Origin of the sequence: Pseudoflavonifractor sp. MCC625, from assembly GCF_018784545.1 — a bacterium.
GTDB classification, from domain to species: Bacteria; Bacillota; Clostridia; order Oscillospirales; family Oscillospiraceae; genus Pseudoflavonifractor_A; species Pseudoflavonifractor_A gallinarum.
In genome coordinates this window covers 115,671-172,589 of sequence record NZ_WQOJ01000048.1, presented here as the reverse complement: position 1 = coordinate 172,589, position 56,919 = coordinate 115,671, and the positions used below count along the sequence as shown (strand labels likewise).

51 protein-coding genes, 1 riboswitch and 1 other annotated feature (2 of these 53 running past the window's edge) are annotated in these 56,919 nt (G+C 63.9%); of the genes, 37 read left to right on the top strand and 14 right to left on the bottom strand.

Translation table 11 applies throughout. The annotated features are described in order from the left end of the window. Positions 1 to 475: the 5' portion of a GNAT family N-acetyltransferase gene (locus GPK94_RS15175; RefSeq protein WP_215656192.1), read on the bottom strand. Its footprint begins 149 nt before the window's first position; 475 of the gene's 624 nt are visible here — the first part of the coding sequence; the start codon lies at positions 473 to 475; the stop codon falls past the left edge of the window. A gap of 107 nt (positions 476 to 582) precedes the next feature. Here GPK94_RS15175 and GPK94_RS15170 point away from each other — a divergent pair, with 107 nt between their 5' ends. The 4 genes from GPK94_RS15170 (at position 583) to GPK94_RS15155 (ending at position 3,928) form a co-directional block, all read left to right on the top strand. Next, positions 583 to 999, top strand: coding sequence for a hypothetical protein (locus GPK94_RS15170; RefSeq protein WP_215656191.1), 417 nt, complete (start codon positions 583 to 585; stop codon positions 997 to 999). Next, positions 996 to 1,817: a MerR family transcriptional regulator gene (locus tag GPK94_RS15165; RefSeq protein ID WP_215656190.1), complete on the top strand. Its 822-nt coding sequence runs from the start codon at positions 996 to 998 to the stop codon at positions 1,815 to 1,817. Before GPK94_RS15170 ends, GPK94_RS15165 begins: the two co-directional genes overlap by 4 nt. Before the next feature lie 61 nt (positions 1,818 to 1,878). After that, complete coding sequence (locus GPK94_RS15160; protein ID WP_215656189.1) at positions 1,879 to 2,439, top strand: sporulation protein; 561 nt, start codon at positions 1,879 to 1,881, stop codon at positions 2,437 to 2,439. 31 nt (positions 2,440 to 2,470) lie between these two features. Then, positions 2,471 to 3,928: a M20/M25/M40 family metallo-hydrolase gene (locus GPK94_RS15155; RefSeq protein WP_215656188.1), complete on the top strand. Its 1,458-nt coding sequence runs from the start codon at positions 2,471 to 2,473 to the stop codon at positions 3,926 to 3,928. A gap of 79 nt (positions 3,929 to 4,007) precedes the next feature. On the opposite strand, the gene GPK94_RS15150 is transcribed toward GPK94_RS15155, so the two are convergent. From GPK94_RS15150 to GPK94_RS15125, 6 genes are all read right to left on the bottom strand, one after another. Continuing rightward, a complete protein-coding gene (locus tag GPK94_RS15150; protein WP_101692494.1) occupies positions 4,008 to 4,832 on the bottom strand; it encodes an Mrp/NBP35 family ATP-binding protein in 825 nt (274 codons plus the stop codon). Between the two features lie 44 nt (positions 4,833 to 4,876). Next, entirely contained in the window at positions 4,877 to 5,824 is a 948-nt protein-coding gene (locus GPK94_RS15145; RefSeq protein WP_215656187.1) for a nucleoside kinase, read from the bottom strand. Positions 5,825 to 5,845: 21 nt separating this feature from the next. Then, positions 5,846 to 7,342, bottom strand: coding sequence for a coproporphyrinogen dehydrogenase HemZ (gene hemZ, locus GPK94_RS15140; RefSeq protein WP_215656186.1), 1,497 nt, complete (start codon positions 7,340 to 7,342; stop codon positions 5,846 to 5,848). Positions 7,343 to 7,381: 39 nt separating this feature from the next. Then, positions 7,382 to 7,993, bottom strand: coding sequence for an MBL fold metallo-hydrolase (locus GPK94_RS15135; RefSeq protein WP_215656185.1), 612 nt, complete (start codon positions 7,991 to 7,993; stop codon positions 7,382 to 7,384). 233 nt (positions 7,994 to 8,226) lie between these two features. Further along, a complete protein-coding gene (gene dtd / locus GPK94_RS15130) occupies positions 8,227 to 8,670 on the bottom strand; it encodes a D-aminoacyl-tRNA deacylase (protein ID WP_215656184.1) in 444 nt (147 codons plus the stop codon). A gap of 30 nt (positions 8,671 to 8,700) precedes the next feature. After that, complete coding sequence (locus tag GPK94_RS15125; RefSeq protein ID WP_193535769.1) at positions 8,701 to 9,768, bottom strand: alanine racemase; 1,068 nt, start codon at positions 9,766 to 9,768, stop codon at positions 8,701 to 8,703. A gap of 190 nt (positions 9,769 to 9,958) precedes the next feature. Between GPK94_RS15125 and miaB the strand changes: the two genes are divergently transcribed. From miaB to ileS, 11 genes are all read left to right on the top strand, one after another. Then, positions 9,959 to 11,365, top strand: coding sequence for a tRNA (N6-isopentenyl adenosine(37)-C2)-methylthiotransferase MiaB (miaB, locus tag GPK94_RS15120; protein WP_215656183.1), 1,407 nt, complete (start codon positions 9,959 to 9,961; stop codon positions 11,363 to 11,365). Then, positions 11,362 to 11,907, top strand: a complete 546-nt coding sequence (locus GPK94_RS15115) for a transposase (protein WP_215656182.1) — start codon at positions 11,362 to 11,364, stop codon at positions 11,905 to 11,907. The genes miaB and GPK94_RS15115 overlap by 4 nt, the downstream gene beginning before the upstream one ends. A 107-nt stretch (positions 11,908 to 12,014) precedes the next feature. Then, positions 12,015 to 14,612 (top strand): DNA mismatch repair protein MutS, encoded by a 2,598-nt coding sequence (gene mutS / locus GPK94_RS15110; protein WP_215656181.1) that lies wholly within the window; start codon positions 12,015 to 12,017, stop codon positions 14,610 to 14,612. 38 nt (positions 14,613 to 14,650) lie between these two features. Next, positions 14,651 to 15,349 (top strand): type II CAAX endopeptidase family protein, encoded by a 699-nt coding sequence (locus tag GPK94_RS15105; protein WP_215656180.1) that lies wholly within the window; start codon positions 14,651 to 14,653, stop codon positions 15,347 to 15,349. Positions 15,350 to 15,395: 46 nt separating this feature from the next. Further along, the gene (gene mutL / locus GPK94_RS15100; protein ID WP_215656179.1) at positions 15,396 to 17,447 is read left to right on the top strand and encodes a DNA mismatch repair endonuclease MutL; all 2,052 of its coding nucleotides are present in this window, start codon (positions 15,396 to 15,398) and stop codon (positions 17,445 to 17,447) included. A gap of 129 nt (positions 17,448 to 17,576) precedes the next feature. Then, positions 17,577 to 17,828: an RNA chaperone Hfq gene (hfq, locus tag GPK94_RS15095; RefSeq protein ID WP_101692445.1), complete on the top strand. Its 252-nt coding sequence runs from the start codon at positions 17,577 to 17,579 to the stop codon at positions 17,826 to 17,828. 44 nt (positions 17,829 to 17,872) lie between these two features. Then, positions 17,873 to 19,165, top strand: a complete 1,293-nt coding sequence (locus GPK94_RS15090) for an HlyD family efflux transporter periplasmic adaptor subunit (RefSeq protein ID WP_101692444.1) — start codon at positions 17,873 to 17,875, stop codon at positions 19,163 to 19,165. A 35-nt stretch (positions 19,166 to 19,200) separates the two neighbouring features. Further along, entirely contained in the window at positions 19,201 to 19,911 is a 711-nt protein-coding gene (locus tag GPK94_RS15085) for a YggS family pyridoxal phosphate-dependent enzyme (protein ID WP_215656178.1), read from the top strand. Positions 19,912 to 19,994: 83 nt separating this feature from the next. Beyond that, complete coding sequence (locus GPK94_RS15080) at positions 19,995 to 20,468, top strand: cell division protein SepF (RefSeq protein WP_101692442.1); 474 nt, start codon at positions 19,995 to 19,997, stop codon at positions 20,466 to 20,468. Between the two features lie 72 nt (positions 20,469 to 20,540). After that, positions 20,541 to 21,305, top strand: a complete 765-nt coding sequence (locus GPK94_RS15075; protein ID WP_193535783.1) for a DivIVA domain-containing protein — start codon at positions 20,541 to 20,543, stop codon at positions 21,303 to 21,305. Between the two features lie 52 nt (positions 21,306 to 21,357). Further along, positions 21,358 to 21,603: a binding site (T-box leader), on the top strand. A 91-nt stretch (positions 21,604 to 21,694) separates the two neighbouring features. Next, positions 21,695 to 24,490: an isoleucine--tRNA ligase gene (ileS, locus tag GPK94_RS15070; RefSeq protein WP_215656177.1), complete on the top strand. Its 2,796-nt coding sequence runs from the start codon at positions 21,695 to 21,697 to the stop codon at positions 24,488 to 24,490. Between the two features lie 65 nt (positions 24,491 to 24,555). Here the strand turns inward: ileS and GPK94_RS15065 are convergent, their stop codons facing one another. After that, the gene (locus GPK94_RS15065; RefSeq protein WP_101692438.1) at positions 24,556 to 24,735 is read right to left on the bottom strand and encodes a hypothetical protein; all 180 of its coding nucleotides are present in this window, start codon (positions 24,733 to 24,735) and stop codon (positions 24,556 to 24,558) included. Positions 24,736 to 24,868: 133 nt separating this feature from the next. Between GPK94_RS15065 and GPK94_RS15060 the strand changes: the two genes are divergently transcribed. The 5 genes from GPK94_RS15060 (at position 24,869) to GPK94_RS15040 (ending at position 28,693) form a co-directional block, all read left to right on the top strand. Then, complete coding sequence (locus tag GPK94_RS15060; protein WP_145996845.1) at positions 24,869 to 25,048, top strand: hypothetical protein; 180 nt, start codon at positions 24,869 to 24,871, stop codon at positions 25,046 to 25,048. Between the two features lie 593 nt (positions 25,049 to 25,641). After that, the gene (lspA, locus tag GPK94_RS15055) at positions 25,642 to 26,133 is read left to right on the top strand and encodes a signal peptidase II (protein ID WP_215656176.1); all 492 of its coding nucleotides are present in this window, start codon (positions 25,642 to 25,644) and stop codon (positions 26,131 to 26,133) included. Beyond that, positions 26,108 to 27,028 carry an RluA family pseudouridine synthase gene (locus GPK94_RS15050; protein ID WP_193535793.1) on the top strand — a complete coding sequence of 307 codons (921 nt, stop codon included), beginning with the start codon at positions 26,108 to 26,110 and terminating at the stop codon, positions 27,026 to 27,028. The genes lspA and GPK94_RS15050 overlap by 26 nt, the downstream gene beginning before the upstream one ends. Positions 27,029 to 27,075: 47 nt before the next feature. Beyond that, a riboswitch (TPP riboswitch) is annotated at positions 27,076 to 27,190 on the top strand. Between the two features lie 78 nt (positions 27,191 to 27,268). Further along, entirely contained in the window at positions 27,269 to 27,850 is a 582-nt protein-coding gene (locus tag GPK94_RS15045) for an energy-coupled thiamine transporter ThiT (protein ID WP_235964107.1), read from the top strand. Between the two features lie 21 nt (positions 27,851 to 27,871). Then, on the top strand, positions 27,872 to 28,693 hold the full coding sequence (locus GPK94_RS15040) for an HAD family hydrolase (protein ID WP_193535795.1): 822 nt from the start codon (positions 27,872 to 27,874) through the stop codon (positions 28,691 to 28,693). Positions 28,694 to 28,752: 59 nt separating this feature from the next. Here the strand turns inward: GPK94_RS15040 and GPK94_RS15035 are convergent, their stop codons facing one another. Further along, complete coding sequence (locus tag GPK94_RS15035; RefSeq protein WP_101692434.1) at positions 28,753 to 29,121, bottom strand: AzlD domain-containing protein; 369 nt, start codon at positions 29,119 to 29,121, stop codon at positions 28,753 to 28,755. After that, positions 29,115 to 29,831, bottom strand: a complete 717-nt coding sequence (locus GPK94_RS15030) for an AzlC family ABC transporter permease (RefSeq protein ID WP_215656175.1) — start codon at positions 29,829 to 29,831, stop codon at positions 29,115 to 29,117. Before GPK94_RS15030 ends, GPK94_RS15035 begins: the two co-directional genes overlap by 7 nt. Before the next feature lie 176 nt (positions 29,832 to 30,007). On the opposite strand from GPK94_RS15030, the gene GPK94_RS15025 reads away from it, so the two are divergent. The 7 genes from GPK94_RS15025 to GPK94_RS14995 all read left to right on the top strand — a co-directional run bounded on the left by GPK94_RS15025 (position 30,008) and on the right by GPK94_RS14995 (position 39,676). After that, positions 30,008 to 30,898, top strand: coding sequence for a diacylglycerol kinase family protein (locus GPK94_RS15025; protein ID WP_101692669.1), 891 nt, complete (start codon positions 30,008 to 30,010; stop codon positions 30,896 to 30,898). A gap of 48 nt (positions 30,899 to 30,946) precedes the next feature. Further along, a complete protein-coding gene (mnmG, locus tag GPK94_RS15020; protein WP_195278805.1) occupies positions 30,947 to 32,809 on the top strand; it encodes a tRNA uridine-5-carboxymethylaminomethyl(34) synthesis enzyme MnmG in 1,863 nt (620 codons plus the stop codon). A gap of 24 nt (positions 32,810 to 32,833) precedes the next feature. Then, complete coding sequence (locus GPK94_RS15015; protein ID WP_215656174.1) at positions 32,834 to 33,520, top strand: MBL fold metallo-hydrolase; 687 nt, start codon at positions 32,834 to 32,836, stop codon at positions 33,518 to 33,520. 27 nt (positions 33,521 to 33,547) lie between these two features. Beyond that, positions 33,548 to 34,561 carry a tRNA 2-thiouridine(34) synthase MnmA gene (gene mnmA / locus GPK94_RS15010; RefSeq protein WP_101692430.1) on the top strand — a complete coding sequence of 338 codons (1,014 nt, stop codon included), beginning with the start codon at positions 33,548 to 33,550 and terminating at the stop codon, positions 34,559 to 34,561. Between the two features lie 71 nt (positions 34,562 to 34,632). Next, positions 34,633 to 35,805, top strand: coding sequence for a tRNA uracil 4-sulfurtransferase ThiI (thiI, locus tag GPK94_RS15005; protein WP_195278808.1), 1,173 nt, complete (start codon positions 34,633 to 34,635; stop codon positions 35,803 to 35,805). Positions 35,806 to 36,027: 222 nt separating this feature from the next. Continuing rightward, positions 36,028 to 38,349: a hypothetical protein gene (locus tag GPK94_RS16225; protein ID WP_252192670.1), complete on the top strand. Its 2,322-nt coding sequence runs from the start codon at positions 36,028 to 36,030 to the stop codon at positions 38,347 to 38,349. Between the two features lie 88 nt (positions 38,350 to 38,437). Then, the gene (locus GPK94_RS14995; RefSeq protein WP_215656173.1) at positions 38,438 to 39,676 is read left to right on the top strand and encodes a competence/damage-inducible protein A; all 1,239 of its coding nucleotides are present in this window, start codon (positions 38,438 to 38,440) and stop codon (positions 39,674 to 39,676) included. A 58-nt stretch (positions 39,677 to 39,734) separates the two neighbouring features. Here GPK94_RS14995 and GPK94_RS14990 read toward each other — a convergent pair whose 3' ends face one another. Next, positions 39,735 to 41,255, bottom strand: a complete 1,521-nt coding sequence (locus GPK94_RS14990; protein ID WP_215656172.1) for a YifB family Mg chelatase-like AAA ATPase — start codon at positions 41,253 to 41,255, stop codon at positions 39,735 to 39,737. 338 nt (positions 41,256 to 41,593) lie between these two features. On the opposite strand from GPK94_RS14990, the gene nifJ reads away from it, so the two are divergent. Together nifJ and GPK94_RS14980 are read left to right on the top strand one after the other, a co-directional pair. Continuing rightward, complete coding sequence (gene nifJ, locus GPK94_RS14985) at positions 41,594 to 45,130, top strand: pyruvate:ferredoxin (flavodoxin) oxidoreductase (protein ID WP_193535808.1); 3,537 nt, start codon at positions 41,594 to 41,596, stop codon at positions 45,128 to 45,130. Positions 45,131 to 45,295: 165 nt separating this feature from the next. Next, positions 45,296 to 46,669: an MATE family efflux transporter gene (locus GPK94_RS14980; RefSeq protein ID WP_186963247.1), complete on the top strand. Its 1,374-nt coding sequence runs from the start codon at positions 45,296 to 45,298 to the stop codon at positions 46,667 to 46,669. Between the two features lie 61 nt (positions 46,670 to 46,730). Here GPK94_RS14980 and GPK94_RS14975 read toward each other — a convergent pair whose 3' ends face one another. Then, positions 46,731 to 47,504, bottom strand: a complete 774-nt coding sequence (locus tag GPK94_RS14975) for a protein-ADP-ribose hydrolase (protein ID WP_215656171.1) — start codon at positions 47,502 to 47,504, stop codon at positions 46,731 to 46,733. Positions 47,505 to 47,667: 163 nt separating this feature from the next. Between GPK94_RS14975 and GPK94_RS14970 the strand changes: the two genes are divergently transcribed. Beyond that, the gene (locus tag GPK94_RS14970) at positions 47,668 to 48,915 is read left to right on the top strand and encodes a pitrilysin family protein (RefSeq protein WP_215656170.1); all 1,248 of its coding nucleotides are present in this window, start codon (positions 47,668 to 47,670) and stop codon (positions 48,913 to 48,915) included. Positions 48,916 to 48,958: 43 nt separating this feature from the next. Then, the gene (locus tag GPK94_RS14965; protein ID WP_215656169.1) at positions 48,959 to 50,173 is read left to right on the top strand and encodes an amidohydrolase family protein; all 1,215 of its coding nucleotides are present in this window, start codon (positions 48,959 to 48,961) and stop codon (positions 50,171 to 50,173) included. Positions 50,174 to 50,223: 50 nt separating this feature from the next. Here GPK94_RS14965 and GPK94_RS14960 read toward each other — a convergent pair whose 3' ends face one another. Together GPK94_RS14960 and GPK94_RS14955 are read right to left on the bottom strand one after the other, a co-directional pair. Then, positions 50,224 to 51,231 carry an ATP-binding protein gene (locus GPK94_RS14960; RefSeq protein WP_101692421.1) on the bottom strand — a complete coding sequence of 336 codons (1,008 nt, stop codon included), beginning with the start codon at positions 51,229 to 51,231 and terminating at the stop codon, positions 50,224 to 50,226. Between the two features lie 3 nt (positions 51,232 to 51,234). Then, the gene (locus tag GPK94_RS14955; protein WP_193535821.1) at positions 51,235 to 52,215 is read right to left on the bottom strand and encodes a DnaD domain protein; all 981 of its coding nucleotides are present in this window, start codon (positions 52,213 to 52,215) and stop codon (positions 51,235 to 51,237) included. 241 nt (positions 52,216 to 52,456) lie between these two features. Here GPK94_RS14955 and GPK94_RS14950 point away from each other — a divergent pair, with 241 nt between their 5' ends. The 6 genes from GPK94_RS14950 to GPK94_RS14925 form a co-directional block, all read left to right on the top strand. Then, entirely contained in the window at positions 52,457 to 52,771 is a 315-nt protein-coding gene (locus tag GPK94_RS14950) for a cell division protein ZapA (RefSeq protein WP_101692419.1), read from the top strand. A gap of 81 nt (positions 52,772 to 52,852) precedes the next feature. Then, entirely contained in the window at positions 52,853 to 54,934 is a 2,082-nt protein-coding gene (locus GPK94_RS14945; RefSeq protein WP_215656168.1) for a U32 family peptidase, read from the top strand. 33 nt (positions 54,935 to 54,967) lie between these two features. After that, complete coding sequence (dut, locus tag GPK94_RS14940; protein ID WP_101692417.1) at positions 54,968 to 55,417, top strand: dUTP diphosphatase; 450 nt, start codon at positions 54,968 to 54,970, stop codon at positions 55,415 to 55,417. 15 nt (positions 55,418 to 55,432) lie between these two features. Next, complete coding sequence (locus tag GPK94_RS14935) at positions 55,433 to 56,029, top strand: Maf family protein (protein ID WP_101692416.1); 597 nt, start codon at positions 55,433 to 55,435, stop codon at positions 56,027 to 56,029. 18 nt (positions 56,030 to 56,047) lie between these two features. Further along, positions 56,048 to 56,890: a rod shape-determining protein MreC gene (gene mreC, locus GPK94_RS14930; RefSeq protein ID WP_101692415.1), complete on the top strand. Its 843-nt coding sequence runs from the start codon at positions 56,048 to 56,050 to the stop codon at positions 56,888 to 56,890. Positions 56,891 to 56,902: 12 nt separating this feature from the next. After that, positions 56,903 to 56,919: the 5' portion of a rod shape-determining protein MreD gene (locus tag GPK94_RS14925; RefSeq protein ID WP_193535825.1), read on the top strand. The gene runs 496 nt beyond the window's last position; the window shows 17 of its 513 coding nt (coding positions 1-17); its start codon is at positions 56,903 to 56,905; its stop codon lies beyond the right edge, outside the window.

Sequence of the window (56,919 nt, the reverse complement as noted above, 5' to 3'; positions counted from 1 at the left end):
CTCCCTGCTTCCGCAGGTAGGAGAGGGCGGCGTTCAGAAGGGCCTTCCCCGTGCCCGTTCCCCGCTGGTCCTGTGCTACGGCAAAGAAGACCAGCTCGCTGTCAAACCGATCCCCCGCGTCCTCCAGGAGGGCGCGGTCGGTCTCCTCTACCCGGGCAAAAATACGTGCCATGGCCCGGCCTTGCGGGGAGGCGAGAAGGGCCAGGCTGTCCCGCAGAACGGCCAGACGGTGGGAGAGGCGCAGCCCCCGTGCCCGGCCGTGCCTGGCCAGGATGATCCCAACCGGGATACCGTCCTGGACGGCCACCTGCGAAAAGGTGTGGCACAGCAGGCAGTTTTGCAGGTAGAGCCGCGCCATCCGCTGGGCGGCAGCGGGATGAGGCGCGAGGCGGTCATAGTTCCAGGTGGTGCGGATGATGTCCTCCAGAGCGGGATAGTCCTCCTGGCGGAGGGGGCGAAAAAGAATGGTAGGCATGGGCTTCCTCCTTGCGGTTTGGTGCGGTACAGGGTATCATAAAGCCTATGGAACAGATCCGATGATAGACCTTACAGAAGGTGTAAAGTCAAGGGGGAGGAAATGGAATGGAATGGGTGCTGAGCATTGGGGTGGTCGCCGCAGTGCTGCTGGTGCTCTGGCGGATCGGTGTCCTGAGCGGCGGTGCCTCTCTGTGCGTAGGCGGCTGCTGGGGCTGGCGGGACCGATGGACAGGGCGGTATTCTTATTTTTCTGGGCTGTTGTGGCGCCGCTTCCGGCCGGCCGCGGGGGGCTATGATGTGCTGGCGGTCCAGGTAAAGACGCAGGCCGGAAATTTGGACCTGGAATTGCGGGAACGGGACGGAACCGTGCTCTACTGCTGGACGGAACTGGGGGATGCCTCTTTTTGTGTGGATGTGTGTGGAAAAAAGGACCTGATCGTCCGGCTCGAGGGGAACAGTTATAAGGGGAACTTTTCCCTGCGGCTGCTCCGCTCCCAGGAGGACCGGGAGGACACACCATGATGTCAGAGCTTGAGGCGGCCCGCTTTACCACGGGAGAATTTGCCCGTATACACCGAATCAACCCCAGGACCCTGCATTACTATGATACAGCTGGGATCTTTTCTCCTGCGGAAAAGGGGGAAAATGGCTATCGCTACTACACTGCGGCCCAGAGTGCCACCCTGGAGCTGCTGCTCACCCTGCGGGAGCTGGATATGCCCCTGGAGGAAGTGGGCCGGTATTTGAAAGAGCGGAGTGTCCCAGCATTGCAGGCGCTTCTCCGGCGGCAGGAGCGGGAAATCGAGGGATCCATCCGCCGCCTGCGGGAGATCAAGGAGCTTTTGCGGGAAAAAGAAATCCTGCTGGCGCGCTGCCAGGGAGTGGACCCCGACCGGGTGGAGCTGGTGGAGCACCCCCGGAGCTGGCTGCTGCTGAGCGGGTCTATCCGGGGAATGAGTGACAGTGAGGCCGTGGTGGAGCTTCAGCGCCATCTGGAGCGTACCGGAAAGCACCGGCTTTATAACCGGGGAAGCTATGGCACCCGCATCAGGCTGGACCGGGTCATGACCGGCGATTTTGACGGCTACGATGCCTTTTTTACAGAGATCTCGGCCTGTCGGAAGGGGTGCACCATCCGGCCTACCGGGCAGTATTTGCGGGGGTGGTGCCTGGGAGACTGGTCGGGTCTGCCCGACACCTATGCCCGCATGTTTGACTTTGCCGCCAAGCGGGGGCTGCGTCCGGTGGGATGGGCCTATGAGACGGGGATCAATGAAATGGTCATCCGCTCCATGAACGAGTATCTGACCCAGGTGGAATTTCGGGTGGAGCCGCATTAAGAGAACAACAGAGCACCCTTTTCCCCAACCTTCCATAGGATGGGGGAAAAGGAGGCTCGATATGAAGCTATGGACGGCGTTGACCGGCGCGATTTGTTTTGCGCTGGCCTGTAATTTGGACACGGTGCTGCTGGCGGCAGCCTATGGGGGGCGCGGGCTCTCCATCTCGCCCGGGCCCTCGCTGGTGCTGGCGGGAGTGACTACCCTCATCACAGCCTTCTCGCTGCTGCTGGGGAACGCGGCCACCGCAGTGCTCCCCCCGGAGACGGCGGAAGTGCTGGGCGGGCTGGCCCTGGTGGGCATTGGATGCTGGTTTTTACTGGATTACCTGCGGGGGCGCACCGAGACGGCGGAAGAAGAGCCGTCGTCGCCCGGGCTGGCGGGTTGGGTCTCGCTGGCGGCCGCGCTAGCGGTAAACAACGCGGGTGCGGGCGTGGCAGCCGGCGCGGCCGGGATCCCCACCCTGGCGGCGGCGGGAAGCAATTTTCTGGTGACACTGGTGGCCCTTCCCCTGGGACACCGGCTGGGCTGCGGTGCGGCGGAGCGGCTGCTGGGGCGGTATGCCCTTCCCCTCTCGGGCGGCCTGCTGGTGCTGCTGGGCGCCTGGGAAGTCCTGCTCTGAGGCAGGGGGACCATAGAAAGGACGGTTACATATGACAAGATTGGAGTACTTGGGCGGCCGGGAGGCCGTCATTGCGGGTATTTTGAAGGAATTTCAGGGCCTCTCCGCCCGGCCCCACGGGTCCGGACAGGAGGAGGCGGAGAGCCGCTATCTGGTGGAGCGGCTGGAGGGACTGGGCCTCTCCCCCGTCCGGGACCGGGCGGGGAACGTGATGGCGGACGTACCCGCCACGCCCGGCCGGGAGGAGTCTCCCCTTCTCATCCTCCAGGGACACATGGACATGGTGTGCACCGTCCGCCCGGGCAGCGGGTTTGATCCCCGCAGAGACCCGCCCCGGGTGGTGGTGCGGGACGGCTTTGTGCGCACCGACGGCAATTCCACCCTGGGGGCGGACAATAATTTGGGGAACGCCGTGGTCCTCTACCTGCTGGCGCAGGGCGTGGAGCACGGCCCCCTGCGCCTCCTGTTCACGGTCAGTGAGGAGGTGGGCCTCAAGGGGGCGGCCCAGGTGGACCCCAGCTGGCTGGCGGGGGCCTACGGCCTATTGAACACGGATGGGTTCCACTTCGGCCGGGCCATTGCCGGTTCGGCCGGGGGCCGGCGGGAGACCTATGTCCGTACCCTGGATCGGCGAGCGGCCACCGGGACGGAGGGCTGGCACATTGCTCTGACCGGCGGCACCGGTGGCCACTCGGGGGACGACATCCACCGGGGACGGCTCAACGCGGTGCAGACCCTGGCGTCCTTCCTCCAGGATCGGGCGGCGGACTGGGAGGTAGCCGAGTTCTCCGGCGGCTCGGCCCACAACGCCATTCCCGCCTCGGCCCAGGCGGTGCTGGTCCTTCCGTCCGGACAGGAGGGGCTTTTGCAGGACCGGGTAGCCGCCCTGAGGGCGGAGATTACCCGGCGTTACGGCAAAAGCGACCCCCATGCCCGGGTGGAAGTAGAGCCTGTGCCCTGTCCGGAGCAGGTGTGGAGCGACGAGACCGTCCGGGCGGTGTGCGGCCTGGCCGCGGGGCTCTTCCACGGGGTATACGCCATGCACCCGGCCTTTCCGAATGTGGTGGGGGCATCGGCCAATGTGGCGGCCGTCCAGCTCCGGGGGGAGGAAGCGGCAGTGCTGGCCTTCATCCGCTGCGCCCGGCGGGAGGAGGAAGCGATCCTCTTCCCCATGCACGACGCGGCGGCGGCCCAGGCGGGCTTTGCCCTGCGGGAGGTCTCCTACTACCCCGGCTGGCCGGGCGATCCCCAGAGCCGCCTGATCCAGGTGCTCTGTCAGAGCTATCAGGAGGCCGTGGGGCGGAAAATGGAAGTGACCGCCGTCCATGTGGGGCTGGAGCCTTCCGTCCTGGGAGAAAAGGCCCCCGGTATGGTGATGGTGAGCGCGGGTCCCGACATCCTGGACGCCCATTCGGTGGATGAGCGGGCCCCTCTGGATACCCTGCCCGATTATGCCGTCACTCTGGCCGGTGTGCTGGCCGGGATTTAAAACAAACACGATAAAAATAGAACCGCGGCCCGCGATCATACGATCGCGGGCCGCGGCTTTTCTTGAAAAAGAGGGGCTTTTACATCTGGGTGAGCATCCCGGCCACCTCGGAGAGGTAGTTGGGCTGGAAGGACTCGATCTCGCCCTGGTCGCAGGCGGCGGCCAGCTTGGGATCGATGGGCAGACGGGCCAGCACCTTCAGGCCGTGCTCGGTGGCCACGGCGTCGATGTGGCTCTCGCCGAAGATGGCGTGCTGCTTGCCGCAGTCGGGGCACTGGAAGTAGCTGTAGTTCTCCACCAGGCCCAGCACGGGGATGTGCATCATCTCGGCCATCTTGACGGCCTTGGTGACGATCATGCTCACCAGATCCTGGGGAGAGGTGACCATGATGATCCCGTCCACAGGGAGGGACTGGAACACAGTCAGGGGCACGTCACCGGTTCCGGGAGGCATATCCACGAAGAGATAGTCCAGCTCGCCCCAGATGACATCGGTCCAGAACTGCTTGACAGTGCCGGCAATGACCGGACCGCGCCAGATGACGGGGTCGGTCTCATTCTCGGTGAGGAGGTTGAGGCTCATCACCTCCACCCCGCCCTTGGAGGTCTCGGGGTAGATGCCCAGCTCGCTGCCCGCGGCCCGGGTGTGGATGCCGAAGGCCTTGGGAATGGAGGGGCCGGTGATGTCGGCGTCCAGGATGCCGACCTTCTTGCCCAGGCCGGCCATGGCGCAGGCTAGAGAGGAGGTCACCAGGCTCTTGCCGACGCCGCCCTTTCCGCTGACCACGGCGATGACCTTCTTGACGTGGGAGAGCTCATGGGACGGGACCTGGAAGCTCTGGGGACTGGTGCGCTCCGAGCAGCTCTCGCCGCAGGAGGAGCAGTTGTGGGTGCATTCAGACATGGGTCATGTTCCTTCTTTCTTGTATTTCTCCAGGTAAATGGGGATCACTTGTATCGGTAGGTCCCGCCGCCGATAAACTCCCGGATGAGGGAGCTGGGCGGGACCAGCGCAGGGTCGATGGGCTCAAACCACCGGAAAGCATCCAGCAGGTCGTGGAGCTCCTTCCAGCGGGGATTGCTGGGGGGCAGACTCTCCAGAGCCTGGGCCAGCGGGGCGGCGTAATTGGCGAAGACCGCCGCCTCATAGGGCAGCGAGGAGTCCACCACGATGTGGGCCCGGCCCTTGTAGGGGGAAATATACCGCTTCTCTCCCCGGCGGACGTTGTGCCACATGGACAGGGTGTCGGTGAGGTCGGTGCCCCGGAAGTTGCAGTCCCGCACGGCCCGGCGGGTAATGCGCATCCAGGTGCCCTTGAAGCGGACCGCCCCGTCCTCCAGCACGTTGGAGCGGGCTGAGACATAGAGGGCGGTGGCCTCCGGGTGGCGCCCGGCGATGTCGTCGTTCAACGCGTGGATGCCCTCAAAGATGGCCACCTCGTTGTCCCGGAGGTGGAGGGGCCAGCCCTTGGCGTCGTTGCGCATCTGGCGGGAGAACTCAAACCGGGGGATGGTGACCTCCTCCCCCCGGGAGAGGCAGGTGAAGGTCTCGTCTAGCAGGGCCATGTCCAGCAGCTGGGGAGATTCAAAGTCGATGTCCCCCTCCGGGGTGCGGGGCGCGGCGGGATGGCTGGGGGGGTGAAAGTAATTATCCAGCGAGACCGTGTGGGTGTTCACACCCCGGTGCTCCAGCTCCTCCTCCAGCTTGAGGGCGGAGGTGGTCTTGCCGGAGCCCGACGGGCCGGAGAGGAGCACGATGGGGCTCTTCTCCATGCGCTGGACGATGACGTCGGCCGCGTGGCGGATGCGTTCCTGGTAGGCCTCGTCACACTCGGCCAGAAAGGCGGCGGGATCGTGTCGGGTGCGCGTCCGAATCTCCGTGAGGGAATAGGCCATAAAGCCTCCTTTCCGGGGGGATCACTCCCCCTGACGCAGTTGGAGCAGGAAGTCGGCGGCCTGATGTTTGCCGCGCAGAAGCTTTTCCAGACTGTCCACGTACTCGTGGGGATATTTCGGATTGGCGATGCGCTCGATGCGCCCGGTGCGGGGGTGGACCAGCTTGGTCACGCCGCCCCCTCCAAGAGATAGTATGGTGTGGAGCTCCTCCATCATGCAGATATTGTAGAGACTTTCCCAGCCCGGCTTGGCCCAGCCCACATTTTCAAAGGAGCCGGACATGTATTTCTGCCGGTAGAGGTAGTAGGGCACCTGCCCATGGGCGCGCAGGGTCTCCCACGCGTAGGAGAGCATGGCGTCCACATCCTCCGCCGTGGGGAGAACGGGGCTCTCCCCCGTGCCGTCCCCCATCAGGCGGGAGCCCTTCTTGAGGGCCAGAGTGTGGACGGTCACATTCTCCGGATCCAGCGCCAGGACCTGGTCCAGGGAGGCGCGGAAGCCCTCCGGCGTATCCTGGGGCAGTCCGGCGATGAGGTCCATGTTCACGCAGGGGATGCCCGAGGCGCGCACCAGCTCAAAGGAGCGCAGGATGTCGGCGGCGGTGTGGGCCCGCCCCATGGCGGCGAGGACGGCGTCCTGCATGGTCTGAGGATTGACCGACACCCGCTGTACCCCCCGGCGGCGCAGGACGGCGAGCTTTTCCGCGGTGATGGTGTCGGGCCGCCCGGCCTCCACCGTATACTCGGTACAGCGGGAGAGGTCAAAGCGCTCCTCCACCCGACCCAGCAGCAGATCTAGCTGAGGGGCGCTCAGGGTGGTGGGGGTGCCGCCCCCCACGTAGAGGGAGCGCACGGCGTACCCGGCCCGGCGCAGCTCCTCCGCCGTGGCGTCCACCTCCTGGAGGAGGACCTCCAGAAAGGGCGAGAGGAGCTTGAGGGTCCGGCCCACGTCGGCCGAGACAAAGGAACAATAGGCGCACCGGGTGGGACAGAAGGGGATGCCAATGTAGAGGGATACCTCGTCCTCCCGCAGGCTCTGCTTGGCCCGCAGGCTGGCCTGGGCGCAGTCCAGGGCCAGGGCGGCCCGGCCCGGGGAGACCCGGTAGGTCTCCCGCAGCTCCCGCTCGGCCTCTTGGGGCGTGGCTCCCCGCTCCATGGCGCGGGTGGGGATCTTGACGGGGCGCACGCCGGTGAGGGCCCCCCAGGGGGGCTCGTGGCCCAGGGCGGCCACCCCGGCCCGGTAGAAGGCCAGCTTCAGGATACGCTGGCACACCCGGTCCCGGACCAGGGGATCTTCCCCACCGGGGACCGGGGCGGAGTCCTCCCCCACTGTCTCCTTCCCCTGCCAGCGCAAGACGGCCCGGGCGTGCAGGGTGTCCCCCTGAGGGGTAAGGGTGAGGAGAACCGCGTTTGCCCCCTCAGGGGCAGGGGTATAGTCGGGCCGCTCCTCCGGAAAGAGGGTGAGCATCATCTGCTCGGCGGCATATCGGTAGTCATGTCCTTGTAAGGTCAGATGCATAAGAGGGACGGAAGGGACTTTGTTTCCCGGGAAACAGAGTCAGTCTTCCTTCATCGCCTCCTTCAGATAGTAGTTGTATTTGCGCTCATGGTCCAGGGTGGAGGGGTCCATGTGGCCGGGCAGGACGGTCAGGTCCCCCTCCAGTCCGCCCAGGCGGCGGAGGGAGGCGCGCATCGCGTCATAGCTTCCCCCGGGCAGGTCGGTGCGGCCCATGGAGCCCTTGAAGAGGGTGTCGCCGGTGAGCAGGGTGTCCCCCGCCCGCAGGACCACCGAGCCCTGGGTGTGGCCGGGGGTGTGGAGGACCTCCAGGTCCACCCCGCCCACCTGTACGTGGTCTCCGTCCTGGTAGAAGGTCAGCTCCCCCATCTCCTCGATGCGGAAAAAGGGCTTGGGCATCTCCGCGTCGCCGGGGTGGACGTAGACGGGCACGCCGGGCAGCTCCTGCCGCAGGGCGGGCACGCCCATGGTGTGGTCGTAGTGGGCGTGGGTCAGGAGGATGCACTGCACCTCCCACCCCTCCGCACGGACGGTGGACAGAATGCGGGGATCGGGGTCGCCGGGATCGACGATGGCGCAGCGCTTGCTGGCCTCATCGGCCACCAGATAGCAGTTGGTGGACACGGCGGGGAGCAAAATGGTTTTGATTACCATGGAAATCACCTCAGTCAGAGATCGTATTACATGTGGTCGGTGTCAAAGAGAATGGTGACGGGGCCGTCGTTTTGAGAAAACACCTGCATGTCGGCGGCCCCACAGGGCAGGCCCTGCGGGGACCCCGTTCTTTTGAACTGCGCGGGCGGAGTGAATCCGCCCGGCATCAAGGTTTTGGCGGGGCCAAAACGCTTGGAACGCGCCAAAGGGCGCGGGGTTCGGCGCCGGAACACTCACATGTGGTCGGTGTCAAAGAGAATAGTGACGGGGCCGTCGTTCTGGGAAAAGACCTGCATGTCGGCGCCGAATTCGCCATGTTCCACGTGAAACCCTCTGCCTTCGCACTCGGCCATGAACTTCTCGTAGAGAGGAACGGCGATGTCGGGCTTGGCGGCCCCGGTGAAGCCGGGCCGGCGGCTCTTGGTGTCGGCGTAGAGGGTAAACTGGGAGACCACCAGAAGGCTTCCCCCCACCGCCTCCAGATTGCGGTTCATCTTGCCGTTCTCGTCCTCAAAGACCCGCAGGCCGCAGACCTTATCGGCCATCTTGACGGCCTGGGCCTCCGTGTCGTTAGGGCCCACACCCAGCAGGACCAGGAAGCCCTGGCCGATGGAGCCGTTGACCCGGCCGTCGATCTCGACGGAGGCGTTTTTCACTCGTGTCACAACTGCGCGCATACTATCATCCTTTATCTGTATCGTATAAAGCTACCGGTATTCCCGCTTCATGCCCCGGGCATACATGGGGTCGATGTCAAAGTAGACCAGATCGCCGGCTGAGCACTTGAGGTCGGTCACGTCCACCAGGGTCTCGATGGCACCGATGCGGCCCAGGACTCGGGCCTTCTGCCCGTTGACCCGCACGGTGATGTGGCGGGCCCGCCACCAGCGGCGCAGGGTGGCAAGGAGTCCTGCATCCCGCCCCCGGGAGACCCCGAAGCCGTTCTGATAGCCCACCGGGATCACGGCGATCCGGGTGGGGCGGTGGAGACGGACGGTGGACTCGTTGCCCACGGTGTAGTCCTTGGGGACCCAGCGGGTCTCCTCAATGCCGGCCTCGCCATAGCCCACCCGGAGCAGGCCGTCTCCCCGCCGGCGGCGGCAGCGGCCCAGCAGGACCGACCCGGCCCGCACCGCGTCCATCCGGGCAAAGTCGTAGTGCATCAGGGCGTAGGAGCCGGCGGCGTGGACGATCCCGGTCTCAAAGCCGGCCTGGTGTACCGCCTCCACCACCCGGTGGAACTGCTTGAGCTGCTCGGCGGCGTTGTGCCCGTCGGCATGGATGGAGTGGACCTGGGTATAGATGCCCGAGAGGGCCACGTTGGGCAGATTCCGGTAGATGTTCACGATCTTCTCCGGCTCCCCGGCCAGGAAGCCGCCGAAGCCCAGACCGGTATCCACCTGGATGTGGGCCTCGGCCACGGTGGAGCGGGCCTCCGCCGCGCTGTTGAGGGCGAGGCCGGTGTCCACCGAGCCCACGGTGCACACCACATTCAGGTCCAGCAGGCGGTCCAGCTCCTCCCGGTCGGTGGTGGCGCGGAGCATGAGAATCTCCTCATCCACCAGACCGGCCTTGCGCACGGCCTCGGCCTCCTCCGGCTCGGACACGGCAAAGCGGCGGACGCCCTCCTCCCGGAGAAAGCGGGCCAGCTCCGCGGTGCCCGCGCCGCCGCCGTCCCCGGTGAGGACCCCGTAGATGGCGGCGCTGCCCGCCCGCTCTTTCACCACGGCAATATTGTGTTTCAGGGCTTTTTTCTCCAAAACCAGTGTTTTCACAGCCCTCGCCTCGCTTGTCTCGGTCATGTTCCCCCGCAGGGGACAGGTTAACTTTCATTATAACGCCTCCCCTACCTATCGTCAATGAAAAGCAGGGCGGAAGCGGGAGGGAAACCTTGTGTTTTGCCCGGGAAAGTGGTACAATTTCTTGATAATACCCTTTGGACAAACAGAAAGCGGAGGAACCGACTTGAAGCGAGAGACGACACAGATCACCGCCGAGCAGATCGCGGTGCAGATGGACTACTGCATGAAGATCCACGCCATGAACGCCCAGATGGACCACACCCCTCTGGCCATGGTGGACACCTATGGCTGCCAGCAGAACGAGGCCGACTCCGAGCGTCTGCGGGGCTACCTGAGCGAGATGGGCTACGGCTTTACCGATGACGAGCACAAGGCCGACCTGGTGCTGGTGAACACCTGCGCCATCCGGGAGCACGCCGAGCAGCGCGTGCTGGGCAACGTGGGGGCCCTCACCCACACCAAGCGGGCCAACCCCAACCAGATCATCTGCCTGTGCGGCTGCATGGCCCAGGAGGAGCATGTGGCCAAAAAGGTGCGGGAGTCCTACCGCCAGGTGGACCTCCTCTTTGGACCCCACGCCCTGTGGCGCTTCCCGGAGCTGCTGTGGCGCTTCCGGGCCACCGGAAAGCGGGTCTTTGAGCACACCGACGAGGCCGGTTCCATCGCCGAGGGCATCCCGGTGGTGCGCCAGGGCGGCGTGAAGGCCTGGGTCTCCATCATGTACGGGTGCAACAACTTCTGCACCTACTGCATCGTCCCCTATGTCCGTGGCCGGGAGCGCAGCCGCCGTCCCCAGGTCATTCTGGAGGAGATCCGGGGCCTGGTGGCCGAGGGCTACAAGGACATCACCCTGCTGGGCCAGAACGTCAACTCCTACGGCAAGGACCTGGACGAGCCCATGGACTTTGCCGATCTGCTGAAAGAAGCCGCCGGGATCCCCGGCGACTTCCTGCTGCGCTTTATGACCAGCCATCCCAAGGACGCCTCTCAGAAACTCTTTGAGACCATGGCCTCCTCCGAGAAGATCGCCCCCTGCTTCCACCTCCCCTTCCAGGCCGGAAGCAACCGCATCCTCAAGGCCATGAACCGGGTGTACGACCGGGCGGGATACCTGGATAAGGTCCGCCGCCTGCGGGAGCAGATCCCCGATGTGGTCATCACCTCCGACGTGATCGTGGGCTTCCCCGGGGAGACCACCGAGGAGTTTGAGGAGACCCTGAGCCTCATCGAGGAGGTCCGCTTTGACGCCCTCTTCACCTTTATCTACTCCCCCCGGGTGGGTACCCCTGCGGCCAGCATGCCCGACCACATGTCCCGGGAGGAGAAGCTCCGGAACTTCCAGCGTCTGGTGGACCGGCAGGATCAGATCTCTGAGGAGAAGCACGCGGCCTATATCGGCAAGACCGTCCGCTGCCTGGTGGACGGGAAGGACGAGAAGGGCCTCACCGCCCGCACCCCGGGCAACCGGCTGGTCCGCCTCACCGGGGAGGAGTCCCTCATCGGGCGCTTTGTGGACGTGGCCATCACCGGGGCCAACAAGTGGTCCCTGTTCGGCGAAGTGGGGGAATGAGCACCCGAAAGGACCCGCGGCTGGAAGGCTGGGACTACAGCAAGAATGGGGCGTATTTCCTGACGTTCTGTACGCTGCACAGGGAGCCCACGCTGGTGTCCATCCCGTATTCTCACACCTTTCACGCGCCGTCGGTCCGGCTGACCCCGCTGGGAGAAAGCGTGGAACATCAGCTCCACGAGCTGGAACGATATTACCCCTGGATGCATTTGGTACACTATGCCATTATGCCCAATCATGTGCATCTGCTCGTTTTGATCGAGGATGCCGGAGCAGGGGCGTCGGGGACGCCGCCCCCTACGCAAAAATTGGTAGGGGCGGGCCTCCCGGACCGCCCGAACCGGGCAAACCAAAAGATTCCTGCCCTCATCTCTACGCTGAAACGCCTGACCAACCGCGCCTGCGGGCGGCAGCTCTGGCAGCGCAGTTACTATGATCACATCATCCGCGACGAGAATGATTTTTCCCGTATCTGGACCTATATTGACAACAATCCCAAACAGTGGGAATTGGACCGCTATTACCGGGAAGGAACGCCTTAGCAGGGGCGTCGGGGACGCCGCCTACACAAAATTGGTAGGGTCGGGCCTCCTGGGCCGCCCCATCTGCCAGCCCTGAGATACACCACAGAAGAAAAGGAGCCTTGACCATGCCAGCAGACACCACCCCCATGATGCGCCAGTACATCGCTATGAAGGAGGACCACCCGGACTGTATCCTCTTTTTCCGTCTGGGGGACTTCTATGAGATGTTCAATGAGGACGCCAAGCTGGTGTCGAAGGAGCTGGAGCTGACCCTCACCAGCCGGGACCGGAGCAAGCCGGAGGGAGAGCGCACCCCCATGTGCGGCGTGCCCTACCACAGCGCGGACGCCTACATCGCCCGGCTCATCGCCAAGGGGTACAAGGTGGCCATCTGCGAGCAGATGGAGGACCCGGCCACCGCCAAAGGGCTGGTGGACCGGGACATCATCCGCATCATCACCCCGGGTACGGTCATCGCCTCCTCCATGCTGGACGAGGGGCGCAACAACTTCATCTGTTCCATCTATCTGGACGAGCGAGGGGCCGGGCTGTGCTTCTGTGACATCTCCACCGGAGAGATCTCAGTGACCTCCTTCCACGGCGGGGACGCCCTGGAGCACCTTCAGAATGAGCTGGGCCGCTTCTCCCCCCGGGAGGCCCTCCTCTCCGAGGGGGCCAGCCGAAACGAGGCCCTGGGGGCCTTCCTGCGGGACAAGCTGGAGTGCCGCTGTGAGAACGGCGGGGAGGAGCGCTACCGCCCCGAAACGGCGGGGGCTGCCGTGAAAAAGCAGTTCCAGAGCGGGGTGAGCGCCCTGCCTGAGGGGGACAGCCACGCGGTCCAGGCGGTGGGAGGATTGCTCTCCTACCTCTATGAGACCCAGAAGACCGACCTCTCCCACCTCTCCACCCTCACCTACTTCACCTCCGGGCAGTTCATGGAGCTGGATCTCACCGCCCGGCGGAATCTGGAGCTCACCGAGACCCTGCGCGCCAAGGAGAAGAAGGGCTCCCTCCTCTGGGTGCTGGACAAGACCCGCACCGCCATGGGCCGCCGCCTCATCCGCACGTGGATGGAGCGGCCCCTCCTCTCTCCCGCCGCCATCCACCGCCGCCTGGGCGCGGTGGAGGCCCTGGTGAACGACCCCATTGCCCGGGAGGAGATCATCCTCTGCCTGCGGGAGATCACCGATCTGGAGCGGCTCATCGGGCGCATCGTCTACGGCACTGCCGGCGGACGGGATCTGGTGGCCCTCTCGGGCGGCCTGGGCAGGCTCCCTCATCTGCGGGATCTGCTGGAGGGGCTGTCCTCGCCCCTGCTCCAGTCCCTGCGGGAGGAGCTGGACGACCTCTCCGACCTGCGGGAGCTCATTGGCCGGGGCATCCAGGACGATCCCCCCTTCTCGGTCCGGGAGGGCGGCTTCATCCGGGACGGCTACGACCCGGAGGTGGACCGCCTGCGGGACATCCTGGTCCACGGCAAGGACATGGTGGCCGCCGTGGAGGCCCGGGAGAAGGAAAAAACCGGCATCAAGAGCCTGAAGGTGGGCTACAACAAGGTGTTCGGCTACTATATCGAGGTCTCCAAGTCCTACTACGATCAGGTGCCCGAGACCTATATCCGCAAGCAGACCCTGGTCAACTGCGAGCGGTACATCACCCAGGAGCTCAAGGATCTGGAGCACTCCATCCTCACGGCTCAGGACCGGATCACCGCCCTGGAGTACGAGCTCTTCTGTGCCATCCGGGAGGAGACCGCCCGGCGGGTGGGAGACATCCAGCGTTCGGCCGCCGCCGTGGCCCAGGTGGATGTGCTCACCTCCTTTGCGGCCGTGGCCGCCGACCGGGGCTATTGCCGGCCGGAGGTGGATCTCTCCGACGTGATTGAAATCACCGAGGGCCGCCATCCGGTGGTGGAGCAGATGCTCAAGGGGGGACTCTTCGTCCCCAATGATACCCGGATGGACGCCGGCGAGAACACGGTGGCCATCCTGACCGGTCCCAACATGGCGGGCAAATCCACCTATATGCGGCAGGTGGCCCTCATTGTGCTCATGGCCCAGATGGGCTCCTTTGTACCCGCCCGGTACGCCCGCATCGGCATCGTGGACCGGGTCTTTACCCGCATCGGGGCCAGCGACGATCTGAGCGCGGGCCAGTCCACCTTCATGGTGGAGATGAGCGAGGTGGCCGAGCTCCTGAAAAACGCCACCAGCAAGAGCCTTCTCATCCTGGACGAGATCGGCCGGGGCACCAGCACCTATGACGGCATGTCCATCGCCCGGGCGGTGCTGGAGTACTGCGCCGACCGCAAGCGGCTGGGGGCCAAGACCCTCTTTGCCACCCACTATCACGAGATCACGGTGCTGGAGGGGCAGATCCCCGGGGTGAAGAACTATAACATCGCCGCCAAAAAGAAGAAGGACGATATCCTCTTCCTGCGCAAGATCGTCCGGGGCGGCGCCGACCAGAGCTATGGCATCGAGGTGGCCAAGCTGGCAGGGGTCCCCGACCGGGTCATCCGCCGGGCCCGGGAGATCCTCAGCGAGCTGGAACAGGGCGGCGTGTCTGCCCCTGCCGCACCGGCTCCGTCCGGGGAGAGCCAGATGAGCCTCCTGGACCTGGGGGCCGGGGAGGTGGCCGAGCGGCTGCGCCGGGTGGATGTGAACACCCTCACCCCCATCGAGGCTATGAATCTGATCTACGAACTCAAGCAGAAACTCTGACCGCCGGAGGGCGGTCCCGGCAAAAGGAGGGATGACAGATGAATCCAATCCCCATCTGGCAGGAGAAGCTCAGCCCGGGGGAATGGCTCCGGGGCGGGGCGCTGTCGGTCCTCTATGTGGCCCTCTTCCCCTTCCTCATGGCCTGGGTGCAGCGCAATGCCTGGGAGGAGCTCCCGGTGGCGGAGTCCAACGTGGTCTACTATCTCATTTCCGTGCTGCTGGGCTTTGTACTCTTTTCCGGCCTGTGGAAGCGGAACCTGGACCGTCTGTTCTCCTGTCCGGGCAAGAATCTGAAGTCCATAGCCGCCGCTCTGGTGGCCTGGATCGCGCTGGATGTTCTGGTCCGGCAGATTCCCCTGCCCGTGCGCAACCCAAACGAGAGCGGCTATGCCCTGGAGTATCTCCTCTCCCCCGGCGCCACCGGAATGATCGTGGTGGTTCTCATGCCCATCGTGGAGGAGCTGCTCTTCCGGGGACTGCTCTTCGGGGGCGTCCGGCGGTACAGCCGGGGAGCGGCCTACCTGCTCTCGATGGGACTCTTCGCCCTGTACTGCGTGTGGCAGTTTGTGTTCTCTTACGGAAGGATGGACATGCGCTATCTGCTCCTGGCGGTGCAGTACCTGCCTGCGGGAATCCTTCTGGCCTGGTGCTATGAGCGGGGCGGCTCCCTGTGGAGCGCGGTGCTGCTGCATATGGCCATCAATGGACTGACCCTGCTGCGCATCGTGGCGGGCTGAGCACCTGTCCGCCTTATCTCTCATTCAGAAAGTCTGGTGAATCCCTATGCCTCATATCCAACCTCTGGACCCCCATGTGGCCGACCTCATCGCCGCCGGCGAGGTGGTGGAGCGGCCGGCCTCGGTGGTCAAGGAACTGGTGGAAAACGCCATCGACGCCGGGGCCACTGCCGTCACGGTGGAGATCCAGCACGGCGGCATGACCCTCATCCGGGTCACGGACAACGGCTGCGGCATCGCCGCGGAGGAGGCCGAGACCGCCTTCCTGCGCCATGCCACCAGCAAGATCCGGAGCGAATACGACCTGGAGGCCATCGGCACCCTGGGCTTCCGGGGGGAGGCTCTGGCCGCCATTGCGGCGGTCTCCCGGGTGGACCTGCTCACCCGGACGGCGGAGGAGAGCATAGGGGTTTCCGTAGAGCTGGAGGGGGGCGTGGTGGTCTCCCGAGAGGAGGCCGGCTGTCCCCAGGGCACCACGATGGTGGTGCGCGACCTCTTCTACAACACCCCCGCCCGGCTGAAATTTATGAAGAAGGACTCGGCGGAGGGGGCGGCCGTCTTTGCCGCCGTGCAGCGGCAGGCCCTCTCCCACCCGGAGGTGAGCATCCGCTTCCTGCGGGACGGCCGGCAGGAGCTCCTCACCCCCGGCGACGGGCAGCTCAAGAGCGCGGTCTACGCCGTCCTGGGGCGGGAGATGGCCCTGGGCCTGCGGAGCGTCACCGGCTCCGGGGAGGAGATGACGGTGAACGGCTTCACCTCCCTCCCCACCTGCTGCCGGGGCACCCGGGGATACCAGCACTTCTTTGTCAACGGACGCTATGTGAAATCCCGCACCATGATGGCTGCCCTGGAGGAGGCCTATGCCAACCAGAAGATGGTGGGCAAGTTCCCGGGGTGTGTCCTCCACCTGACCACCAAGCTGAACGCGGTGGACGTGAACGTCCATCCCACCAAGCAGGAGGTCAAGTTCGGCAGCGAGCGCAAGGTCTTTGACGCGGTATACTACGCCGTGCGGGCCGCCCTGGAGCAGGATCAGACCCGCCCCACCGCCGTGCTGGAGCGGCCCCGGGCCCACGACAGCGTCACCCCCAACCAGACCAAGTTCCAGACCATGACGGCCCAGCAGTATCGCGCCCTGACGAGCCAGGGCGTGGCGGAGGGCGCTCCGGAGCGCCGGCACCCGGTCCGGCCGGGTCTCTCGGCCCTGGAGCGGATCCGTACCGCCCCCTTGCCGGGGGAGCGTCTGCCTCTGCACGATTACACGGCGCCCCGCACCCCGGCCGCACCAGCCCCGGTCAGCACCCCGGTGAAACCGGCATCCGCCCCTGTGGCCCGGACAGAACCGGAGGCGCACACCGCCCCCGCGGCCCCCAGCCCCCGCCCGGCCCCCGCGGTCCCGGAGCGGGAGGAATCCGCCCCTATGAATGAGCGGCCGGTTTCCCCGACTCCGACCCATCCGGAGCCAGAAGCCAAGGCCGAAACTGCGCCCGCCGCGCCGGAGGTCCTTCCCCCTGTGGCGGAGGAGCCCGAGCCGGAGCCCTGGCGGCTGGCCGGGGAGATCTTCCACACCTATATCATCGTGGAACAGGGGGAGCGAGTGCTGCTCATCGACAAACACGCCGCCCATGAGCGGATGCACTTTGACCGGCTCAAGGCGGCGGGCTATACGCCCATGTGCCAGATGCTGCTGACGCCGGTGGTCTTTACGCCCCCCGCCGAGGAGGGCGCGGTGCTGCTCCAGAACCAGCAGCTCCTGGCCGACTTCGGCTTTGAGGTGGAGGATTTCGGCGGCGGCGGACTCATCGTGCGCCAGTGTCCCGACTATGTGGACGCAGGAGATATTGAATCCACCCTCTCCGAGCTGGCGGGCAGGCTGCTTTCCACCGGGCGGGCCGACCCGGCCGCCGCCCGGGACGGCGTGATGCACACCATGGCCTGCAAGGCCGCCATCAAGGGCGGGCAGAAGAACGATCCCCACGAGCTGGAGCGGGTGGCCAAAGCTGTCCTGAGCGGAGCGGTGAAATACTGCCCCCACGGGCGCCCGGTGGCCATTGAGCTCACCCGGGGCCAACTGGAAAAGCAGTTCAAGCGGGCCTGAGGGACCGGGAACAAAAAATCTCCCCCGGTCGACCGATTTCGCAGGCGAGACTTCCAATAATTGGGTATTATAGTGGCATTCCGACGGCCGTCTTAGGACAGGCCCTAGATAGAAAAGGAGTGCACTGTGATGCAAAAGACCAACAATCTTCAGGAACTGTTTCTGCTCCGGGCCCGGAGCACCCGCGCCAATGTGACGGTATTCCTCATGAACGGCTATCAGATCCGGGGACAGATCGCCGGGTTTGACGCCTTTGTGGTGGTGGTCCACAGCGAGGGCAAGCAGCAGATCATCTATAAACACGCCATTTCCACCATTATCCCGGAACGTCCGGTGGATCTGCGCCCCACGCCCCTCTCCGCGGAGGAGCCGGAGGGGTAAGATCCTGAGCGGGCGGGCTTCCGGCGCGGGAAGAAAGGAACGACATGAAACAGGGACCCCTCCTCAACCGAATCCTGATGCTGGTGCTCTTTGCGGCCCTGCTCATCTACCTGGGCGTATATGTCTGGGACAGCATGAACGACCCCTTTACCACCGCCACGGCCTATGCCTGCACGGTGGACGACGCCATGGAGGCCACCGGCTTCCTGGTGCGGGAGGAGCAGGTTATCCAGGGGAACGGAGCCGTGGTGGACCAGCTCTTCAACGAGGGAGAAAAGGTGGCACGGGGGCAGACTGTGGCGGTGCTCTATGGCAGCGCCGAGGCTGCCGAGCGGCGCAACACCCTGCTGGCCCTGGAAAATGAGCGGGATCAGCTCCAGTATGCCCTGACCCAGAGTGCCGACGCCGGGGACAACGCCCGGCTGAGCGGGGAAATCATCGATGCCATTACCACCCTGCGCTCCTCGGTGGCCTCCGAGGACTTTACCCGCCTGGAGGACCAGACGCTGGAGCTCAAGAGTCTGATCTACCAGCGGGCCGACGCCTTCGGCACGGAGGAAGAGGGGGGCACCACCGTAGCCGAGATGCAAAACCGCATCCAGGAGCTCAATGCCCAGATCAGCGCCCTTCAGTCCCAGTCCAGTCAGGACACCACCCGCGTCACGGTCAGCCAGTCGGGGACCTTCTCTGGCATGGTGGATGGCTTTGAGACCCTCCTGACCCCGGACGGACTGGAAAACCTGACTCCTGCAGATTTGGACAAGCTAAGCGCCCAGACGCCCCAGCAGGACACCACTGCGGTGGGAAAGCTCATCACCAGCTCCACCTGGTATTTTGTCTGCGCCCTCTCGGAGGAGGAGGCTGCCAACCTGACCGAGGGAAAGGACATCACTGTCCGCTTTTCCCGGGACTGGTCGGGCTCGGTGGACATGGAGGTGGAGCGCCTCGGTCCGCCCCAGGGCGGACGGATGACCGTGATCCTCTCCACCGACCGCTTCCTGGCGGACACTACCCTGCTGCGCAAGCAGACGGTGGACCTGGTGTTCCGCAGCAAGAGCGGCATCCGGGTGCCCACCCAGGCCATCCGTACGGAGGAGCGCAGCGAGACCAATGAGGAGACCGGAGAGACCACGGTGCGCCAGGTCACCGGCGTCTATGCCATCGTGGGCGTACAGGCCGAGTTCAAGGAAGTGACCGTGGTGGACCAGCGGGAGGGCTACTGCGTGGTGACGCCGGTGACCACCGGCGTACCGGGGACCGATAAGAAGGCCCTGCGCTCCGGAGATGAGATCATTGTGACAGGAAAAGACCTGTTTGACGGAAAAGTAGTGCGCTGATCCGTTCAAACCAGAGAGAAACAGAGGTGCTTGTGATGTCATTGGCAGAAAAGATCCGGCAGGTAGAGGAGAACATTGCCGCCGCGGCCCGAGAAGTGGGGCGGGACCCGAGTGAGATCACCCTGGTGGCTGCCACCAAGGTCCAGACCTCCGAGACCATCCGGGAGGCCATCGCCGCCGGCGTGAAGGTGTGCGGAGAGAACCGGGTGCAGGAGATGACCGCCCATCTGGCCGACAACGCCTATGAGGGGGCCAAGCTCCATTTCATCGGCCATCTTCAGACCAATAAGGTCAAGTTTGTGGTGGGCCGTGTGGACCTCATCGAGTCGGTGGGCTCCCAGCGTCTGCTGGAGGCCATCGAGCAGCAGGCCGCCAAGGTGGGCGTGGTGCAGGATATTTTGCTGGAGGTCAACGTGGGCGGCGAGGAGAGCAAGAGCGGCGTGAGTGTGGGGGAGCTGCCCGCTCTGGCTGCCCGGGCGGCTGAGCTGCCCCATGTGCGCCTGCGCGGTCTGATGGCCATTCCGCCTGTGGCACAGAATGAGGGGGAAAACCGCCCGTTTTTTGCCCAAATGCGCCAGCTTTTTGTTGACATAAAGGAAAAAATGGACGATAATAAATCTGTTATCGACTGCCTTTCCATGGGTATGAGCCGCGACTATGAGGACGCGGTGCGGGAAGGCGCCACGCTGGTCCGGGTGGGGACGGCCCTCTTCGGGCCCCGGCCGCCCATGGGACAGCCCGGGTAAACCGGATGGAGGCACAGGCCTCCTGCCGGACCGGTCCGCGGTCCGGACAGCCCCAACGTATTGCCATGCAGGAGGGAACAAACATGGGATTTATCGATGATTTGAAGCGTCTGGCCCGTCCCTATGAGGATGAAGAGGACATGGACGGCTACGAGGACGACTTTGAAGATACCAGCCGGAACGACTTCAGCGAGCGCAAGTCCGCCCCCAAGAAGGAGAGCGCCTCGTTCAACCTGGAGCCGGAGCGGCGCAGCAACAAGGTGGTCAACATCCACACCACCACCCAGCTCCAGGTGGTGCTGGTCAAGCCCGACCGGTTTGAGAATGCCGCCGAGATCGCCGACCACCTGCGGGAGAAGCGTACGGTGGTGCTCAATCTGGAGCAGACCAACAAGGAGATTGCCCGGCGACTGCTGGACTTCCTCTCCGGCGTGGCCTACGCCAACGAGGGCAAGATCAAGAAGGTCGCCCTGTCCACCTACATCATCACCCCGTACAATGTGGACATTCTGGGCGATCTGATCGACGAGCTGGAAAACAACGGCCTCTACTTCTAAGCGGAGAGCGGGCCGCCGGGGACAGCCCCGGAACATGTAGAGAAGCAATAAGAGAAATGGGGTATTGGAATTATGATGACGCCTCAGGAAGTCTCCGAGCACGCCTTTGCAAAGGCTTCGTTCGGAGGTTACAACATGGCCATGGTGGACGAGTTCCTGGACGTGCTCACCGAGGACTATACCGCGCTCTATAAGGAAAACGCCGTGCTCAAGAGCAAGATGAAGGTCCTGGTGGAAAAGGTGGAGGAATACCGCTCCACCGAGGACGCCATGCGCAAGGCCCTGCTCACCGCCCAGCGGATGGCCGATGAGATGGTGGCCGAGGCCGAGGCCAAGAAGAACGAGCTGCTCCAGAATGTGGAGGCCGACGCCAAGGTCCGCCGCATCCAGCTCCAGCAGGAGCTGGCCAATGAGGAGGCCCGGCTGAGCGCCGCCCGCCAGGCCACCGCCGAGTATGTGGGCAAGCTCAAGGAGCTCTATCAGCACGAGATGGACTACCTCAACGGACTGAGCAAGCTCACGGCCGCCGCGCCCAAGGCCGACCCGGTGAGCGAGACCGCCCAGGCCATCGAGCACGCGGTGGAGGAATCCGTCCGCGAGGAGGAGAAAATCACCATCGAGGTGCCCGTGGAGGACAAGCAGGACGGCGGCCTGTACGCTGAGCTCATGGAGCTGAACATGAACCCCGCCGAGGGGGAGCGCCACAAGCGCCCCATCCGTCAGCCCATCGAGACCCCCGCGCCCGCCCCCAGCGAGAGCGAGGAGGACGACACCGCCCCCACCCGGCGCATCGACTTTTCCAATCTCCAGTTCGGCAAGGACTACGAAATCAAGTGAGCCCCTCTTGACAGAACCGGGAAAAGCGGATAAGATAGTAACGCTTTATAGGAAAAACGCGCAGATGAGGACCAGTAGCGCCGTATTTGCTGCCCAGAGAGCCGCCGTTTGGTGCAAGGCGGAGAGCGGTACGGCGGGAAGATCACCTCGGAGCGGCCCGCTGAAGGACAGTAAGCGGGGACGGCCGGCGGCCGTTATCCGCCCGCCCATGGGGGTATTGCGCCCGTGGGACCGAGGGGCCGCATTGCGCGGCAAGAAGAGTGGTACCGCAGAGGTTCAAAACGCCTTTGTCTCTTGAAGTTCAGGAGACAAAGGCGTTTTTTGCTGTCTGCGGACCGCCCGGGAGAGAACTGACCAATCAAATCTGAGTATAAAAGGAGAACCAACCCATGGATTACAACCAGACCGTTCACCTGCCCCAGACCGACTTCCCCATGCGGGCGGGCCTGCCCAAGCGGGAGCCGGACATGCTCCAGGAGATGTATGACCACGACCTCTACCACAAGCTGATGAAGAAGAACGAGGGCAAGCCCACCTTCGTGCTCCACGACGGCCCTCCCTACGCCAACGGCAACATCCACATCGGCACCGCCCTCAACAAGATCCTCAAGGACATCATCGTCAAGCACCGCAACATGACCGGCTACTGCGCCCCCTATGTGCCCGGCTGGGACACCCACGGTCTGCCCATCGAGTCTGCCATCCTCAAGAACAAGAAGATCAAGCGGGATGAGCTCACCACCTCCGAGTTCCGGGAGAAGTGCAAGGAGTACGCCCTGGACTTCGTGGACAAGCAGCGGGAGCAGTTCAAGCGCCTGGGCGTGCTGGGCGAGTGGGAGAATCCCTACCTGACCCTCAAGCCCGAGTTTGAGGCCAAGCAGGTGGAGATCTTCGGTAAGATGGCCGAGAAGGGCTACATCTACAAGGGCATGAAGCCGGTCTACTGGTGCCCCGCCGACCAGACCGCTCTGGCCGAGGCCGAGATCGAGTACGCCGACGACCCCTGTACCACCATCTTCGTAAAATTCCCCGTCCAGGACGACAAGGGCAAGCTGGGCCAGTACGCCGACCTCTCCAAGGTCTACTTCGTGATCTGGACCACCACCCCCTGGACCATCCCCGGCAACTTTGCCATCTGCCTGAATGCCGAGTTTGACTATGTCCTCCTCCAGGTGCCGGGTGGAGACGTGTACGTCCTGGCCAAGGATCTGGCTGAGAGCGTCTGCAAGGCCGCCCACATCGACTTTGAGGCCTGCCAGGTCCTGGCGACTCTGAAGGGCAGCGAGTTTGAGCTGATGACCGCCAAGCACCCCCTCTTTGACCGGGAGAGCGTCATCCTCAACGGCGAGCACGTCACTCTGGACGCCGGCTCCGGCTGCGTCCACACCGCCCCCGGCTTCGGCGCCGAGGACTTCCAGATCTGCCAGCAGTACGACAAGGCCGGCCTCACCCACATCGGCGTGCCCGTTCCCGTCAACGCCAAGGGTGTCATGACCGACGAGCGCTACAATGGCCAGTTCTACGCCAAGGGCAACGACATGGTGGTGGAGGACCTGGAGAAGGAGGGCTTCCTGGTCGCCAAGGAGAACATCACCCACTCCTATCCCCACTGCTGGCGCTGCAAGAACCCCATCATCTACCGTGCCACCGAGCAGTGGTTCTGCTCCGTGGACGCCATCAAGGACGCCGCCGTCCAGGCTTGCGACTCCATCCAGTGGAAGCCTGACTGGGGCAAGGACCGCATGACCAGCATGATCACCGAGCGCAACGACTGGTGCATCAGCCGCCAGCGCGTGTGGGGCGTGCCCATCCCCATCTTCTACTGCGATGAGTGCGGCGCCGACATCGTCACCCCCGAGACCATCGCCCACATCTCCGCTCTCTTCCGGGAGCACGGCTCCAACATCTGGTTTGACAAGACCGCCGACGAGCTGGTGCCCGAGGGATTTGTCTGCCCCAAGTGCGGCAAGACCCATTTCTCCAAGGAGAGCGACATCATGGACGTGTGGTTCGACTCCGGCTCCACCCACGCTGCCGTGCTGGATGAGCGTCCCTACCTCCACTTCCCCGCCGACGTCTACCTGGAGGGCGGCGATCAGTACCGCGGCTGGTTCCAGTCCTCCATGCTGACCTCCATCGCCGCCAAGGGCGTGGCCCCCTATAAGCAGATCATCACCCACGGCTGGACCGTGGACGGCGAGGGCAGAGCCATGCACAAGTCCCTGGGCAACGCCGTGGCCCCCGAGGAGGTCATCAAGGACTACGGTGCGGACATGCTCCGCCTGTGGGTGGCCAGCGCCGACTATACCCAGGACATGCGCATCTCCAAGGACATCATGAAGCAGCTCTCCCAGGCCTACCTGAAGATCCGCAACACCGCCCGCTACATGCTGGGCAACCTCTGCGACTTCGAGCCCGACACCGATGCCGTGTCCGTGGAGAACCTGATGGAGCTGGACCGCTACGCTCTGTACCGCTTCAACGAGCTGGTCAAGACCGTGCGTGCCGCCTACGACCGCTATGAGTTCCACGCTGTCTACCGCGCCGTCTACAACTTCTGCGTGGTGGATATGTCCAACTTCTATCTGGATATCATCAAGGACCGCCTCTACTGCGGCAATGAGGCCGAGCGCCGCTCCGCCCAGACCGCCCTGTACAGCATCCTGGACGGCATGACCCGGCTCATCGCCCCCATCCTGGCCTTCACCTCCGACGAGATCTGGCACGCCATGAAGCACGCCAAGGACGTGGACGGCGAGAGCGTTCTCTTCAACGAGATGCCCGGCGATAACGCCGCCTATGCCCTGGACGAGGCTGCCAAGGCCCGCTGGGAGAAGCTGGTCAGCCTGCGCGACGCAGTGAACAAGGCCCTGGAGAACGCCCGCAATGCCGGCGTGTTCAAGAAGGCCCAGGACACCGAGATCACCCTCTCCGTGTCTGAGGCGGACGCCGCTTTCCTGGCCGGCGTGGACCTGGCCAGCCTGTGCATCGTGTCCAAGGTCACCGTCACCACCGAGGCGGTGGAGGGCGAGCGGAACGAGGAGTCCCTCATCCCCTGCACCATCGCCGTGAAGCTCTCTGAGGCCCCCAAGTGCCCCCGCTGCTGGAACCACTGTGATTCCATCGGGACCGAGGGTCACCACGCCGAGCTGTGCGACCGCTGCGCCGCCGTGGTGGAGGGTTAATCTCCCCCTTAAAATCCGATTTTATAAAAAGCCCGCTCCCGGAGCCTTCCGGGAGCGGGCTTTTATCACGGATCGGTAGAGACAGGGCCGTAGAGCAATTCATATTCTCGGATATGGCTGCGCAGCACCAGGCGGACATAGCGGGACAGGGAGCGGTTGGTCTGCTTGGACAGGGCGCGGGCTTTGGCCTTGAGTTCCGGGGGGACCTGGACGGAAATGCACTGGTCTTTTTTCACGGTGTTCATGGATACTCCCTCCTTCTGGTCGTATCATATCACTCTTAATAACTCTAGTCAACTCTATATGATTCTTTGAGACGGATGAATCTAAATGATATCATAAAGATACAAATAGATACACTCTAGAGGAGGGATTGTGATGGGAGTACAGGAAGCACCTTATTCTCTGCGCCTTGGTCATGAGGCTATGCAAAAAATTCGGGTGTTAGCTGCAAAGGACAAGCGCTCCATCAATATGCAGCTCTGCCTGGCGGTGGAGACCTATCTGGAGCAGTACGAGAAGGAGCACGGCAAGATCCCCGTGGAGCCGGAGGAATAATCAGCCTTTTGCTGGTGCCTTCGCCGGACCGGCGCGCCTGTTCGGCGGGAACTCCTCTTTCTTTTCAAAAAGAAAGAGGAGGGAAAGAAAACGCCGGAGGGGGAACGAGGACGCTTCCCCCTCCGGACCTCCCCCTCAGTGCACCCCCGGCGGAACAGAGGGAACCGCGTCAGCAAAGGTGCGTACCCATATCGGGGGAAGATTTCCGCCGCTGAAGAGAGGTTTTGGTCTGGTGCTTGCGGAAGCCCCCGGCTTCGACTGCCGTCGGGAGAGAGTGCTTCCGTTTATTGACAAGCTCACCGGGCACCTCATAGGCAGCCGCCATTGCCTTTGGCCCATCGGACTTTTGCAATTGCTGAGACTTTCAGCCCAGCCCGTTGGGGCGTACTTTGAGGGGGCGCCGGGGGAACCATCCCCCGGCCCGTTCTTTCCCGCCGCTTTCTTACGGAAAAGAAAGCGGTGCCCCCGCCGGGCAGGCGGCCCGCGCGGCGAGCGCAAGGAATGCCCCCGCTGGGGAGGCACGTTCCCCCGGTTGCCACACCGCCGGAACCGTGATAAAATAAAACGATTCTAACTTCCAAAGGAGCCTTTTCATGCTGTATGCAGTGCTTGTTGCGGCCCTGGTGGCCATCGACCAGGTGGTCAAATATCTGGTGCGGGCCAACATCCCGCTGGGGGAGTCCATCCCCTTCCTGCCCCATGTGATGGATCTGACCTATGTGCAGAACACCGGGGCGGCCTTTTCCATGTTTTCCGAGCAAACCTGGATGCTCACCCTGCTCTCGCTGGTCGTGTCGGTCCTGCTGGTCCTGGTGCTGGTCAAGGGCTGGGTCACCCGGACCCGGCTGGGCCGGGTGTGCGTGGCGGTGGTGCTGGCCGGGGCGGTGGGCAACCTCATTGACCGGGCCCTTTTCAACTTTGTCACCGATATGTTTGAGACCACCTTTATGAATTTCGCGGTCTTTAACGTGGCCGACATCTGCGTGGTGCTGGGGGGCATCGGCTTCTGCGCCTACTATCTCTTCCTCTATGAGAAGCTGGAGGGAAAGGAGAGCGGCCATGACGACGCTGGAACTGCGGGCTGACCGGACCGGCGAGCGGGCCGACAGCTTCCTGGCCCGGACGGTGGAGGGCCTCACCCGCTCCGCTGCCCAGCGGCTGCTGGAGGAGGGGGCGGTGCGGAAAAACGGCGCCCCCGTGAAAAAGAATGAGAAGCTCACCGAGGGGGATACGCTGATCCTCTCCCTCCCGGAGCCAGAGCCGGTGGACATCCTACCCCAGGACATTCCGCTGGACGTGGTGTATGAGGACGACGACGTCATCGTGGTCAACAAGCCCGTTGGCATGGTGGTCCACCCGGCCGCCGGCCACCCGGACGGTACGCTGGTCAATGCCCTCCTCCACCACTGCGGCGACAGCCTCTCGGGCATCAACGGGGAGCTGCGGCCCGGCATCGTGCACCGCATCGACCGGGACACCTCCGGCCTGCTCATCGCCGCCAAGAACGACTTTGCCCATCTGGGGCTGGCCGAACAGCTCCAGGACCACTCCCTCTACCGGGAGTATGAGGCCATCTGCGTGGGCAACCTCCGGGAGGACCAGGGCACCGTGAATGCACCCATCGCCCGGCACCGCACGGACCGCAAGCGCATGGCGGTGGACCCGGAGGGACGGGAGGCCGTCACCCACTGGACCGTGCTGGAGCGGCTGAGCGGATACGCCTACATCCAGTGCCGTCTGGAGACCGGGCGCACCCACCAGATCCGGGTACACATGGCCTCCATCGGCCACCCCCTGCTGGGAGACGTGGTGTACGGGAGCAAGCGTCCCTACCCCGGCCTGGCGGGCCAGTGTCTCCACGCCCGGCGGCTCTCCTTCGTCCACCCCCGCACCGGGGAGCGCATCACGGTGGAGTGCCCCCTGCCCGACTGGTTTCAGGCCGTGCTGGCCAAGCTGCGCCGGATGAGTGCCGCGCCTTGACAAGGGAAACGGGGCCGGTATAGAATAGGGTATAACCACAGAACAACTCCAAATCCCAGGGGTGTCGGGCGCAAGTCCGGCTGAGATCCGCGCGTAGCGCCGCGCGGGGACCCTTGACCTGATCCGGATCATGCCGGCGTAGGAAGGTGGATTCATACGGGGAAGGACCATGTCGTTTCACTCGTACCGCACTGCGCCCAGGGGCTGCGCTGCGGTACATCTTTTTAGGAGGAAAACGATATGAACCTGACCATGGAAGCCAGACCCCGGGCCAGCCGGACCCGGGTGCGCATGCTGTGTGAGGGGGCCCTTTTGGTGGCGGCCGCCCAGATCCTCAGCTATGTAAAGTTTCTGGAGCTGCCCAACGGCGGCTCCCTGACCCCGGCCATGTTCCCGGTGCTGCTCTTCGCGGTGCGCTGGGGCTGGAAGGACGGGCTGCTGGGCGGCCTTGTGCTGGGCATCCTGCAATTTATGTTTGACGGCGGCTTTGCCCTGGGGTGGCAGTCCATCCTGGGGGACTATCTGCTGGCCTTCACGGCGCTGGGCCTGGCCGGCGTGTTCCGGGGCCGCCGCTGGGGCATTTTTGCCGGGACCGTGCTGGGCTGCGCCGGGCGGTTCCTGGTGCACTATGTGGTGGGTGCCACCATCTGGGCCGAGTACATGCCGGAGGAGTTTCTGAGCATGACCATGACCAGCCCCTGGCTCTACTCCCTGCTCTACAACGGGGTGTATATGCTGCCCAACATGGTGTTGGCGCTGGTCATCGGGGCGCTGCTCTACCGGCCCATGGGGCGGTATCTGACCGGCGCGGACATCGAATAACAAGGAAAGTAGGGTGATCCCTTGGGCAAGTTTGACGGCGTACTGCTGGTAAGTGATTTTGACGACACCCTCTACGGGACGGATCTGACCGTGTCCCGGGAGAATGTGGAGGCCATCGCCTACTTTACGGCGGAGGGCGGACGTTTTACGGTGGCCACGGGCCGGGCCCGGCCCGCCTTTGCCCCCTGCGCCTCCCTGGCCCCCATCAATGCGCCGGTCATCCTGTCCAACGGCTCGGCCCTGTACGATTTCGACCGGGGAGAGATGGTCTGTGAGACCTTCCTGCCCGAGCGGGTCCTGGGGGACCTGATGGAGCTGACCTTCGTGGTCCCCGAGATCGGACTGGAGGCCTACCACGGGGACGACATCTATCTCCACAATCCCAACATCATCACCCGCAACCATCTGGCGCGGGTGGGCGCGCCCGGAGAGGAAAAGGCCATCCGGGACATCCCCGGCCCCCTCTCCAAGGTTCTGCTGGAGCATGACCGCCGCAGCGTGCTGGAGCGGGCCCGGGAGTACATCCTCTCTCGCTGGGGGGAGCACTATGAGGCCATCTTCTCCAACCAGGTGCTGCTGGAGCTCACCGCCAAGGGGAGCAACAAAGGAGGCATGGTGGAGGAACTGGCCCGCCGCCTGGGGATCGGAGCGGAGCACATCTACTGCGTGGGAGACAATGAGAACGACATCCCCATGCTGGCGCGCTCGGCCATCCCCTTTGCCCCGTCCAACTGCGCCCCCGTGGTGCGGGAGTGGGGAGCTCGCCTGGTCTCCTCCTGCGACGAGAGCTGCGTGGCCGAGATCATCGGTATCCTGGACGGGCGCTATCCGGCCCGGCCGTGAAAAGCGTAAAAAAACTGCCCTCCGGCGCGTAATCCTGCGCCGGAGGGCAGCTTTGCCTCTCAGGGAAAGACCGCCTGGACCAGTACCATGTAGAGCACCGTCCCCCCGAAGATGGAGAGGAGCGTGTTGCGCTTCCACAGGTGGAGGAGTGCCACCACCAGTACCGACAGGAAGGCGGGGAGCCACTCCCCCGCGGCCTGGAGGGAGAGCAGATGGGGAAAGCCGTCCCGCAGGGCCAGAAGCGGACCCTTGAGACAGTAGATGATGAGCATGGCGATGATGGCGGGGGGCAGCACCCGGCCCAGATAGAGCACCAGCTTGGGCGGATGGTCTCCCCGGTCAAAGAGGAGAAAGGGCAGGGCCCGGGTTAAAAAGGTGACCACCGCCATCACGGCGATGGCGGCTACGGCCTGTATAGGGGTCAGCATGTGGGTTCCTCCTCTCTGGCGGCGGTGCCGCGCTCATCCAGACGCTGGCGCAGCAGGAGCAGCACCAGCACGATCACGCCCAGGGCGGGCAGAAGCATGTTCTCCGCCCCCACCAGGAAGAGACTCAACAGGGTCACCCCGGCCCCCAGCAGGGCGGGGAGATGGCGCTTGTAGGCGCTCCACTGGTCCACGGCGATGACCACAAAGAGGGCGGTCATGGCAAAGTCGATGCCGGTGGTGTCGATGGGCAGAAGAGCCCCCGCTACCGCGCCGATGACCGAGCCTAAAATCCAGTAGGACTGATCCAGCAGGGCGATGGAGAAATAGAAATTCCTGGGGTCCACGCCCACGGGGGGCTGCACCGAGCTGAGCAGCGCATAGGTCTCATCCGTGAGGGAAAAGATCATGTAGAACTTGCGCAGACCCATGCCCCGGAATTTTTCCAGCATGGAGAGCCCGTAGACCAGGTGGCGGAAATTGATGAGCAGGGTCATCACGGCCACGGTGCTCAGAGCGGCGGCCGAGGAGAGCAGGCTCACCCCCAGATACTGCCCGGAACCGGCGTAGATGGTCAGACTCATGAAAAAGGCCCAGATGAAATTGTATCCGATGGCCTGGAGCATGAAGCCAAAGGCCATGCCGATGGCCAGATACCCCATCAGGACGGGGACCGTCACCGGGAAGGCGGCGGCCAGGGATTTGCGGTCCATGTGAAATCACTTCCAACTCTATGGTATCTGATACAGCATTGTACTAAAGTGGAGAGAAAAAAGCAAGTCCCGGGCCTGAGGTTGTTTTTTTGCCGGATTCTTGTATAATAATGTCTACTGTAAGAAGGTGCGCCCCACCCTGCGGTCGGGGGCGCAGGAAAGGAAGGATGTCTGCGGTGAAACGTCTGCTGTTTATCTATAATCCCCATGCGGGCAAGGGGCGGAGCAAGAGCCATATTTCCGATGTTGTGGACTGCTTTACCCGGCAGGGCTGGCTGGTGACCATCCACCCCACCCAGGGCAAGGCGGACGCCGCAGCAGTGGCCGCCGATCTGGGGGGCAGCTTTGACCGGGTGGTGTGCTGCGGGGGAGACGGGACCCTCCACGAGACCATCACCGGGCTCATGGGCCTCACCAACCGCCCGCCGGTGGGCTATATCCCCGCCGGGACCACCAACGATTTTTCCCGGAACCTCCACCTGCCCCGCAGCTTGGCGGGCCGGATGGAGACCGCCGGGGCAGGGGTGCCCCGGCCGGTGGACATAGGCCGCTTCAATGGGGAGTACTTTATCTATGTGGCGGCCTTCGGGGCCTTTACCGATGTGGCCTACGATACGCCCCAGCCCTTTAAAAACGCATTCGGACATCTGGCGTATGTGCTGGAGGGAGCGGCACGGCTGCCCTCCCTTCAGTCCTACCGCCTGCGGGTGGAGCACGACGGGGGCACCGAGGAGGGGGACTTCCTCTTCGGGATGGTGAGCAACACCGTGTCGGTAGGGGGCTTCAAGGGGGCCAACACCGAGCGGGTGGAGCTGGACGACGGGCAGTTTGAGGTGGTCCTGATCCGTCAGCCCCAGAATGCCGCCCAGCTCCAGAGCATCGTGATGGGGCTGATGCAGGCCAAGCCCGAGCCGGGCGGGGCGGTGGTGGCCTTCCAGACCACACGCCTGCGGGTGACCTGTGCCGGCGAGCTGCCCTGGACCCTGGACGGGGAGTATGGCGGGGCACCCCGGGTGGCCGAAATTGAGAATCTTCCCCGGGCGGTGGAGATCGTCTATGGAAAATAGCGCGGCCCCCTTCCCGCCCGTGCAAAGAACCGACTGTTAGGAGCGAATATGGACTATCACGCTGGAGAATATGATATCGCCGTTATCGGCGCCGGCCACGCTGGGATCGAGGCGGCTCTGGCCGCCGCCCGTCTGGGCCTGCGCACCCTGTGCTTCACCGTCAATCTGGACGCGGTGGGCAATATGCCCTGCAATCCCGCCATCGGCGGCACGGGAAAGGGCCACTTGGTCCGGGAGCTGGACGCCCTGGGAGGCGAGATGGCCCGGGCGGCCGACGCGGCCTGCATCCAATACCGGGTGCTCAACAAGGGCAAGGGACCGGCGGTCTGGTCCCTGCGGGCCCAGGCCGACCGGCGGGAATACCAGAAGGTCATGAAGCGCACCCTGGAGGGGCAGGAGAACCTCTGGCTCAAGCAGGCCGAGGTCACCGACGTCCTCACGGAGGACGGAGCGGTCCGGGCCGTGCGCACCGCCTCCGGCGGGATCTATACTGTGCGCGCGGTGGTCATCGCCACAGGTACCCATTTGGGCGGGCGCACCATCGTGGGGGAGCTGGCCCGGGACTCCGGCCCTGACGGGCTGGCCGCCGCCCTCCCCCTCACCCGGAGCCTGGAGAAGCTGGGGCTGAGCCTGCGCCGCTTCAAGACGGGCACGCCCCCCCGGGTCCACGCACGGAGTGTGGATTTCTCCCGGATGGAGCGCCAGGAGGGAGACCGGACTCCCGTCCCCTTCTCCTTTGAGACCGAGCAGCCGCCGGAAAACCGGGCGGTGTGCTGGCTCACCTATACCAACGAAGAGACCCATGCGGTCATCCGGGCCAATCTGGACCGATCCCCCCTCTACTCCGGGATGATCGAGGGAGTGGGACCCCGCTACTGCCCCTCCATTGAGGACAAGGTGGTCCGCTTTGCCGATAAGGAGCGCCACCAGCTCTTCATCGAGCCCATGGGCCTGGACACCGAAGAGCTTTATATCCAGGGCCTCTCCTCCTCCCTGCCCGAGGACGTGCAGATGGCCATGCTGCGCACCATCCCGGGGCTGGAGCACGCCGAGATGACCCGGACGGCCTACGCCATCGAATACGACTGCGTGGACCCCACCCAGCTCCTCCCCACCCTGGAGAGCAAGGTGGTGCAGGGACTCTATGGAGCGGGACAGTTCAACGGTTCCTCCGGCTATGAGGAGGCGGCGGTGCAGGGCTTTGTGGCGGGGGTGAACGCCGCGCTGAAGCTGCTGGGCCGTCCCCCCATGGTGATCGGCCGGGACCAGGGGTACATCGGGGTCCTGATCGACGACCTGGTGACCAAGGGCACCCAGGAGCCCTACCGCATGATGACCTCCCGCACGGAGTACCGCCTCCTCCACCGCCAGGACAACGCGGACCAGCGCCTGTGTCCCGTGGGACACGCGGTGGGACTGGTGAGTGAGGAGCGCTACCGCCGGGTGCTGGAGAAATACGCCGCTGTGGAGAAGGAGCGCAAGCGCCTGGAGCACACCGGAGCCGCCCCCTCTCCCGCCCTGGACGCCATGCTGGCCGGGCATGGGGAGCCTCCCGCCCCCAACGGGGCGCGGCTGGCCGACCTGCTCCGGCGGCCCCGGATCGGGTACGGGGATCTCGCTCCCTTTGACCCGGATCGCCCGTCTCTGCCCGAGGCCACGGCTGAGGCGGTGGAGATCGCGGTCAAATACCAGGGATACATCGACAAACAGCTCCGGCAGGTGGAGGAGATGCGCAAGCTGGAGGGCCGCCCCCTCCCCCCGGATCTGGACTATGAACATATGGAAGGGCTGCGGCTGGAGGCACGACAGAAGCTCCAGCGGATCCGGCCCCTGAATCTGGGCCAGGCCAGCCGCATCTCCGGCGTGAGCCCCGCCGATCTGGCGGTGCTTCTGGTGGCGCTGGAGCGGTGAGGACCGCAGAAAGGAAGGAATGCCATGCGTCCCTTGTCATTGGGCCCCGCCGGGGCCGGCTGTTACCTCTTCCCCACCCTGGCGGGGTATCTGCTGGTGGATACCGGCTGTGAGCGAACTGCGGAGGAGCTGCTGCGGCAGCTCAGCCGGCGGATCGGACTGAGCGAGCTGCAATGGATCTTCCTCACCCACGCCCATGCCGACCACGCGGGGGGACTGGAAGGGCTCCTCAAGGGCACCCGGGCCCGGGTGCTCCTCCACCCGCTGGGACTGGAGCGGCTGAGAAGCGGAAAAGACCCGGGGCTGGGCCGCGCGCCCGGCCGCTGGGAGAGCTTGGTGGGCGGTCTGACCCACCTGCTGGGCCGGGAGACGGCAGCCTTTCCGCCCCTTTCCCGGGGAATGGAAAACCGCTGCATCCCGCTGGAGGGGATGCGCCGGCGGGAGCTGGAGTCCAGCCTGGGGGTCCGCTTTCTGGACACGCCCGGGCACACGGCCGACTCCATGTCCCTCCTCACCGAGGACGGGACCCTCTTCTGCGGGGATGCGGCCATGTCCGGTCCCCTGATCCGGCGGCACCGCCCGGTGTCGGTGGAGTCCCTGGAGGACTGCCGGGAGAGCTGGAAGGTCCTGCGGCAGTCCGGTGGACGGATGCTCTACCCCGGGCACGGAAAGCCCTTCCCGCTCCGGCGGCTGGAGCTCGATCAAATCTGATAGGAAAAAACGGAAATGGAGTGACCCATGAGAGAAAAGCTGGTACTGGGCCTGTCGGGCGGAGTGGACTCCGCCGTGGCGGCCCGTCTTCTGCGGGAGAAGTACGACGTGACCTGCCTGTGGCTGGACATCGGCCTGGGGGGCGGCGAGGACGCTGCCGCCGTGGCAAAGGAGCTGGGCCTGCCCTTTGAGACGGCTGACATCCGGGATGCCCTGGAGGAGCGGGTCTGCACCCCCTTTGCCCAGACCTATCTGGCGGGCAAGACCCCCCTGCCCTGCGCCCTGTGCAACCCCACGGTGAAATTCCCTGCCCTGCTGGCCCTGGCCGACCGTTTGGGCGCGCCCTATGTGGCCACGGGCCACTATGCCCGCCGGGGCACGGGGGCGGACGGACGGGCCCTGCTGCGGAAGGGACGGCCCGCCAACGATCAGTCCTATATGCTCTCCCGTCTGCCCCAGGACATCCTGCGCCGGGTGGTCTTTCCCCTGGGGGAGTATGAGAAGCGGGAGGTCCGCGCCCTGGCCGGGGAGGCCGCCCTGGCCGTGGCGGAGAAGCCCGACTCCATGGAGATCTGCTTTATCCCGGACGGAGACTATGCCGCCTGGCTGGACCGCCGGGGAAACACGCCGCCCCCCGGCAACTTTGTGGACCGGGAGGGCCGCGTCCTGGGCCGGCACAAGGGTATCCACCACTATACCCTGGGTCAGCGGCGGGGCCTGGGGGTGTCAGGCCCCCACCGGTATTTTGTCTCGGCCATCCGGCCGGAGACCAATGAAGTGGTGCTCTCCGACGGAACCGACCTCCACGCGGACCGGACCCGGTGCACCGACCTGAACTGGATCGCCATAGAGGGCCTGGAGGGGGAGCGGGCATGCACCGTGCGCCTGCGCCACTCCAAGGTGGAGACCCCCGCCATCCTCTGTCCCGATGGGGACGCGGTGGAGATCCGCATGCTCACCCCGGCCCGGGCCCCCACGCCGGGGCAGCTGGCGGTGTTCTACGACGGGGATATCGTGCTGGGCAGCGGATGGATCTGCTGACCCATGGAACCCTGCATACCTGTCCGCCCCGGAGCGGGGCGGGAGATTTTGAGATAAAGGAGTTGCCATCCATGGATGAAATCATTCTGCTCAAGCTGGGCGAGATTGTGCTCAAGGGCCTCAACCGCCGCAGCTTTGAGGACAAGCTCATCGGAAACGCCCAGCGCCGCCTGCGGCCTTTCGGCAAGTTCCGGGTGTACACCAAGCAGTCCACCCTGTATGTGGAGCCCCAGGAGGATTCCTGCAATCTGGACGGGGCCTATGAGGCCATGAAGCGTCTCTTTGGCGTGGTGGGCCTCTCCCGGGCCCGGGCCTGCGCCAAGGACAAGGACGCCATGCTCAAGACCGCCCAGGAGTACCTGGGGGACCGGCTCTCCGCCGCCCGGACCTTCAAGGTGGAGTCCAAGCGGGCCGACAAGACCTTCCCCATGACCTCCATCCAGCTCTCCCAGTATGTAGGCGGGGAGCTGGACGAGCTCTATCCCAACCTGAAGGTGGACGTGCACCACCCGGAGCTCACCGTCTATCTGGAAGTGCGGGATTACGCCGCCTATGTCCACGCCGACCCCGAGCCCGGTGCGGGCGGTCTGCCTGTGGGCATCAACGGCCGGGCGGTCAGCCTGCTCTCCGGCGGCATCGACTCCCCTGTGGCCTCCTGGATGATCGCCAAGCGGGGCATCGCCCTGGAGATGGTCCACTTCTTCTCCTACCCCTATACCTCTGAGGAGGCCAAGCAGAAGGTGCTCACCCTGGCCAAGCTCCTCACCCCCTGGTGCGGACGGCTCATGGTCCATGTGGTGCCCTTCACCGCCATCCAGGAGGAGCTGCGCCGCAAGTGCCCCGAGGAGCTCTTCACCATCCTCATGCGCCGCTTTATGATGCGCATTGCCGAGAAGGTGGCCGAGCGGACCAAGTCCGGGGCCATCGTCACCGGCGAGTGCCTGGGCCAGGTGGCCAGCCAGACCATGGAGGCCATGAAGGCCACCAGCGCCGTGTGCTCCCTCCCCATCCTGCGCCCGGTGGTGGGCATGGACAAGGAGGAGATCGTCACCATCGCCCGGAAGATCAACACCTTCGAGACCTCCATCCTGCCCTATGAGGACTGCTGCACTGTCTTTACTCCCCGCCATCCCCGCCTGCGCCCCCTGCCCGGGGAGATCGAGGCCGCCGAGGCGGAACTGGACATCGACGCCATGGTGGCCCAGGCCGTGGAGAGCATCGAGCGCATCAAGATCGACCCGTAAAGTTACAAGTCAAAAGTAACAAATGCTGGAAATGATGAAAATATATTTCCACATCTGTAAAAAATGAAAATTTCTGTTGGAATAGAGTGACAAATATTGCGCTAAGTCATTGCTTTTTTCCTTTAGAGAGTTATAATGAGTGCCTGGAGCGTGCGGGAATGTGTTGTGGTCCGCACCTCCAGGCATTTATTTATAATGACTGCAAAGGAGAGAGGATTTGACATGAAGCGCACAGACATCCGCAGAGGACTGGCCGCTGTGCTGGCCACCCTCACCCTGGTGCAGGGCACGTCCCTGGCCGCGCTGGCTGCCGAGGCCGATCTGACCGAGGTCACGGAAGCTGCAGAGGAGGCCGTGGCTTTCGCTGAGCCCCAGCTTCAGAGCGGCGAAGCTGTGATTCCCGAGGGCGCAAGCTCTGAAGAGGTCGAGCAGATTCTTTTTAACACACTGGTTGCCAACAAAGACCAGGTGGACGATGAGAGTTTGGAGTGGGAGTATTACTGCACCGGCAGAAACGGTCTCCTGACCAATGACGCCTGGGGCTCTGTGAATGGCTTTACCAGTGAGAAGAAAGTCGTGTTTGTTCCCACTACGTTTACCCACCCTGCCCTGTCCGCGAACGAGGACGGAAACTACCAGGTCCGTCTGGCCGGTACTACCGCTGAGGTCACCCTGCACAAGGTCGCCAAGCTGTCCTCCTCCATTACTTTGAACGAGGGCTGCACCGTAGGCCTGCCCTACAACGAGGATGCTTCGGTTGACTTTGAAACCCTGTATCAGAGCATCTTCAGCACCGTGGTGGCCTCTACCAGCCCCGAAGTGACCCTGGACGATGTGACTATTGAGTATTATGCCGAGAACGTGGTCATGGGCAAACCCGCTGGCACACATGAGTGGGTTCGTCTGGAAGGTGATACGATTAAGAGCGCCATCGGCATTCCTCTGGAGTACCCCGCCATCTCCGCTGGCGAGCAGCAGATCCGTGTCTCCTACGCCGGGACGGAGGATACCTACGGCACCTCTGCCAAGACTACGGTCACCTTCACTGACCGCGAGCAGGTTCAGTTCAACCTGAACCCCGCTCCCTACGAGGTGGGCTTGGTCTTTGACGCTGAGCAGGGCTATGACTATGACGCCACCGCCGCCGCCATCTATGACGCCGTGGTAGCTTCCATCACCCCTGCCTCCGATGGTCAGGTGTCCGTGGAATACAACGTGGACAAGACCAGTATTACCGACAGCTTCAAGCCCCTGAACGAGACCGATCTTACCGGCCTGATAAAGTTCGGCACCGGCGAGTGGGAGATCAAGATCTCCGTGGGCGATACGAAGGTGTACAAGGGCAACTCCACGATCGTGACAGTGAACATGACCGACAGTCGCCCTGCCAGCATCGTGGCCCTCAAGCCCGGTGTGTCCTTCACCTACAACATGGACGCCTCCGTCATGGAGCAGGCCATCTTCGAAAATGCCATTGACTGGGAGAACTCCACCCTCCCCGCCAAGGAGACCCTGAGCGCCGACGATTTTGAAATTACATACTACAGTGAAGCCATTCTTTTTGACGGCGGCATCGACTCCGGTATCAAGAGCTGGGTCCCTCTGGAGGGCAAAAGCTATGACCTGGGCAATGTAAACCTGGGTACTTATCCTCAGATGGGTGCCGGTGAGCAGTCCATTCACGTCAGCTACAAGGGCGACGCCAACTTCCGTCCCAGCGAGAATGCCGAGGGCACTGTCACCGTCAACAAGGCCAAGGTGTCCGTGAAGGTCAACTCCGCCAACATCTTTGCCGGAGACGAGCTGCCCGAGAACTTCATCACCACCAGCCCCGCTGACCAGTTCGACCTCTACACCATCTACGCCGGCGTCACCAGCAACGTCACCACCGGCCTCTATCTGGACCTGCCTGAGCGCTACACCGACAACTCTCTGCTCATCCAGACCATCGACAAGGCCCTGGAGGCCATCGGTCAGAAGACTCTGACCCAGATGATGCAGGAGGGTATCACCGTGGGCGAGCTGCGGGAGCTGCTGAGCACCCAGGAGCTGCTGGACCTGCTGGACAAGCTGAACATCGACACCGGCACCTTTGGCCAGATCCTCACCGTCATCAACAAGCTGCCCGGCATCCTGGACAGCGTGCGCATCTCCTTCGGTACCCCCAACCGGGCCGGCCTGTACACTGTGGCTGTGGTCACCGACAACAAGAACTATGAGACCGGCGTGGGCATGGGCTTCCTGCTGGTCAAGATGCGCCTGAGCGGCACCCACCTGACCTGGAATCGGGAGATTCCGAACGGCAAGCTCTCCGCCGCCGATGCCAAGAACTTTGATTTCAAGGCCACCCTCACCTGTGATGGGGAAGCTGTGAAGGATCAGAGCAGCGTCCACTACCTCTATTCCGGCATGACCAGCAAGTGGCGCATTTACTCTTCCACCACGCCTCCCACTGAGCCGGGCCGCTATGTGGTCACCGTCTGCATCCTGGGCGGAAACTACATGGCCGCACCCCTCACCCGCGCCTTCCAGATCACCAAATAATCTCCCTTGACGCACAGGGCCCCCGGTATTACACTCCATACCGGGGGCCCTTTTTCTCCCCATCCAAGCCGTGAGGAGGTCTTTTGCCATGTCACACACCGCCGAATTGATTGCGGTCGGTACAGAGTTGCTGCTCGGCAACATCGCCAATACCGACGCGCAGATGCTCTCCCAGGGGCTCTCCGCCCTGGGCATCAACGTCTACTACCACACCGTGGTGGGGGACAATCCCGGACGGCTCCGCGCCGCCGTGGAGCTGGCCAAATCCCGGGCCGACCTCATCATCACCACCGGAGGGCTGGGACCCACCTGCGACGATCTGACGAAAAATGTCCTGGCCGAGTGCTTTGGCCGCAAGCTGGTCTACAACGCCGAGGCCGAGGCGCGCTGCCGCTCCTTTTTCCAGAAAATCGGGCGGGAGATGACCGCCAACAACGCCCAGCAGTTCTATGTGCCCGAGGGGGCCGTGGTGTTCCAGAACGACTGGGGTACCGCCCCCGGCTGCGCCTTTGAGGAGGGCGGGGTCCACGTGCTTATGCTGCCCGGCCCGCCCCGGGAGTGTACCGCCATGTTCCGCCACCGGGCGGTTCCCTATCTCCGCGCCCTGTCCGAGGGGGCCATCGTCTCCCGCACCCTCAAGCTCTTTGGGATCGGCGAGTCGGGCATGGAGGAACTCCTGCGGGAGAAGATGAACGCCATGGAGAATCCCACCCTGGCCCCCTATGCCAAGGAGGGGGAGTGCGAGCTGCGCATCACCGCCAAGGCCCCTACCGAGGCCGAGGCCCGGGCTCTCATTGCTCCGGTAGAGGAGGAGCTGTGCGCGCTCTTCGGCCACAAGATCTACGGTGCGGACATCTCTTCCCTGGAGGAGGCGGTGTTTGCTCTGCTCCGGGAGCGGGGCCTTACCTTGGGCAGTGCAGAGAGCTGCACCGGGGGACTGATCGCTAAGCGCATGACCGATCTGCCCGGTTCCTCCGCCGTATTCCGGGGCGGCGTGGTGAGCTACACCAATGCGGTCAAGGAGGGAGTCCTGGGCGTGCCCCATGCCCTGCTGGAGGAGTACGGGGCGGTGAGCGAGCCGGTGGCCCGCGCCATGGCGGAGGGGGCCCGCCGGGTCCTGGGATGTGACATCGCGGTCTCCACCACCGGCGTGGCCGGGCCCGATTCCGATGACCGGGGAAACCCGGTGGGACTGGTCTATGTGGCCATCGCCACACCGGAGGGGACCCGGGTGCGGGAGCTCCATGCGGGCAGTGGCCGGGAGCGGGTGCGTACCGCTGCCGCCCACAATGCTTTCGACCTGGTCCGCCGCTATCTGACCAAATAAAGAAAAAACGGTCTGTATTTTGATAAACTCAAAATACAGACCGTTTTTATATGTGGCATCAGCGGCGGAAATAGGGGCTCTCTCGGTACTGCACTGCTTCGGCCAGGTGGTGGGGCTGGATCGCCTCGGTCCCGTCCAGATCGGCGATGGTGCGGGCCACCCGCAGGATGCGGTCATAGCTCCGGGCGGTGAGGCCCAGCCGCTGGAAGGCACCCCGCATGATCTCCTGCCCCGCCTGGTCCAGGGGGCAGAAGCGCTGGATCTCCTGGGGGCCCATGTGGGCGTTGCAGTCCGGGCCGTCCGGGCCGAAGCGGGCGCTCTGGCGTGTGCGGGCGGCCTCCACCCGGGCGCGGATGACAGAGGAACTCTCCCCCTGTGCACGGCGGGAGAGTGCGTCAAAGTCCAGGGCCGGGACCTCCACATAGAGATCCACCCGGTCCAAAAGCGGGCCGGAGAGCTTCCCCAGATACTGCTTGACCTCCCCCTCCGAGCAGCGGCACCGGCCGCCGGGCTGGCCGTACCAGCCGCATTTGCAGGGGTTCATGGCGCACACCAGCATGAAGCGGCTGGGGAAGATCTCGCTGGCGGCGGCCCGGGCGATCTGCACCCGCCCCTCTTCCAGGGGTTGGCGGAGGGACTCCAGCACGTCCTTGTGAAATTCGGGCAGCTCATCCAGGAAGAGTACCCCGTTGTGAGCCAGAGAGATCTCCCCGGGCCGGGGAATGGGGGAGCCGCCCCCGGCCATGCCGGTGGCCGAGATGCTGTGATGGGGGGAGCGGAAGGGCCGGCGGGTCACCATGGGGGCCTCACGGGAGGTGAGTCCCAGGACGGAGTGGACTTGGGTGGCCTCCAGGGCCTCCCGCTCGCTGAGTCGGGGCAGAATGGAGGGCAGCCGGCGGGCCAGCATGGATTTCCCCGAGCCGGGCGGGCCGATCATGGCTAGGTTGTGCCCTCCGGCCGCGGCGATCTCCAGGGCCCGCTTGGCCTGGTCCTGTCCTTTTACGTCGGCAAAGTCCAGCTCCGCACCTGTGGGATCGCCAGGGACCCAGCGGGGGGCGGGAACAAGGGCCTCATCTCCCCGCAGATGGCGCACCAGCTGGCCCACGTCTTCCACCGGATAGACGGTGAGACCGCCAGCCAATGTGGCCTCGGCGGCCGAGTCGGCCGGGACATAGAGGTCGGTGATCCCGGCACGGCGGGCGGCCAGGGCCATGGGGAGCATGCCGGTCACCGGGCGCAGCGCTCCGGCCAGGGAGAGCTCCCCCACAAAGGCGGCACCTGCCGGCAGGGGCGGAAGCTGTCCGCCGGCCGCCAGAATGCCCACCAGCATGGGCAGGTCGTAGACCGTGCCCGCTTTCCGCCGGTCGGCAGGAGCCAGGTTGACCGTGATGCGGGAGACAGGAAAGGAAAAGCCGCAGTTTTTGGCGGCGGAGCGCACCCGGTTGCGGGCCTCCTTCACCGCCGCATCGGGTAGGCCCACCACATCAAAGGCGGGCAGGCCATTGGAGAGGTCGCACTCGGCCAGGACCTCATATCCATTGAGCCCCTGAAGACCCAGGGAGCGCACATGACAGAACATTTTGACTCCACCTTTTTCCAAAACAGTAACGGTATGAAAGGACCGTGCTTAGCAAATCATAGAAGAAATGTCCCCCGGGGATGGGAGTGGCGTGGAAAAACGCTGTCCACGATTCCCATTTGTTAAAAAGAAAAAACCCGCATTTATCATATCGTATTTATATGCTTTTTTCAATTGAAACAGTGAGTTTAATTAGCTAATACGGGCATTATAATTTATAATCGTGATTTTTTAATGAAAAGCGTTTTTTCTGCGGGGAGGGCGATTTACAAACAGAATGGTTGGTGATAGAATAAGGACGCTGCTGAAAAGGAAAACACACAAGGAGGAATCGTTTCATGGCTCGTAAGCTGAAAACGATGGACGGCAATACAGCGGCCGCCCATGTATCCTACGCCTTTACCGAGGTTGCGGGTATCTACCCCATCACCCCCTCCAGCCCCATGGCCGACAATGTGGACCAGTGGGCCGCCGCGGGTCGTAAGAATATCTTCGGCACCACCGTCAAGGTGATCGAGATGGAGTCCGAGGCCGGTGCCGCCGGTACCGTTCATGGCTCTCTGGCCGCCGGTGCCCTGACCACCACCTATACGGCTTCCCAGGGTCTGCTGCTGATGATCCCCAACATGTACAAGATCGCCGGCGAGCTGCTGCCCTGTGTGTTCCACGTGTCTGCCCGTACTGTGGCCAGCCACGCGCTGAACATCTTCGGTGACCACTCCGACGTCATGGCCTGCCGCCAGACCGGCTTTGCCATGCTGGCCGAGGGCAATGTGCAGGAGGTCATGGACCTGGCTGCTGTGGCCCATCTGGCTGCCATCAAGTCCCGTGTTCCCTTTATCAACTTCTTCGACGGCTTCCGTACCTCCCACGAGATCCAGAAGGTCGCCATCTGGGATTATGACGATCTCAAAGAGATGGTGGACATGGACGCTGTGGAGGCGTTCCGCAAGCGCGCTCTGAACCCCGAGCACCCTGTCATGCGCGGTTCTCACGAGAACGGCGACGTATTCTTCCAGCATCGCGAGGCCAGCAACAAGTACTACGACGCCGTTCCCGGCATTGTCGAGGAGTACATGGGCAAGGTCAACGAGAAGCTGGGCACCAACTATCAGCTCTTCAACTACTACGGCGCTGCCGACGCTGACCGCGTCATCATCGCTATGGGCTCCATCTGCGACGTGGCCGAGGAAGTCATTGACTACCTGAACGCCCACGGCGAGAAGGTGGGCCTGGTGAAGGTCCGCCTGTACCGTCCCTTCCGGGCCGACAAGCTGCTGGCCGCCATCCCCGCCACCGCCAAGAAGATCGCCGTTCTGGACCGGACCAAGGAGCCCGGCGCTCAGGGCGAGCCCATGTACCTGGATGTGGTCACCGCTCTGGCCAATGCCGGTATCACCGACAAGACCGTCATCGGCGGCCGTTACGGCCTGGGCTCCAAGGACACTCCCCCCAGCAGCGTGTTCGCTGTCTATGAGGAGCTGGAGAAGGCCGAGCCCAAGCGTCAGTTCACCATCGGCATCGTGGACGATGTGACCAACCTGTCCCTGGCCGAGCACGACTGCCCCAACACCGCTGCTGAGGGCACTATCGAGTGCAAGTTCTGGGGTCTGGGCGGCGACGGTACTGTCGGCGCCAACAAGAACTCCATCAAGATCATCGGCGACCACACCGACAAGTACGTCCAGGCCTACTTCCAGTATGACTCCAAGAAGACCGGCGGCGTGACGGTGTCCCACCTGCGTTTCGGCGACAAGGCCATCCGCAGCCCCTACTATATCAACAAGGCCGACTTCGTGGCCTGCCACAATCCCTCCTATATCATCAAGGGCTATCCCATGGTCCGCGATGTGAAGGACGGCGGTACCTTCCTCATCAACTGCCAGTGGAGCGCTGAGGAGCTGGACAAGCATATGCCCGCCGTGGCCAAGCGCTACATCGCTGCGCATAACGTCCAGGTCTACACCATCGACGCCATCGACCTGGCCGCCAAGATCGGCATGGGCAAGCGTACCAACACCATCCTGCAGTCCGCCTTCTTTGCCCTGGCCAAGGTGATGCCTGAGGCCGAGGCTATCCAGTATATGAAGGACGCTGCCACCCACTCCTACCTGAAGAAGGGCCAGGACGTGGTGGATATGAACCACAAGGCCATCGAGGCCGGCGCCACCGCCTTCAAGAAGTTCGACGTGCCCGCCTCCTGGGCTACTGCCGAGGACTGCGGCTGCACCGCCGAGCTGAGCGGCCGTCCCGCCACCGTGAAGATGGTGAAGGACCTGCTCACCCCCATCAACAAGATGGAGGGCGATTCCCTGCCCGTCTCCGCCTTTGAGGCCCATGTGGACGGTACCTTCGAGCAGGGCGCTTCCGCCTACGAGAAGCGCGGCGTGGCCGTCAATGTTCCCACCTGGGATCAGAACAAGTGTATCCAGTGTAACCAGTGTGCCTATGTCTGCCCCCATGCCACCATCCGTCCCTACGCCCTGACTGAGGAGGAGGCCGCTAAGGCTCCCGCCGCCACCAAGGCTGTGGAGATCAAGGCCGGCAAGGGCAAGGGCACCTACAAGTTCGCTCTGGCTGTCTCTCCCCTGGACTGCATGGGCTGCGGCGTGTGCGCCAAGGTCTGCCCCGTGCAGGCCCTGACCATGGTGCCCCAGGAGCAGGAGGCCGAGCAGCAGAAGGTCTTCGACTACATGGTGGCCGAGGTTGCCTCCAAGGCTGACATGGAGGGTACCTCCAACATCAAGGAGAGCCAGTTCAAGCAGCCCCTGCTGGAGTTCTCCGGCTCCTGCGCTGGCTGTGCTGAGACCGCCTATGCCCGCCTGGTGACCCAGGTCTGCGGCGAGCGGATGTATATCTCCAACGCCACCGGCTGTTCCTCCATCTGGGGCGGCCCCGCTGCGACCTCTCCCTACACCGTCAACAAGTGCGGCCAGGGTCCCGCCTGGGCCAACTCCCTGTTTGAGGACAATGCCGAGCATGGTCTGGGCATGTACCTGGGCCAGAAGGCCATCCGCGAGCGTCTGATCGCCAAGGTCCGCGAGCTGGAGGAGGTCACCACCATCGACACCAAGCGTGCCGCGTGCCACGAGTACCTGGCCACTCTGGAGGATGGCGTGGCCAACCAGGCTGCTACCGCCAAGCTGGTGGAGGAGCTGGAGAAGGATCCTGGCTGCCACTACTGCCAGGAGATCCTGGCCGAGAAGGAGTACCTCTCCAAGAAGGCCGTCTGGATCTTCGGCGGCGACGGCTGGGCTTACGACATCGGCTACGGCGGCCTGGACCACGTCCTGGCTTCCGGCGAGGATGTCAACGTCTTCGTCTTCGACACCGAGGTGTACTCCAACACCGGCGGTCAGGCTTCCAAGGCTTCCAACATCGGCCAGGTGGCTCAGTTTGCCGCTGCCGGTAAGCGTGTGGCCAAGAAGAGCCTGTCTGAGATCGCCATGCAGTACGGCTACGTCTATGTGGCTCAGGTGGCCATGGGCGCCAACCCCGCTCAGACCCTGAAGGCCATCAACGAGGCTGTCAACTACCACGGTCCTTCTCTGATCATCGGCTATGCTCCCTGTGAGATGCACTCCATCAAGGGCGGCATGACCAACTGCCAGAGCGAGATGAAGAAGGCTGTGGAGTGCGGCTACTGGAACCTGTTCCGGTTCAACCCCGCCGCCAAGGCCGAGGGCAAGAACCCCTTCACTCTGGACTCCAAGGCCCCTGCTGGCGGCTATCAGGAGTTCCTGATGAACGAGGCCCGCTACTCCTCCCTGACCCGCTCCTTCCCCGAGGAGGCCAAGGAGCTCTTCGCTCAGAACGAGGAGGCCGCCAAGGCTCGTTACGAGCACCTGGTGCGCCTGACCGAGCTGTACAAGTAATCCAGATCTACAAGATCCCCGGACACCATGTGTCCGGGGATCTTTTTATCCTTTTTGAAAATAATTAGTTGACCGGTCAACAGCATTGACAACCCATATCCAATCGTATATTCTAATAGAACAGCCATTTTTTTGAGAGAAAAGAGAGAAGAAAGGAATATGTCTATGCCGGAAGAAAAGCAGCGGCACAGCCGCTACGAGCGGGACCTGACCGAGGGGCATGTGGTAAAACAGCTCATCCTGTTTGCCCTGCCTTTTTTGGCCTCCAACCTGATCCAGTCCCTGTACAGCGTGGCAGATATGCTCATTGTGGGTAATTTTGCGGGCAATATCAGCATGTCGGGCGTCAACATCGGCAGTCAGATCACCTTTATCCTGACCAACATCGTGGTGGGACTCTGTACCGGCGGAACCATCCTCATCGCCCAGGCCATGGGGCGCAGGGACCGCAAGGCCATTGAAGAGGTGACGGCCACCCTGATGACCACCCTGCTGATCGCGGGCGTCATCATCACGGCGCTGATGATCTTTCTGCGGGTACCCATCCTTCGGCTGATCCAGACGCCGAAGGAGGCTTTTGACGAGGCAAACCGCTATCTGGTGGTGACCTGCGCAGGTATCCTCTTCATTTTTGCCTACAATGTGCTCAGCGCGGTGCAGCGGGGCATGGGAGACTCCAAGCGCCCCTTCTACTTTGTCCTCATCGCCTGTGTGACCAATATTGTACTGGACTATGTGCTGGTGGCCATTTTCCACATGGGAGCGCTGGGCGCCGCCATCGCCACGGTGTTCTCCCAGGGGCTGAGTGTGGTGCTCTGTATGGTGACTCTGGCCCGGGACAACTTTGTCTTTGACTTCAAACCCAAATCCCTCCGGGTGGACCGGCACTATGTGGGTCGGATCTTCCGCCTGGGCCTGCCCTCTGCGGTGCAGAATGGAGTGACCAGCTTCTCCTTCCTGATCATCACGGTACTCACCAACTACATCGGCGGAGTCAACGCCTCGGCAGCTGTGGGTGTGGTGTCCAAGTTCAACGGCTTTGCCATCATGCCTGCCGTGGCGCTGGCGGCCTCCATCTCCACCATCTGTGCACAGAACATCGGCGCCGACCGCTGGGACCGGGCGGTCAAGACCTGCTGGATCGGCACAGGAATTGCCGCCGTCATCAGCGTGCTCATCTTCCTGGTGACCCGGATCTTCCCGGCCGAGATCATCGCCCTCTTTAACCGGGACCCGGAACTGGTGGGGTACGGCGTGGTCTACATGAATACCTTCTGCTTTGATTATCTGTTCGTGCCTTTCTGCTTCTGCATCAACGGCCTGTTCATTGCCAGCGGACACACTACTTTCTCCCTGACCAACAACCTCATGTCCTCTCTGATCCTGCGTATCCCGGCGTGCATCCTGTTCTCGCTGGTGCTGGACTGGGGCATGATGGGCGTGGGCGTGGGCGCCCCAGTGGCCTCCGCCGGCTCCCTGTGTGTGATCATCGGCTACTATCTCTCCGGAAAGTGGAAAGAGAACCGAGCCGGCCAATAAATAAAATGTACCCCCGGCCATCCGTTCGGATGGCCGGGGGTGCTGTTTTGTTGGGAGTGATTCAGAAGAGTAAGGCGCGGTAGAGCGCCTCGTCCCGGGGGGTAAAGACGTTGAAGATCACCTGCCGAATTTGAGGAAGATGGTCCAGCTCCTCCCGAACGGTGGCCACAGCCAGCGCGGCGGCCTCTTCCCCGGGAAAGCCATATACCCCGGTGGCGATGCAGCAGAAGGCCACCTGCTCGATCTGGTTTTTGGCCGCCAGGGACAGGCAGGAGCGGTAGCAGTTCTCCAGCGCGGTCCGGTCTGCCGGGGTGACCGCCCCCTCTACCCGGGGGCCCACGGTGTGGAGCACATATTGGGCGGGCAGGTTGTAGGCCGGGGTGAGTTTGGCCTTTCCGGGCGGCTCGGGGTGGCCCTGTGCCTCCATCCGAGCGTGGCAGGCCAGGCGGAGCTGAATGCCTGCGGCCGAGTGGATCACATTGTCAATGCAGTTGTGCAGGGGACGAAAGCAGCCCAGCAGGGCGGGATTGGCCGCATTGACCACGGCCTGACAGCGCAGGGCGGTGATGTCTCCCCGCCAGAGGGAGAGACGGCGGTCCAGGGGGACCGGCGGGAGCGTATCTGCGTCGGTGAGCACGCGGCGGGAGAGGTCATCCTGGAGAATCTGGTCCTGCAAAACCAGCAGCTCCGGGGCAATGGGTTTTGGCGGGCGGGTGTTCATCAGAGCGCGCAGGAGCTTCCGCCGCTCCTCTGGCCCGGCGGGGAGAGACACGGTTTTCCCCTGTTCCTCCAGCAGGGCGGTGAGCAGCGCCCGGAGCGCAGCGTCGTAGGTCATGGGAAGGCCCCCTTCCAGATGGATTTTTCCCCAGTATAGCACAATTTGGGGGAGAAATGGCAGCCCCAAGGGGATCTTTCCTGCTGACAGGGGGGTCGGATGGTGCTATAATGACACCATCCGACCATATGTCCTGTGAAAGGGACAAAAAGAAAGGAATTGTATGGATCAGACGATTTTACTGCCCAACGGCGTGCGCATCTGTACCGAAGCGGTGCCCGGCGTGCGCTCGGCGGCGCTGGGCATCTGGGTGGGCACCGGCTCCCGCCATGAGAAGGCGAGCGAGAACGGGGCGGCCCATTTTATTGAGCACATGGTATTCAAGGGGACCCAGCGGCGCACCGCCGCCGCCCTGGCCGAGGAGATGGACGCCATCGGCGGACAGGTCAACGCCTTTACCACCAAGGAGTGCACCTGCTTCCACGCCCGGGTACTGGACACCCACCTGCCCCTGGCCACCGATATTCTCTGTGATATGTTCTTCTCCTCCCGCTTTGCCGAGGAGGATGTGGAGACCGAGCGGGGGGTCATCCTGGAAGAGATCGGCATGTATGAGGATAACCCCGAGGACCTGTGTGCCGAGCGGCTGGCCCTGGAGGTCTACCGGGGCTCCTCCCTGGCCCGGCCCATCCTGGGCCGGAAGGCCACCCTCAGCAAAATGACGGGCGAGTGGCTGCGGACCTATATGCGGGAGCACTACCGTCCGGACCGGATCGTGGTCTCCCTGGCGGGGAGCTTCCGGAGTCAGGATGTGGAGGAGCTCAAGGAGCGCTTCTCGGCGCTGGAGCCGGGCAAATCCCCCGCCTCCCGGCCGGGGGCCTACCAGGCGGCCTTCACCCTCAAGAAAAAGGCCATCGAGCAGAACCACCTGACCCTGGCCTTCCCGGGCCTCCCCTACGGCGATGACCGGCGCTTTGCCCTTCAGCTCCTCTCCACTACCCTGGGAGGCGGAATGTCCTCCCGGCTGTGGCAGGAGGTGCGGGAGAAGCGGGGGCTGTGCTACTCGGTCTACTCCTACACGGCGGGCCACGCCGAGACCGGCCTCTTCGCCATCTATACCGCCCTGGGCCGGGAGATGGAGGAGGAGGCCCTGCGCACCATCTGCGCCGCGGTGCGGGACTATGCCGAGCACGGGATCTCGGAGGAGGAGCTCTCCCGGGCCCGTGAGCAGGCCAAAGCCAATATTCTCATGGGACTGGAGTCCACCCAGGCCCGTATGAGCCATATGGGACGGGGGGAGCTGCTCTACGGCCGGGTCCTCACCCCGGACGAGATCATCGGGGGCTATGACGCGGTGGAGCGGGAACAGATCCGCGCCCTGGCCCAGGAGCTCTTTGACTTCCAGCAGGCCTCCCTGTCCGCCGTGGGGCGTGTGGGGAGCGAGGAGATGTACCGCAGTATCATCCACTGACGCGGAAGGGGCCGCGTCCAATCCAAATAAGGAGGAGCAAGCGATGGGTATCTGTGATGTGTTGATCCGTGGAGCGACGGTGTTCGGCGTGGGAAAGGGCCTGGACATCGCCATTTCTCAGGGCCGGATTCAGGCCGTGGGCGAAGGGCTGCCCGATACGGGGGCCATGGAGGTGGAGGCGGCCGGTAAGCTGGTTATTCCCAGCTTTGTGGAGTCCCACACCCACCTGGACAAGGCTCTGACCGCCGTGGAGGAGGACACCCCCAATCTGGAGGAGGCCTATGGGATCTTTGCCCGCTATCTGGCACGCATTCCCGAGGGGGGCATGGTGGAGGACATCAAGGCCCGCTCCCGCCGGGTGCTGGACTGGGAGCTGGCCTCCGGCACCGGCACAGTCAAGACCCATGTACTGGTCTGCCCCGAGTGGGGCATGGCCTCCCTTCAGGCCCTGGAGGAGCTGAAGGAGGAGTACCGGGGCAGACTGGACCTGCTGGGCATCGTGCAGTACCGGGAGGAGTATGACGCCGAGTTCCGGGCGGCTGCCCGGGCGGGCCGGGTGGATTTCCTGGCGGGCTATCCCCTCTTTACCCCTGACCCCATGGGGGAGATCGACCGGCTCTTTGCCCTGGCCGACGAGTACAACCTTCCCCTGGACCTCCACATCGACGAGCATGACCGGCCCAACATCGACTGTTTCCTCCGGGTACTTCAGCGCGCCCGGGAGTATCACATGGCCGGCCGGGTGACCTGCGGCCATGTGACGGCTCTGAGCGCGGTGGACGACGACCTGGCCCGCCGGGCCATTGGGGAGTGCGCCGAGGCCGGCGTCCATGTGATTACCCTCCCCTCCTGCAACATGTACCTGATGGGCCGCAAGGACCATCAGCCCATCCGCCGGGGTGTGACCCGGGTGGACGAGCTGCTGCGGGCGGGCGTCAACGTGGCGGTGGCCTCGGACAACGTGCGGGACCCATACCGTCCCTTTGGAAACGGCGATCTGCTGGAGGAGGCCCTCTTTGCGGCCCAGGTGCTCCAGTACGGCACGGGGGAACAGCTGGAAAAGGTCATGGAAATGGTGACCTTTGGTCCGGCCCGCAACGCCCTGCTCCAGGACTACGGGCTCTCCCAGGGGTGCCGGGCCGACCTGGTGGTACTGGACGCGCCCACCGCGAAGGAGGCCATCATCAGCCACTCCAGACGGCTCTATGTGTTCAAAGAGGGACGCCTGGTGGCGAAAGACGGCCAGATTCTCTCCTGACAGAAAAAAGCTTCCCTTCCGGCCATTCGGCCGGAAGGGAAGCTTTTTGTTCAGATGGGACGCTGCTTGCGCAGCAGGCGGATGTCCTCGCCGTAGAAGGGCAGGACCCGGTATTCCCCCTCCAGACGGGAGGCGGTCTGACCGGAGTAGCGGCGGCGCACCTCGTCCATGGACAGGTTGGAGGAGATCACGGTCCGCCGTCCCGCCGTGAGGCGGGTATTGACCAGGGTATAGAGGGCGGACTGGACAAAGGGCGTGGTCATCTCACTGCCCAGGTCGTCCAGAATGAGCAGGTCGCAGTGGAGGTAGCGCCGGGTCTCATCCCGGGCATCCCGAATATCCAGCTCATCCCGGGAGAACTTCTGCTCCTCAAACCGGGCAAAAATGTTCACCGCCGTGTCATAGACCACGGAGTACCCCTTCTCGGCCACCGCCCGGGCGATGCAGGCCGAGAGAAAGGTCTTGCCCAGACCGGGGGCGCCGGTGAGGAAGAGGTTGCGGTAGACGAATTTGGGGAAGCGGCTGGCATAGTTGTAGCACACGTCCCGGATGAACTCCATCCGCTCCCGGGGAGACTCCAGCTCACCGGGCCAGGGACGGTCGCTGTAATAGTCCAGGGAGAAGGTGTCAAAGGACTGTTCCCCCAGGTCCAGGAGCTTGGAGAGCTCCCGGATCTGCTCCTGGGCGCAGAGCTTTTTCAGGCAGGAGCACATATTGGCACCCACCCAGCCGGTATCCCCGCAGGTGGGGCAGGCGGGACGGGCGTCCAGGGCGTCGGCGGGATAGCCGTTTTCCAGAAGCAGCTGGGTCCGGCGCTCCTGAAGGGCCTGGTTTTTGCGCTTGACCTCCCCGATGGCGGGGGCGGGGTCGTCCCCGCTGCGCAGGGAGGCGGCGATGATGTCCACGATGGTGCGGCGCAGCTGCTGGTCGATCTGGGCCACCTGGGGGAGCTTTTGATAGATCTCAGCCCGGCGGCGGTCCTGCATCTCCTCCCGGAGCCGCCGCTCCTCGGAGAGCCGCTGGGTGGCTCGGCGGAGCACATTGGAGTCGTATGCCATGACTTAACCTCCCTTGGGATCGTCGCTCTGCTGGCGCAGGTATTCCCGCATCCGCTCCAGGTCCTCCCGCACCCGGCGGTCGGCCTCGCCGGGGGGCGTGGGCATGGGCTGGGGCGCGGAGGAGACCCGGGGCCGGTCGGAATCTCCGGCCTGGACCTGGGCCACGGTGTGCAGCCCCTTCTGGTGCCAGCTCTTCAGGATGGAGTTGAGATAGGGCCAGTTCATATTGCCCTTTTGCAGGACGGTGCGCTCATAGGCCAGGCGGATGGCCCCGTCCTCAAAGCCCATGTCCAGCCAGGCAGCGATGTATTTGCGCTCGGCCTCCACCGGCGCGCGGCCTGTGATGCCCAGCAGGGGCAGCACAGCGGCGGTGCGGGTGCGCAGGGTGGCCTGCTTGCGCAGATAGGCGTCGGCCGCCTCAAAGGTGTCCACCCCCAGACGCCGCCAGACAAAGCCCTCCTTGCGGATCTGGGAGAGGCGGGGCTTGCGGCCAGGGCCGTATTTGTGCTCCATCTCCTCCACACAGTAGTTGACCAGCAGAAGGATAACCTCCGCCGGGAGGGAGAGGAAGTCGTAGAGGGTATAGAGCATTTTCAGATCGGAGGTGGAGAGGATCTTGCCCAGGCGGCGCTGGACCTCGCCCACCAGCCCGGGGAAGGGGGAGGAGCCGTCCTCCAGCTCCCGGGTGAGGTCGGCGGCGGTATACTCGGGGGGCTCCTCGGGCTCCTGGGGGGCGGCCGGCGGGGAGACCTTCTCACTCCGGTCGGCCAGACCCAGCTTCACCAGGGCCTCAAAGGCCTCCTCCACCCGGTCGGGGGACCAGTGGAGCAGGTGGGCGGCCCGGCGGGGATCAAACTCGCCCGCCCGGCGCAGCAGATGGAGATAGAGCAGCGCGGCATCTCCGTTTCCCGCGGAACACAGACGGTCGGCGCAGTCAGCCGAGAGCGACAGGATGGCGCCGGGATAGAGCAGTTTTCCAGCCATGGAGCCTCCCCCCTTTCCAGTACAGAATTACACATTATCATACCACAAAATCCACCGGGGGGAAAGGCGGGGGTGGGAGAAATCTTTTCCTTCCGCCCGGTCGGAGGGCCTGCGGGCCGGAAAATTCACAATATCAGGCTTTTTAGTTGGGGCGGCGTGTGTTATACTATTGACAAGTCTGAACACCCGAGTTATTGGGTTGACATAATTATAACGAGAGAACAGGCGGGAGGACACAGCTATGAGGAACCACATCACAGTCACCATTGCGGGACAGGAGTATACCATCGTGGCCGCCGAGGAGGAAAACTATGTCCGCCGGGTGGCCGGTCATGTGGACAATAAAGTACAGGAAGTGCTCTCCAGCGGCCGGGCTTCCCTGGTGGAGAGCGTGGTGCTGGCGGCACTGAACATTGCCGATGAATACTATAAAGAGCAGGAGGCGTCGGAGAATCTGCGCCGCCAGCTCAAGGAGTACCTGGAGGAGGGCACCAAGCTGAAAATGGAGCTCTCCGAGGCCAAGCGGGAGATCTTCAAGCTCCAGAACCGGAAATAAGACGCCGGGCAGGATGCGGGGCGGTCTCCGGCCGCCCCGTGTTCTGCCTTTATCCATCCCAGATACCACAAAGGAGGACGTATGCTGGAATTGCTCTCACCCGCCGGCTCCATGGAGGCCGTCCATGCTGCCGTACAGAACGGCGCCGACGCCATCTACATGGGATACGGCGATTTCAACGCCCGCCGCAACGCGAAGAACTTCACCCGGGAGGAGTTTGCGGCGGCGGTTTCTTACTGCCATCTCCGGGGCTGTAAGGTCTATCTGACCCTCAACACACTGCTGGGAGACCGGGAACTGCCCGCGGCCGCCGAGTGTGCCGCCGACGCCAGCGACATCGGCGTGGACGCCATCCTGGTCCAGGACCTGGGGGTGCTGCGCATGGTGCGCCAGGCCGCCCCCGATGTGCCCATCCACGCCTCCACCCAGATGACGGTGCACAACCTGGACGGCGTGAAGAAGATGGCCGATTTCGGCATGACCCGGGCGGTGCTCTCCCGGGAGCTGTCCCGGGACGCCATCGCCTACATCTGTGAGCACTCCCCCATCGAGATCGAGGTCTTTGGCCACGGCGCCCTGTGCATGTGCTACTCGGGACAGTGCTTCATGTCCTCGGTCATCGGCGGGCGCAGCGGCAACCGGGGCCTGTGCGCCCAGCCCTGCCGCATGCGCTATGGCTGGAACGGGAAGGCCGACGGCAACCCCCTCTCCCTCAAGGACATGTCCCTGGCCGGACATCTGCGGGAGCTGCGGAAGATGGGCGTGGCCTGTCTGAAGCTGGAGGGCCGGATGAAGCGGCCCGAGTATGTGGCCGTCATCACCCGGGTCTATGCCTCCGCCATCCGCGAGGGGCGGGAGCCCACCGCCGAGGAGGTGCGGCAGCTGACCGAGGCTTTCTCCCGCCAGGGCTTTACCGAGGGCTTCTACCAGGGCAAGACCGGACCGGATATGTTCGGCATCCGGGAGGAGCAGAAGGAACCCCGGGAGCTCTTTGCCCTGGCCCGGCAGACCTATGAGGACGGGGAGAGCCAGCGGGTGCCCATCACCTTCTACTCCCTGATCCGAAAGGGTGAGCCGGCCCAGGTGGGCGTGAAGGACGACCGGGAGAATGTAATCACGGTGGAGGGCCCCGTCCCCGAGACGGCCCGCACCAAGCCCCTCACCCCGGAGGGGGTGGAGAAGCAGCTCTCCCGCACCGGCGGTACACCCTACCGCTGTGAGGAGGTGCGCTCGGTGGTGGACGAGGGACTCTCCCTTCCGGCCGCCGCCCTCAACGCCCTGCGGCGGGAGGCGCTGGAGGAGCTCTCTGCCCGGCGCATGGCGCCCCCTGTCCGGCGGAGAGGGACCTTCCAGCCCGGTGTGCGCTATGAGAACCGGCGGGAGGAGCCCCTCCTCACCGTGTCGGTGAGCCGGGCCGAGCAGGTGACGGGCGCCCTTCTGGCCCTCTCCCCCGCCCTGATCTATGTGCCGCTGGAGGAGCTGGCCGCCCATCCGGAACTGGCCGGGCGGGGCAATCTGGCCGTCACTCTCCCCCGCATCGCCTGGGACCGGGAGTGGAAGACCATGACCGAGCAACTCCGCCGGGTGCGGGATATGGGCGTGGAGGATGCCCTGGTGGGCAATCTGGGTATGCTGGATGTGGCAAAGGAGATGGGCTTCGGCCTGCGGGGCGACTTCGGCCTGGAGATCTTCAACTCCCAGGCACTCAAAGAGCTGCGCCATATGGGGCTCAAGTCGGCCGCCGTGTCCTTTGAGCTCAAGCTGGCCCAGATCCGGGATCTCTCCAAGGCGGTGGACACCGAGATCATCACCTATGGCCGCCTGCCCCTGATGATTATGGAAAACTGCATCATCCGCAACCGCACCGGCGGCGTGTGCCGCCACGCCTGCGAGGGGGAGGAGAACCTCCTCACCGACCGCAAGGGGGCCCGTTTCCCGGTGGTGCGGGCCTACGGCTGCCGCAATGAGATCCTCAACTCCAAGACCCTTTTCCTGGGGAATAAACAAAACGACGTCCGCCGCTGCGGGGCGTGGGCCCAGCGGCTCATGTTCACAGTGGAATCCCCCGCCGAGTGCGTCCGTGCGGTGGAGCGCTACCTGGGGCGGAGCGACTGGGAACCCAGGGAGTATACCCGGGGCCTCTACTACCGGGACGTGGAGTAAGCGTCCCCACCCTATGACAGGAGAACGATACGCATGAATCTGAAAATCAAAGCCGTGTCCCCCAAGATCGGGACCGATATTCCCTTTCCCTTTTACGCCAGTGCGGGCGCGGCCGGGATGGACCTGTGCGCCTGCATGGATGAGCCGGTGACCATTGCGCCCCGGCAGATCGTGTCCCTCCCCACCGGCATCGCCATTGCCCTGCCCTCGGCGGACTATGTGGCCCTGGTGTTTGCCCGGTCGGGTCTGGGCATCAAGCACGGGGTGGCCCTGGCCAACGGAGTCGGGGTCATCGACAGCGACTACCGGGGGGAGATCCGGGTGGGACTGGTGAACCAGTCGGACGTCCCCTATACCATCCAGCCCGGCGACCGGGTGGCCCAGCTGGCCGTGATGCCGGTGGTGCAGGCCCAGCTGGAGCGGGTGGAGACGCTGGATGAGACTGAGCGGGGAGCCGGCGGCTTCGGCTCCACCGGAAAGTAAAGGAGTTTACAAAAGATGAACATCATTCTGGCTTCCCAGTCCCCCCGGCGCAAAGAGCTGCTCTCCCGGATGGGGCTGAGCGGATTCAAGACCATGTCCCCCGATATCGACGAAAATCTGGGCGGCGGACTCTCTCCGTCGGAGCTGGTCAGCCGCCTCTCCGCCCTCAAAGCCCAGGCGGTGGCCGAGCGGGCGGGCGGAGATACCCTGATCATTGCGGCCGATACCGTGGTGGCGGTGGACGGCGCCGTCCTGGGCAAGCCCTCCGACGCGCTGGAGGCCTTCAAAATGCTCTCCACCCTCTCGGGCTGCCGCCATCAGGTCTACACCGGCGTCACGGTGCTGCGAGGAGAGGAGCGGTACACCGAGTATGAGGTGACCGATGTCTCCTTCCGGGAGCTGTCCGAGCGGGAGATCGAGGACTATATCCGCACCGGGGAGCCCATGGATAAGGCCGGCGCCTACGGCATCCAGGGCTATGGCGCCCTCTTTATCCAGGGCATCCAGGGGGACTATTACAATGTCATGGGCCTGCCGGTGTGCCGCCTGGGCGGTATGCTGGAGCGGCTGGGGGTCCACTGTATGGCCCTGGCCGCTGAGCGGGATGGCTAAGAGAGGAACGGTGCGGCGATGAAAGATTTTCTGCGCAACAACGGTGTGCTCATACTGATCATTGCCGTTCTGCTCACGCTCATCGTGGCGGTGACCTCCGCGCTGATGGGCGGGGTGGCCGATCCGCTGTCCAATCTGGTGGGGATCGTGACCACGCCGGTGCGCAACGGCGTCAACGCGGTGGCCAACTGGACCGAGGGGCAGTACCAGCGCCTGTTCCTCCAGGATCAGATGCAGGCCGAATATGAGCAGCTCAAGCGGGATTATGCCAAGCTGGAAGAGCAGCTCCGGGAGGCTGAGAGCGACGCGGAGGAAAATGAGCGCCTGCGCAATCTGCTGGGCCTGCGGGAGAAGCGGCGGGACTTTGAGTTTGAGTCGGCCACGGTGACCTCCCACGGCTCCTCCAACTGGGATTCCACCCTCATTCTCAGCAAGGGAAGCTCCGTAGGCGTGGAGGCCGGAGACTGTGTGGTGGATGAATACGGCAACCTGGTGGGTATCATTGATGAAGTGGGGGTCAACTGGTCCCAGGTGATGACGGTGGTGGACTCCGACCTGGAGATGGGCGGCCTCATCGCCCGCACCGACAGCGCCGGTATTCTGGAGGGACAGTTCGATCTGATGGGAGAGGGCAAGCTCAAGCTCTCCTACCTGCCGGAGAACAGCGAGTTCATGGCGGGCGATCAGGTCCTCACCTCCGGTCTGAGCGGCATCTATCCCTCCGGCCTGGTGGTGGGCCACGTGGAAGAGGTCCTCACCGATGCCTCGGGCATGACCCGCTATGCGGTCATCGTACCGGAGACCGATCTCAATTCGCTGGAGCAGGTCTTTGTCATCAAGAGCTTTGATATTATTGAGTAAGGGGGGAGCCATTTGACCCGCCATGATTT

Coding starts and splice junctions, on each gene's coding strand:
- GPK94_RS15170 (WP_215656191.1), top strand. CDS start 583: ATGGAATGGGTGCTGAGCATTGGGGTGGTCGCCGCAGTGCTGCTGGTG.
- GPK94_RS15165 (WP_215656190.1), top strand. CDS start 996: ATGATGTCAGAGCTTGAGGCGGCCCGCTTTACCACGGGAGAATTTGCC.
- GPK94_RS15160 (WP_215656189.1), top strand. CDS start 1,879: ATGAAGCTATGGACGGCGTTGACCGGCGCGATTTGTTTTGCGCTGGCC.
- GPK94_RS15155 (WP_215656188.1), top strand. CDS start 2,471: ATGACAAGATTGGAGTACTTGGGCGGCCGGGAGGCCGTCATTGCGGGT.
- GPK94_RS15150 (WP_101692494.1), bottom strand. CDS start 4,832: ATGTCTGAATGCACCCACAACTGCTCCTCCTGCGGCGAGAGCTGCTCG.
- GPK94_RS15145 (WP_215656187.1), bottom strand. CDS start 5,824: ATGGCCTATTCCCTCACGGAGATTCGGACGCGCACCCGACACGATCCC.
- hemZ (WP_215656186.1), bottom strand. CDS start 7,342: ATGCATCTGACCTTACAAGGACATGACTACCGATATGCCGCCGAGCAG.
- GPK94_RS15135 (WP_215656185.1), bottom strand. CDS start 7,993: ATGGTAATCAAAACCATTTTGCTCCCCGCCGTGTCCACCAACTGCTAT.
- dtd (WP_215656184.1), bottom strand. CDS start 8,670: ATGCGCGCAGTTGTGACACGAGTGAAAAACGCCTCCGTCGAGATCGAC.
- GPK94_RS15115 (WP_215656182.1), top strand. CDS start 11,362: ATGAGCACCCGAAAGGACCCGCGGCTGGAAGGCTGGGACTACAGCAAG.
- mutS (WP_215656181.1), top strand. CDS start 12,015: ATGCCAGCAGACACCACCCCCATGATGCGCCAGTACATCGCTATGAAG.
- GPK94_RS15105 (WP_215656180.1), top strand. CDS start 14,651: ATGAATCCAATCCCCATCTGGCAGGAGAAGCTCAGCCCGGGGGAATGG.
- mutL (WP_215656179.1), top strand. CDS start 15,396: ATGCCTCATATCCAACCTCTGGACCCCCATGTGGCCGACCTCATCGCC.
- hfq (WP_101692445.1), top strand. CDS start 17,577: ATGCAAAAGACCAACAATCTTCAGGAACTGTTTCTGCTCCGGGCCCGG.
- GPK94_RS15090 (WP_101692444.1), top strand. CDS start 17,873: ATGAAACAGGGACCCCTCCTCAACCGAATCCTGATGCTGGTGCTCTTT.
- GPK94_RS15085 (WP_215656178.1), top strand. CDS start 19,201: ATGTCATTGGCAGAAAAGATCCGGCAGGTAGAGGAGAACATTGCCGCC.
- GPK94_RS15080 (WP_101692442.1), top strand. CDS start 19,995: ATGGGATTTATCGATGATTTGAAGCGTCTGGCCCGTCCCTATGAGGAT.
- GPK94_RS15075 (WP_193535783.1), top strand. CDS start 20,541: ATGATGACGCCTCAGGAAGTCTCCGAGCACGCCTTTGCAAAGGCTTCG.
- ileS (WP_215656177.1), top strand. CDS start 21,695: ATGGATTACAACCAGACCGTTCACCTGCCCCAGACCGACTTCCCCATG.
- GPK94_RS15065 (WP_101692438.1), bottom strand. CDS start 24,735: ATGAACACCGTGAAAAAAGACCAGTGCATTTCCGTCCAGGTCCCCCCG.
- GPK94_RS15060 (WP_145996845.1), top strand. CDS start 24,869: ATGGGAGTACAGGAAGCACCTTATTCTCTGCGCCTTGGTCATGAGGCT.
- lspA (WP_215656176.1), top strand. CDS start 25,642: ATGCTGTATGCAGTGCTTGTTGCGGCCCTGGTGGCCATCGACCAGGTG.
- GPK94_RS15050 (WP_193535793.1), top strand. CDS start 26,108: ATGACGACGCTGGAACTGCGGGCTGACCGGACCGGCGAGCGGGCCGAC.
- GPK94_RS15045 (WP_235964107.1), top strand. CDS start 27,269: ATGAACCTGACCATGGAAGCCAGACCCCGGGCCAGCCGGACCCGGGTG.
- GPK94_RS15035 (WP_101692434.1), bottom strand. CDS start 29,121: ATGCTGACCCCTATACAGGCCGTAGCCGCCATCGCCGTGATGGCGGTG.
- GPK94_RS15030 (WP_215656175.1), bottom strand. CDS start 29,831: ATGGACCGCAAATCCCTGGCCGCCGCCTTCCCGGTGACGGTCCCCGTC.
- mnmG (WP_195278805.1), top strand. CDS start 30,947: ATGGACTATCACGCTGGAGAATATGATATCGCCGTTATCGGCGCCGGC.
- GPK94_RS15015 (WP_215656174.1), top strand. CDS start 32,834: ATGCGTCCCTTGTCATTGGGCCCCGCCGGGGCCGGCTGTTACCTCTTC.
- mnmA (WP_101692430.1), top strand. CDS start 33,548: ATGAGAGAAAAGCTGGTACTGGGCCTGTCGGGCGGAGTGGACTCCGCC.
- thiI (WP_195278808.1), top strand. CDS start 34,633: ATGGATGAAATCATTCTGCTCAAGCTGGGCGAGATTGTGCTCAAGGGC.
- GPK94_RS16225 (WP_252192670.1), top strand. CDS start 36,028: ATGAAGCGCACAGACATCCGCAGAGGACTGGCCGCTGTGCTGGCCACC.
- GPK94_RS14995 (WP_215656173.1), top strand. CDS start 38,438: ATGTCACACACCGCCGAATTGATTGCGGTCGGTACAGAGTTGCTGCTC.
- GPK94_RS14990 (WP_215656172.1), bottom strand. CDS start 41,255: ATGTTCTGTCATGTGCGCTCCCTGGGTCTTCAGGGGCTCAATGGATAT.
- nifJ (WP_193535808.1), top strand. CDS start 41,594: ATGGCTCGTAAGCTGAAAACGATGGACGGCAATACAGCGGCCGCCCAT.
- GPK94_RS14980 (WP_186963247.1), top strand. CDS start 45,296: ATGCCGGAAGAAAAGCAGCGGCACAGCCGCTACGAGCGGGACCTGACC.
- GPK94_RS14975 (WP_215656171.1), bottom strand. CDS start 47,504: ATGACCTACGACGCTGCGCTCCGGGCGCTGCTCACCGCCCTGCTGGAG.
- GPK94_RS14970 (WP_215656170.1), top strand. CDS start 47,668: ATGGATCAGACGATTTTACTGCCCAACGGCGTGCGCATCTGTACCGAA.
- GPK94_RS14965 (WP_215656169.1), top strand. CDS start 48,959: ATGGGTATCTGTGATGTGTTGATCCGTGGAGCGACGGTGTTCGGCGTG.
- GPK94_RS14960 (WP_101692421.1), bottom strand. CDS start 51,231: ATGGCATACGACTCCAATGTGCTCCGCCGAGCCACCCAGCGGCTCTCC.
- GPK94_RS14955 (WP_193535821.1), bottom strand. CDS start 52,215: ATGGCTGGAAAACTGCTCTATCCCGGCGCCATCCTGTCGCTCTCGGCT.
- GPK94_RS14950 (WP_101692419.1), top strand. CDS start 52,457: ATGAGGAACCACATCACAGTCACCATTGCGGGACAGGAGTATACCATC.
- GPK94_RS14945 (WP_215656168.1), top strand. CDS start 52,853: ATGCTGGAATTGCTCTCACCCGCCGGCTCCATGGAGGCCGTCCATGCT.
- dut (WP_101692417.1), top strand. CDS start 54,968: ATGAATCTGAAAATCAAAGCCGTGTCCCCCAAGATCGGGACCGATATT.
- GPK94_RS14935 (WP_101692416.1), top strand. CDS start 55,433: ATGAACATCATTCTGGCTTCCCAGTCCCCCCGGCGCAAAGAGCTGCTC.
- mreC (WP_101692415.1), top strand. CDS start 56,048: ATGAAAGATTTTCTGCGCAACAACGGTGTGCTCATACTGATCATTGCC.